The 56,658-nt window shown below is 71.8% G+C and carries 47 protein-coding genes and 2 tRNA genes (1 of these 49 only partly in view); 16 read left to right on the plus strand and 33 right to left on the minus strand.

Features of this window, described 5'->3' with window-relative positions; genetic code table 11:
• Window positions 1-178: 178 nt before the first annotated feature.
• The 8 genes from ACGF2Y_RS24115 to ACGF2Y_RS24150 form a co-directional block, all read right to left on the minus strand.
• Complete coding sequence (locus ACGF2Y_RS24115; RefSeq protein ID WP_392951034.1) at window positions 179-916, minus strand: D-Ala-D-Ala carboxypeptidase family metallohydrolase; 738 nt, start codon at window positions 914-916, stop codon at window positions 179-181.
• Window positions 917-1,085: 169 nt separating this feature from the next.
• The gene (gene def / locus ACGF2Y_RS24120; protein ID WP_392951036.1) at window positions 1,086-1,724 is read right to left on the minus strand and encodes a peptide deformylase; all 639 of its coding nucleotides are present in this window, start codon (window positions 1,722-1,724) and stop codon (window positions 1,086-1,088) included.
• A gap of 121 nt (window positions 1,725-1,845) precedes the next feature.
• Complete coding sequence (locus ACGF2Y_RS24125; RefSeq protein ID WP_018959149.1) at window positions 1,846-2,841, minus strand: hypothetical protein; 996 nt, start codon at window positions 2,839-2,841, stop codon at window positions 1,846-1,848.
• Window positions 2,842-2,934: 93 nt separating this feature from the next.
• The gene (locus ACGF2Y_RS24130; protein WP_392951039.1) at window positions 2,935-3,063 is read right to left on the minus strand and encodes a hypothetical protein; all 129 of its coding nucleotides are present in this window, start codon (window positions 3,061-3,063) and stop codon (window positions 2,935-2,937) included.
• 637 nt (window positions 3,064-3,700) lie between these two features.
• Window positions 3,701-4,021, minus strand: coding sequence for a mycothiol system anti-sigma-R factor (gene rsrA / locus ACGF2Y_RS24135; RefSeq protein WP_392951041.1), 321 nt, complete (start codon window positions 4,019-4,021; stop codon window positions 3,701-3,703).
• Window positions 4,018-4,674 carry a sigma-70 family RNA polymerase sigma factor gene (locus ACGF2Y_RS24140; RefSeq protein WP_007458152.1) on the minus strand — a complete coding sequence of 219 codons (657 nt, stop codon included), beginning with the start codon at window positions 4,672-4,674 and terminating at the stop codon, window positions 4,018-4,020. The genes rsrA and ACGF2Y_RS24140 overlap by 4 nt, the downstream gene beginning before the upstream one ends.
• 303 nt (window positions 4,675-4,977) lie before the next feature.
• Window positions 4,978-5,619 carry an alpha/beta family hydrolase gene (locus tag ACGF2Y_RS24145; protein ID WP_392951044.1) on the minus strand — a complete coding sequence of 214 codons (642 nt, stop codon included), beginning with the start codon at window positions 5,617-5,619 and terminating at the stop codon, window positions 4,978-4,980.
• A 135-nt stretch (window positions 5,620-5,754) separates the two neighbouring features.
• A complete protein-coding gene (locus ACGF2Y_RS24150) occupies window positions 5,755-6,570 on the minus strand; it encodes an SOS response-associated peptidase (RefSeq protein ID WP_392951047.1) in 816 nt (271 codons plus the stop codon).
• A gap of 53 nt (window positions 6,571-6,623) precedes the next feature.
• Between ACGF2Y_RS24150 and ACGF2Y_RS24155 the strand changes: the two genes are divergently transcribed.
• The 4 genes from ACGF2Y_RS24155 (at window position 6,624) to ACGF2Y_RS24170 (ending at window position 10,261) form a co-directional block, all read left to right on the plus strand.
• Window positions 6,624-7,337 carry a M50 family metallopeptidase gene (locus tag ACGF2Y_RS24155; protein ID WP_392951049.1) on the plus strand — a complete coding sequence of 238 codons (714 nt, stop codon included), beginning with the start codon at window positions 6,624-6,626 and terminating at the stop codon, window positions 7,335-7,337.
• Between the two features lie 104 nt (window positions 7,338-7,441).
• Entirely contained in the window at window positions 7,442-8,794 is a 1,353-nt protein-coding gene (aroA, locus tag ACGF2Y_RS24160; RefSeq protein WP_392951052.1) for a 3-phosphoshikimate 1-carboxyvinyltransferase, read from the plus strand.
• A 3-nt stretch (window positions 8,795-8,797) separates the two neighbouring features.
• The gene (rsgA, locus tag ACGF2Y_RS24165; protein ID WP_392951055.1) at window positions 8,798-9,814 is read left to right on the plus strand and encodes a ribosome small subunit-dependent GTPase A; all 1,017 of its coding nucleotides are present in this window, start codon (window positions 8,798-8,800) and stop codon (window positions 9,812-9,814) included.
• 123 nt (window positions 9,815-9,937) lie between these two features.
• On the plus strand, window positions 9,938-10,261 hold the full coding sequence (locus tag ACGF2Y_RS24170; protein WP_392951057.1) for a DMT family transporter: 324 nt from the start codon (window positions 9,938-9,940) through the stop codon (window positions 10,259-10,261).
• Here ACGF2Y_RS24170 and ACGF2Y_RS24175 read toward each other — a convergent pair.
• Window positions 10,218-10,871 (minus strand): TetR/AcrR family transcriptional regulator, encoded by a 654-nt coding sequence (locus ACGF2Y_RS24175; RefSeq protein ID WP_392951060.1) that lies wholly within the window; start codon window positions 10,869-10,871, stop codon window positions 10,218-10,220. The genes ACGF2Y_RS24170 and ACGF2Y_RS24175 overlap by 44 nt on opposite strands.
• Before the next feature lie 125 nt (window positions 10,872-10,996).
• On the opposite strand from ACGF2Y_RS24175, the gene hisN reads away from it, so the two are divergent.
• Both hisN and ACGF2Y_RS24185 read left to right on the plus strand, forming a co-directional pair.
• A complete protein-coding gene (gene hisN, locus ACGF2Y_RS24180; RefSeq protein WP_392951062.1) occupies window positions 10,997-11,797 on the plus strand; it encodes a histidinol-phosphatase in 801 nt (266 codons plus the stop codon).
• A 222-nt stretch (window positions 11,798-12,019) separates the two neighbouring features.
• Complete coding sequence (locus ACGF2Y_RS24185) at window positions 12,020-12,421, plus strand: cyclic nucleotide-binding/CBS domain-containing protein (RefSeq protein ID WP_392951064.1); 402 nt, start codon at window positions 12,020-12,022, stop codon at window positions 12,419-12,421.
• A 79-nt stretch (window positions 12,422-12,500) separates the two neighbouring features.
• Here the strand turns inward: ACGF2Y_RS24185 and ACGF2Y_RS24190 are convergent, their stop codons facing one another.
• Window positions 12,501-13,970: a catalase gene (locus ACGF2Y_RS24190; protein WP_392951066.1), complete on the minus strand. Its 1,470-nt coding sequence runs from the start codon at window positions 13,968-13,970 to the stop codon at window positions 12,501-12,503.
• A gap of 170 nt (window positions 13,971-14,140) precedes the next feature.
• Between ACGF2Y_RS24190 and ACGF2Y_RS24195 the strand changes: the two genes are divergently transcribed.
• Window positions 14,141-14,560, plus strand: a complete 420-nt coding sequence (locus tag ACGF2Y_RS24195; protein WP_097971186.1) for a Fur family transcriptional regulator — start codon at window positions 14,141-14,143, stop codon at window positions 14,558-14,560.
• Between the two features lie 103 nt (window positions 14,561-14,663).
• Here the strand turns inward: ACGF2Y_RS24195 and ACGF2Y_RS24200 are convergent.
• From ACGF2Y_RS24200 to ACGF2Y_RS24215, 4 genes are all read right to left on the minus strand, one after another.
• Window positions 14,664-14,737, minus strand: a tRNA-Met gene (locus tag ACGF2Y_RS24200).
• A gap of 220 nt (window positions 14,738-14,957) precedes the next feature.
• Entirely contained in the window at window positions 14,958-17,090 is a 2,133-nt protein-coding gene (locus ACGF2Y_RS24205; RefSeq protein WP_392951069.1) for a tetratricopeptide repeat protein, read from the minus strand.
• Between the two features lie 224 nt (window positions 17,091-17,314).
• A tRNA-Met gene (locus ACGF2Y_RS24210) sits at window positions 17,315-17,388 on the minus strand.
• Window positions 17,389-17,430: 42 nt separating this feature from the next.
• Window positions 17,431-20,466 carry a UPF0182 family protein gene (locus ACGF2Y_RS24215; RefSeq protein ID WP_392951361.1) on the minus strand — a complete coding sequence of 1,012 codons (3,036 nt, stop codon included), beginning with the start codon at window positions 20,464-20,466 and terminating at the stop codon, window positions 17,431-17,433.
• 135 nt (window positions 20,467-20,601) lie between these two features.
• On the opposite strand from ACGF2Y_RS24215, the gene ACGF2Y_RS24220 reads away from it, so the two are divergent.
• Entirely contained in the window at window positions 20,602-21,162 is a 561-nt protein-coding gene (locus tag ACGF2Y_RS24220) for a PPA1309 family protein (protein ID WP_392951071.1), read from the plus strand.
• Window positions 21,163-21,210: 48 nt separating this feature from the next.
• On the opposite strand, the gene ACGF2Y_RS24225 is transcribed toward ACGF2Y_RS24220, so the two are convergent.
• The 3 genes from ACGF2Y_RS24225 to ACGF2Y_RS24235 all read right to left on the minus strand — a co-directional run bounded on the left by ACGF2Y_RS24225 (window position 21,211) and on the right by ACGF2Y_RS24235 (window position 24,443).
• Window positions 21,211-22,323 carry a PDZ domain-containing protein gene (locus ACGF2Y_RS24225; RefSeq protein WP_392951074.1) on the minus strand — a complete coding sequence of 371 codons (1,113 nt, stop codon included), beginning with the start codon at window positions 22,321-22,323 and terminating at the stop codon, window positions 21,211-21,213.
• A gap of 399 nt (window positions 22,324-22,722) precedes the next feature.
• Entirely contained in the window at window positions 22,723-23,184 is a 462-nt protein-coding gene (locus ACGF2Y_RS24230) for a molybdenum cofactor biosynthesis protein MoaE (RefSeq protein WP_392951077.1), read from the minus strand.
• Between the two features lie 107 nt (window positions 23,185-23,291).
• Entirely contained in the window at window positions 23,292-24,443 is a 1,152-nt protein-coding gene (locus ACGF2Y_RS24235; protein ID WP_392951080.1) for an SDR family oxidoreductase, read from the minus strand.
• Between the two features lie 190 nt (window positions 24,444-24,633).
• Here ACGF2Y_RS24235 and ACGF2Y_RS24240 point away from each other — a divergent pair, with 190 nt between their 5' ends.
• Both ACGF2Y_RS24240 and ACGF2Y_RS24245 read left to right on the plus strand, forming a co-directional pair.
• Entirely contained in the window at window positions 24,634-26,091 is a 1,458-nt protein-coding gene (locus tag ACGF2Y_RS24240) for a zinc-dependent metalloprotease (RefSeq protein ID WP_392951083.1), read from the plus strand.
• Window positions 26,088-26,627 carry an NUDIX hydrolase gene (locus tag ACGF2Y_RS24245; RefSeq protein ID WP_392951085.1) on the plus strand — a complete coding sequence of 180 codons (540 nt, stop codon included), beginning with the start codon at window positions 26,088-26,090 and terminating at the stop codon, window positions 26,625-26,627. Before ACGF2Y_RS24240 ends, ACGF2Y_RS24245 begins: the two co-directional genes overlap by 4 nt.
• Before the next feature lie 76 nt (window positions 26,628-26,703).
• Here the strand turns inward: ACGF2Y_RS24245 and ACGF2Y_RS24250 are convergent, their stop codons facing one another.
• The 4 genes from ACGF2Y_RS24250 to ACGF2Y_RS24265 form a co-directional block, all read right to left on the minus strand.
• Entirely contained in the window at window positions 26,704-27,459 is a 756-nt protein-coding gene (locus ACGF2Y_RS24250) for an AIM24 family protein (protein ID WP_392951087.1), read from the minus strand.
• A 19-nt stretch (window positions 27,460-27,478) separates the two neighbouring features.
• A complete protein-coding gene (locus ACGF2Y_RS24255; protein WP_392951090.1) occupies window positions 27,479-28,159 on the minus strand; it encodes an AIM24 family protein in 681 nt (226 codons plus the stop codon).
• Between the two features lie 11 nt (window positions 28,160-28,170).
• On the minus strand, window positions 28,171-29,805 hold the full coding sequence (locus tag ACGF2Y_RS24260) for a TerD family protein (RefSeq protein ID WP_392951093.1): 1,635 nt from the start codon (window positions 29,803-29,805) through the stop codon (window positions 28,171-28,173).
• Between the two features lie 120 nt (window positions 29,806-29,925).
• A complete protein-coding gene (locus ACGF2Y_RS24265) occupies window positions 29,926-30,558 on the minus strand; it encodes a M48 family metallopeptidase (RefSeq protein ID WP_392951096.1) in 633 nt (210 codons plus the stop codon).
• Between the two features lie 248 nt (window positions 30,559-30,806).
• Between ACGF2Y_RS24265 and ACGF2Y_RS24270 the strand changes: the two genes are divergently transcribed.
• Window positions 30,807-32,039, plus strand: coding sequence for a ThiF family adenylyltransferase (locus ACGF2Y_RS24270; protein WP_392951099.1), 1,233 nt, complete (start codon window positions 30,807-30,809; stop codon window positions 32,037-32,039).
• Window positions 32,040-32,102: 63 nt separating this feature from the next.
• Window positions 32,103-33,578: an ABC1 kinase family protein gene (locus ACGF2Y_RS24275; RefSeq protein ID WP_392951101.1), complete on the plus strand. Its 1,476-nt coding sequence runs from the start codon at window positions 32,103-32,105 to the stop codon at window positions 33,576-33,578.
• 66 nt (window positions 33,579-33,644) lie between these two features.
• Here the strand turns inward: ACGF2Y_RS24275 and ACGF2Y_RS24280 are convergent, their stop codons facing one another.
• The 5 genes from ACGF2Y_RS24280 to ACGF2Y_RS24300 form a co-directional block, all read right to left on the minus strand.
• Complete coding sequence (locus ACGF2Y_RS24280; protein ID WP_392951104.1) at window positions 33,645-33,848, minus strand: hypothetical protein; 204 nt, start codon at window positions 33,846-33,848, stop codon at window positions 33,645-33,647.
• Between the two features lie 98 nt (window positions 33,849-33,946).
• Window positions 33,947-34,306, minus strand: coding sequence for a hypothetical protein (locus ACGF2Y_RS24285; RefSeq protein WP_392951106.1), 360 nt, complete (start codon window positions 34,304-34,306; stop codon window positions 33,947-33,949).
• Window positions 34,303-34,671 (minus strand): WhiB family transcriptional regulator, encoded by a 369-nt coding sequence (locus ACGF2Y_RS24290; RefSeq protein WP_103530816.1) that lies wholly within the window; start codon window positions 34,669-34,671, stop codon window positions 34,303-34,305. The genes ACGF2Y_RS24285 and ACGF2Y_RS24290 overlap by 4 nt, the downstream gene beginning before the upstream one ends.
• A gap of 176 nt (window positions 34,672-34,847) precedes the next feature.
• Window positions 34,848-35,177, minus strand: coding sequence for a hypothetical protein (locus tag ACGF2Y_RS24295; RefSeq protein WP_392951111.1), 330 nt, complete (start codon window positions 35,175-35,177; stop codon window positions 34,848-34,850).
• A gap of 166 nt (window positions 35,178-35,343) precedes the next feature.
• Window positions 35,344-37,563 carry an ATP-dependent DNA helicase UvrD2 gene (locus ACGF2Y_RS24300; protein WP_392951114.1) on the minus strand — a complete coding sequence of 740 codons (2,220 nt, stop codon included), beginning with the start codon at window positions 37,561-37,563 and terminating at the stop codon, window positions 35,344-35,346.
• A gap of 229 nt (window positions 37,564-37,792) precedes the next feature.
• Between ACGF2Y_RS24300 and ACGF2Y_RS24305 the strand changes: the two genes are divergently transcribed.
• Window positions 37,793-38,047, plus strand: a complete 255-nt coding sequence (locus tag ACGF2Y_RS24305; protein WP_006127421.1) for a glutaredoxin domain-containing protein — start codon at window positions 37,793-37,795, stop codon at window positions 38,045-38,047.
• A 128-nt stretch (window positions 38,048-38,175) separates the two neighbouring features.
• Here ACGF2Y_RS24305 and nudC read toward each other — a convergent pair whose 3' ends face one another.
• The 5 genes from nudC to ACGF2Y_RS24330 all read right to left on the minus strand — a co-directional run bounded on the left by nudC (window position 38,176) and on the right by ACGF2Y_RS24330 (window position 48,277).
• On the minus strand, window positions 38,176-39,132 hold the full coding sequence (nudC, locus tag ACGF2Y_RS24310; protein WP_392951116.1) for an NAD(+) diphosphatase: 957 nt from the start codon (window positions 39,130-39,132) through the stop codon (window positions 38,176-38,178).
• Between the two features lie 83 nt (window positions 39,133-39,215).
• Window positions 39,216-40,610 carry a dipeptidase gene (locus ACGF2Y_RS24315; protein ID WP_392951118.1) on the minus strand — a complete coding sequence of 465 codons (1,395 nt, stop codon included), beginning with the start codon at window positions 40,608-40,610 and terminating at the stop codon, window positions 39,216-39,218.
• 10 nt (window positions 40,611-40,620) lie between these two features.
• Window positions 40,621-44,088 (minus strand): UvrD-helicase domain-containing protein, encoded by a 3,468-nt coding sequence (locus ACGF2Y_RS24320; protein ID WP_392951121.1) that lies wholly within the window; start codon window positions 44,086-44,088, stop codon window positions 40,621-40,623.
• A gap of 125 nt (window positions 44,089-44,213) precedes the next feature.
• Window positions 44,214-47,585, minus strand: coding sequence for an ATP-dependent helicase (locus tag ACGF2Y_RS24325; RefSeq protein WP_392951124.1), 3,372 nt, complete (start codon window positions 47,583-47,585; stop codon window positions 44,214-44,216).
• Between the two features lie 221 nt (window positions 47,586-47,806).
• A complete protein-coding gene (locus tag ACGF2Y_RS24330; protein WP_392951127.1) occupies window positions 47,807-48,277 on the minus strand; it encodes an MGMT family protein in 471 nt (156 codons plus the stop codon).
• A 221-nt stretch (window positions 48,278-48,498) separates the two neighbouring features.
• Between ACGF2Y_RS24330 and ACGF2Y_RS24335 the strand changes: the two genes are divergently transcribed.
• From ACGF2Y_RS24335 to ACGF2Y_RS24345, 3 genes are all read left to right on the plus strand, one after another.
• The gene (locus ACGF2Y_RS24335) at window positions 48,499-51,306 is read left to right on the plus strand and encodes a YbhN family protein (RefSeq protein ID WP_392951129.1); all 2,808 of its coding nucleotides are present in this window, start codon (window positions 48,499-48,501) and stop codon (window positions 51,304-51,306) included.
• Window positions 51,307-51,406: 100 nt separating this feature from the next.
• Window positions 51,407-52,999, plus strand: coding sequence for an alpha/beta hydrolase (locus tag ACGF2Y_RS24340; RefSeq protein WP_392951132.1), 1,593 nt, complete (start codon window positions 51,407-51,409; stop codon window positions 52,997-52,999).
• A 106-nt stretch (window positions 53,000-53,105) separates the two neighbouring features.
• Window positions 53,106-54,701, plus strand: a complete 1,596-nt coding sequence (locus ACGF2Y_RS24345) for an alpha/beta hydrolase (protein WP_392951135.1) — start codon at window positions 53,106-53,108, stop codon at window positions 54,699-54,701.
• A gap of 161 nt (window positions 54,702-54,862) precedes the next feature.
• On the opposite strand, the gene moeZ is transcribed toward ACGF2Y_RS24345, so the two are convergent.
• Together moeZ and ACGF2Y_RS24355 are read right to left on the minus strand one after the other, a co-directional pair.
• The gene (gene moeZ, locus ACGF2Y_RS24350) at window positions 54,863-56,041 is read right to left on the minus strand and encodes an adenylyltransferase/sulfurtransferase MoeZ (protein WP_392951137.1); all 1,179 of its coding nucleotides are present in this window, start codon (window positions 56,039-56,041) and stop codon (window positions 54,863-54,865) included.
• Between the two features lie 99 nt (window positions 56,042-56,140).
• Window positions 56,141-56,658: the 3' portion of a spherulation-specific family 4 protein gene (locus ACGF2Y_RS24355; RefSeq protein WP_392951139.1), read on the minus strand. It continues 307 nt past the right edge of the window; 518 of the gene's 825 nt are visible here — the last part of the coding sequence; the start codon falls outside the window, past its right edge — the gene reads right to left on this strand; the stop codon is at window positions 56,141-56,143.

Genomic DNA, 56,658 nt, shown 5'->3' on the forward strand with positions numbered 1-56,658 from the left:
AGACGGCAGCCGCCTGATAGCCACACCCAGCACCCCTGGGCGACCCAACCCTACGAATGGCTCGATCAACCCGCTCAAGAAGGTAGAGCCGCCTGAGCGCCGCCGGGCACGGAGAGTACTGCGAGGGTCCTGCCGGGCATGGGGGTGCTGCCGGGCAGGGAAGGCGCTGCGGGGAGGGTCAGATGCCGCAGCTGGGTGCCGACCAGTAGCGGTTGGGCCCCTGGTTGACGTGCACGTGGTCGTTGTGGCCGCTGTATCCGGGGCCGAGGATCCCCCGGAAGCCGTGGTAGCGGGCCTGCCTGGCCAGCGCGCAGAGCGAGTGCGGCGAGGCGCCGAGGTCGACCGCGTCACCGTACATATGACGGCTGTTGGAGGCTCCGCCGACGGCCGCGTTGCAGGAGACGGAGCGGAAGCCGCTGGTGACGCGGATGGGCTGGTCGCCCAGCGCGTGGCGCAGCGCCTCCAGCTTCCACATGCTGCTCAGCGCGTTGGCCCTGGCCGTACCCGCCGCGACCTTCCCGCCGGCCCAGGTGCTGTTGCACTTGTTGAGCTCGGGGTACGTGAAGTGGATCGGCGTGCAGTCGTTGTCCTGGAGCGCGTAGATCTTGGCCTGGGTGGCGGGCCCGGCGATCCCGTCGGCGGCCAGGCCGTAGGCCGCCTGGAACCGCTTGACGGCGGCGGTGGTGGCGGGGCCGTAGGAGCCGTCGATGGCGAGCACCGTGTTGTAGCCCGGGTAGCCGGCCACCCGGATCTGGAGCTGGGCGACATCGTTGCCGGTGGCGCCGGTCCTCAGGGTGCGGTTCCAGGTGTAGCAGCCGTCGGCCTGCGCGGTGCCCGCGGTCAGCACCGCACCGCCCAACGCGAATGTAATGGTCATGACAAATCCGAGCAGAACGCGTGCGGTACGTCTCAGCACAGGGGGTCTCCCTCTGAACGTCACGGTCGATGTACACGTGAGCCTGGACCAGCGGTCAACGCGCGTCAACTCCCCCCGGGCAAACTACAGTTATCTGCCAAGCGTCCCGCGAAAAGCGGCAGGGGCCCGGCACCGGCGAACCGGTGCCGGGCCCCTGCCGCCTTCGTCCTCAGTCGTTCGGGACGACCTCGTAGCGCGGCGTGCCCTCGTCCATCTGCCGCAGCGCGTCCTTGCGCTCCCGCTTGGAGAGCCGGTCGATGTACAGGTAGCCGTACAGGTGGTCCGTCTCGTGCTGGAGGCAGCGCGCGAAGTAGCCGGTGCCCCGCACCTTGACCGGGTTGCCCTGCGCGTCCTGCCCACGCACCACCGCGTAGTCGGGGCGGGCGAGCGAGGCGTACGCGGTCGGCACCGAGAGGCAGCCCTCGTTGGAGTCGTCCAGCACCCGTGCCTCGGGGGCCAGCTCCTCCAGGACCGGGTTGCAGATGACGCCGGTGTGACGCTTCCCGTCGTCGTCGGGGCAGTCGTAGACGAAGACCTTCAGGTCCACGCCGATCTGGTTGGCGGCCAGGCCGACGCCCTCCGCCGCCTTCTGGCTGGCGAACATGTCGTCGATCAGCCGCGCCAGCTCGGCGTCGAACGCGGTGACGTCCTTGCACTCCTTGTGCAGCACCGGGTTGCCCACGACCGTGATCGGACGGGAGGTACCGCGCTCGCGGTAGGCCGCCTCGCGCTCCTCGCAGTCCTCCGTGTCGACGAGGAACCCCTCGTCGTCCACGCCGATCCGCCCGTCCGTCTCCTGCTGCGACATGTCCGCCGTACGCCTTCCTGCAAAACCTGAACTCGGTGACCCCGCCGCATCCCGTCAAAGCCCGGGAGACCGCGAGTGGAACAGCACCGCGATCGGTGCGCGTACAGCCTACGGGCAGCCGTCAGCAGACTTCTTCGAGATCCCGCCACTCGCGGCTGTCCGGGCTGTCGGCGACCCAGCCGTCCAGCAGCCCGCGCACCAGACCTGCCGGGGCCGCGAGACCGCACTCGCGCTCCGGGACCCACAGGTCGCCGGCGCCCGCGGTGCGGTGGCCCAGCGGCCCGGGGTGGCCCGGCTCACTGTGGTCGTGCGGGTCCAGGTGCTCCCCGTCGCCCTCGTCGCTCTCCATCCGGCTCTCCGAACAGGCCCGGCACAGCAGCCGTACGGAGGAGGACCAGTCCTCGGCGGCGAACCCGGCGTCCGAGGCCAGCTTCTCCAGCGCGTCCCGGTCGTCCTCGGTGGCCGCCTCCAGCAGCACCACCCAGGTCGGCACCGGGGACGGCGCCCACAGCTCGATCTCGTCGAACACCGGATACGAGGGCCCGGCCGCGGTGACCCGCTCGCCGTTGGGCACCCCGTCGTGCAGGACGACCTCGCCCCAGCGCCGCCCGGAGGACGGCAGCGGGATCGAGAGCACCTCGATCCGGGCCGGGTCGAGCCGGCGGCCCCAGACCACCTCGGCCTCGCCCTCCGGCGAGAGCCGCACCGCCGCACTGCCCAGCTCCATGCCGGTCGGCTCGGTGGTGGCCGCGCTGTGCTGGCCGCCGCCGGGAACCTTCAGCCCGTACGCCTGCCAGGCCCGCCGCGCCAGCGGCCAGTCCTGGAGCGCGGTGGCCGCGATCCCGACGTTCCACCAGTCCGGGGCACCGGACTCCCGGTCGAGCAGCGCGACGGCCCGCAGGCCCGCCGCCCTCGCCTGCTCCCAGTCGTGCCGGAACTTGTGCAGCAGCGCCAGATTGAACCAGGACTCCGAGAGCCAGGGCTCCAGATCCGCCGCGCGCGTCAGCAGCGCCCCCGCGTCCTCGTACCGGCCGTCGCCGATCAGCGTGAACGCGCGGTCCGTGGCCTGCCGCCAAGAGGCGGACGGCCGATGCCGTACCTTCCCGAAGATCCTCACGATTCCCGCCTGTCCCGACTGGACATCCCTCGTCATCCGCTCTGCTTTCGCATCCAACCATGCCCGGCCGGACGCCCGCTCATTACCCATGGGTTACCCAGCTCCGGCCGGGGCCTGACCGCCCCGCGCGAGGACGCGTCCCAGCGCCGCCACCACCTGCGGCCGGTGGTCGTGCCCCGCGCCGAGCCCGAGCCGCTCCAGCGCGCCGAGCGGCCCGCTCACGCATTCCCCGCACGGGCCGTCGTATGCGTTGACCGTCCTGACGATCCTGGCGACGGGCGGCTTTCTCCCGGTACGGACCGGCCCTGCTGCTCCACCGCCCCGCCGAACAGGGCGATCGGGAGCGGCTCGGCGCCCGGCAGCCGGGCGGTCGCACGCCGGCGACGGGTCGAGGAGGGAGCGCCGGCCGAGGCCATACATCGGAGCGGCCCACTCAGCGCATGGCCGGCCGCGGCCCGCTCAGCGCATGGTCGGCGGGCCCCGCTCAGCGCCGGGGCCGCGGGCGGGAACCGCGTGGAGTGCGGCCCGTCGCCGGACCAGCGCTCGGCCTGCCCGGAGTTGCGCGGCGGCCGGAAGCAGACCGCCGCGAGTCGGCCGGCTCGCGGCCGGAACCGGGGGGTGTACCTGACGATCAGGGCCCCCGCGCCCCACGGAACCGGGGCGTCAGGGGGGCGTACGCGGGGAGACCGCGCCAAGATCGCACGGCGCACGGCGCACGGCGGCCAGGATGCACGCAGTGCCGCCGCCGATGTGCCGCTCACGCCCACACGCGCCCCCGTCATGGCCGATGGAACGCGCCACGCCCGCGAGTCGCACGGCTCACCGAGCCGCTACGGGCCCGGTCGGCACAAGCGGGTGACTATTCGGCGGTGGTCGCCGACCGGTCCGGGCCCTGCACGCTCACATCGTGATCGGGCACGGCCTCCCCGGCCCGGATCAGATCGATCCGGCCCATCACCTTGGAGCGCAGGTCGGTCGGGACGTCGTCCTGTCCGCAGCAGCGCTTGACCAGCTTCTTCACGGCCTGTTCGAGGCCGTATTTCTCCAGGCACGGGGAGCACTCCTCGAAGTGCACCTCGAACTTGGTGCAGTCGCCCTCGGGCATCTCCCGGTCGAGAAACTCGTAGAGATGGTCGAGAACCTCTGAGCAATCCGTCTCGTGCGGCTCTCCGCAGCTCATGAGGCCGAGCCCTTCCGATCGTCCGAGTCACCGGCACCGGCCGCGACGAGCCCGCGCTCACGGGCGTAGTCCTCCAGCATGCCGCGCAACTGGCGGCGGCCGCGGTGCAGCCGGGACATCACCGTACCGATGGGAGTCCCCATGATGTCCGCGATCTCCTTGTAGGCAAAGCCCTCGACATCGGCGAGATACACGGCGATGCGGAACTCCTCGGGAATCGCCTGGAGCGCCGACTTCACGTCGGAGTCCGGGAGATGGTCGAGCGCCTGGGACTCCGCCGAGCGCAGACCGGTCGACATGTGCGACTCGGCCCGTGCCAGCTGCCAGTCCTCGATCTCCTCGGCGGCGCTGCGCTGGGGCTCCCGCTGCTTCTTGCGGTACGAGTTGATGAAGGTATTGGTGAGAATGCGGTACATCCACGCCTTGAGGTTGGTGCCCTCACGGAACTGGTGGAAGGAGCCGTACGCCTTGGCGTAGGTCTCCTGGACCAGGTCCTCGGCATCGGCGGGGTTGCGCGTCATGCGCAGCGCGGCCGAGTACATCTGGTCGAGAAAGCCGAGGGCGTCCCGCTCGAAGCGCGCGTTGCGCTCGGCTGACGTCTCCGGTGCACGGCCGTCGTCGGTCCCTGTGTCGGTCCCAGTGACCGGACCCACCTCCTCCAACGATGTGGCGGAGCCGAAACCGGACCCGCTCGCCTCGGAGAATAGTCGACCTTGCTTCGACACGGCCTGTCGATTACTGCCGCCCTGGGGCCGCTCAGGGGTGGTCCTCGCCGCAGGCAGCACGCTCCACTCCAGGTCAGCGGCGTTCGAGCGGCTGGGGCAGATGGTCGAACCCATGCGACGGACTCCCTCTCCACGTACGACGTTGTTGTACCGACGTCCCGAACAACAGCGCCCCCGCGCGGAGCATTCCCGGGGCCCTCCCCACCCGCGAGGAGCCCTGGGCGGGCTCGGTCATCCGAGTGACGCGGCCCACTCGGCGACCGCGTCGGTCAGGACACCCATCGCCTGCTCCTCGGTCGTCCCGGACCGCTTCGGCACCGCGAACCCGTGGTCGCCGTAGGGCACTTCGACCAGCTCGTACGGACCGGGCGGGAACTCCTCGGGCCGGCCGAACGGGTCGTTGCCGCCCTGCACCACCAGGGTGGGCACGCCGGCGCCGAGCAGCTCGTCGGCGCGGGACTTCTCGGGCCTGCCCGGAGGGTGCAGCGGGAAGCTGAGCGCGAGGACGGCCGCCGCGCCCAGCCCGTCCGCCGTCCGGCAGGCGACCCGGGCCCCGGCGCTGCGGCCCCCGGCGACGACGGGGAGCCCGGGAGCGGCCAGGGCGGGCCACAGACCGCGCCACCCGGTGTCCAGGGTCTTCGGGGCGGGGGCCATCTTCTTGCCGGCCACCCGCCAGGGCTGCTCCACCAGGGCGACGGTGACGCCGTGTCCGGGCAGGACGGCGGCCAGCGCCTTCAGATCGCGGGCCTCGATGCCGCCGCCCGCTCCGTGGCTCACGGCCAGCACGAGGCGGGGCGCGGCCGCGGGGACCCAGGTGATCCTGGCCTCACCGGCGTCGGTGGTGACGTTCTGCGTACTCCGTTGGCGGCTCACCGGGCCATTCTCGCCCGCGCGTCGTTCAGGCCGCTGTCCCGCACGTCGTTCAGGCGGACCTCCGGCCACTGTCCCGCACGTCCTTCAGACAGCCTGTCCCGCACGTCGTTCAGAACAGCCTGTCCCGCGCGTCGTTCAGAACAGCGTGGACTCCTCCGGCGCGGCCAGCTCCTCCAGCAGTTCGGGCCCGTTGTTGCGGACGTTGCTGACGGCGGTGGCGACCGGGTAGGCGCGCATCAGCCCGCCGGGCGGCGGCTCCAGCAGCTCGCGCAGCTCGTCGAGGCCCGTGTGCGCGGGGTCCAGCCAGGCGTCCCACCGGTCGGGCGTGAGCATCAGCGGCATCCGGGGATGGATGTCGGCGAGGGCGCCGGGCCCCTCGGCGGGGGCGACGGCCAGCGGGGCGGTCTCCGCCTCGGTGGTGATCACCGAGCAGGTCACCCACCAGGCGTTCTCGTGGTCGCCGGGCAGCGTCGCGTCGCGCCAGAACTCGTACAGTCCGGCCATCGCGAAGACCGACCCGTCGGCGGGGGTCACGAAGTACGGCTGCTTCCGGGCCCGCTTCTTGCCCTTCTTCTCCTCCAGCTGCCGTTCCTCCGAGCCGGTGACCCACTCGTAGTAGCCGTCGGCGGGCAGAATGCAGCGGCGCTGGGCGAAGGCACGGCGGAAGGAGGGTTTCTCGTGCACGGTCTCCGCGCGGGCGTTGATCATCCGGGCGGCGCCCTCGGGGGTCTTCGACCAGGACGGCACGAGTCCCCATTTCAGGGCGCGCAGCTGGCGAACCGGACGCCGGTCGTCGGCGTCCTTAACAGGACGCTCCAGAACCGCGTAGACCTCCTTGGTCGGCGCCACGTTCCAGTCCGGCTCCAAGGTCTCGGCAGGTTCCCGCTTCTCGATCCCGAAGAGCCCGGCCAGGTCCTCGGGCCCCCGGCTGGCTGCAAACCGTCCGCACATGGATGCCAGACTGCCACGACCTCCCACCCCCACCGCAAGGAGTCGCCCCGCCGATGAACAGCACCGAACTGGGCGATCTGTGGGATCGCGTCACCGGAACCCAGTCCGCTCCCGAGCAGTGGCTGGTGGTGGTGACGGCCACGCTGGCGCTCGTCGCCGTCGTACCGAACCCGATATGGCGGCTCGCGCGCAACACCATCACCATCGCGCACGAGGGCGGCCACGGTCTGATGGCCCTGCTCACCGGGCGGCAGCTCGCCGGTATCCGGCTGCACTCGGACACCAGCGGACTGACCGTGAGCCGCGGCAAGCCGACGGGCATCGGCATGATCCTCACGGCGGCTGCGGGCTACACAGCCCCGTCGCTGCTGGGTCTGGGCGGCGCCTGGCTGCTGGCCGACGGCAGGATCACCCTGCTGCTGTGGGTGGCGACGGCGCTGCTCGCGGTGATGCTGGTGATGATCCGCAATGTGTACGGGGCCCTCACCGTCATCCTGACCGGCACCGCCTTCCTGCTGGTGTCCTGGCTGGCGTCCTCGGACGTCCAGTCGGCGTTCGCGTACGCCGTGGTGTGGTTCCTGCTGCTGGGCGGGGTGCGGCCGCCCTTCGAGCTCCAGTCCAAGCGGCGCGGCGGCGGCGCCCCGGACTCCGACGCGGACCAGCTGGCCCGGCTGACCCAGGCCCCGGCGGTGCTGTGGCTGTTCCTCTTCCACGCGGTGTCGCTGTGCTCGCTGATCGGCGGCGGGCGGTGGCTGCTGGGGTGGTGAGGGCGGGTCGACCCACCCCGGCCCGCACCACTCTTCTGTTACGGGCTGGTTTCCGCCCTTTTGGTCAGGATCCAGGTTCGCGCGGAGCCACTAAAGTGATGGCCATGACCGAGAGTTCCGTGCACCCCGCCCTCTGGCCCGCCCCCCACGCGAGCGGCGCCGTCGACGCGACCGTCACCGTGCCCGGATCCAAATCGGTCACCAATCGCGCGCTCGTACTGGCCTCGCTGGCCGCCGAGCCGGGCTGGCTGCGCCGCCCGCTGCGCTCCCGCGACACCCTGCTGATGGCCGACGCGCTGCGCGCGATGGGCGTCGGCATCGAGGAGACCGTCTCCTCCTCGTCCGCGACCAGCCCGTCCGCCGCGGCCTGTCCGGACAGCTCCGGCGAGGCCTGGCGGGTCATCCCGGCGGGGCTCCACGGCCCGGCCGCGGTCGACGTCGGCAACGCCGGCACGGTGATGCGTTTCCTGCCGCCCGTCGCCACGCTCGCCGACGGCCCGGTCCGCTTCGACGGCGACCCCCGGTCCTACGAGCGCCCGCTGACCGGCGTGATCGAGGGGCTGCGGGCGCTCGGCGCGCGGATCGACGACGACGGGCGCGGGACGCTGCCGCTGACCGTGCACGGCGGCGGGGCGCTGGAGGGCGGCCCGGTGTCGATCGACGCCTCGTCCTCCTCGCAGTTCGTCTCGGCGCTGCTGCTGTCGGGGCCGCGCTTCAACCAGGGCGTGGAGGTCCGGCACACCGGATCCACGCTCCCCTCGATGCCGCACATCCGGATGACCGTCGACATGCTGCGGGCCGTCGGCGCCCAGGTGGACGAGCCGGAGACGGGCGGCGAGCGCAACGTCTGGCGGGTGGCCCCCTCCGCCCTGCTCGGCCGGGACCTGACGATCGAGCCGGACCTGTCCAACGCCCAGCCGTTCCTGGCCGCGGCCCTGGTGACCGGCGGCCGGGTCACGATCCCCGACTGGCCCGAGCGCACCACGCAGCCGGGCGACGCGCTGCGCGAGATCTTCACCGCGATGGGCGGCAGCTGCGAGCTGACCGAACGCGGACTGACCTTCACCGGTACGGGCCGGATCCACGGCATCGACGTGGACCTCGGCGAGGTCGGCGAGCTGACCCCGGGCATCGCGGCGGTCGCGGCGCTGGCCGACTCCCCCTCCATGCTGAGCGGTGTCGCCCATCTGCGGCTGCACGAGACGGACCGGCTGGCCGCGCTGACCAAGGAGATCAACGAGCTGGGCGGCGATGTCACCGAGACGGCCGACGGGCTGCACATCCGCCCGCGCCCGCTGCACGGCGGCGTCTTCCACACGTACGACGATCACCGCATGGCCACCGCCGGGGCGATCATCGGCCTGGCGGTGAAGGGCGTGGAGATCGAGAACGTGGGCACGACCGCCAAGACCCTGCCGGACTTCCCGGACATGTGGACCGGAATGCTCGGGGCCTAGCAGATGCGCCGCTACGGGAAGAACCCCGACGAGGACGACATCCGTGTCCGCCCCAACCGCAAGGGCAACCGGCCGCGTACGCACATCCGGCCCAAGCACGAGGACGCCGAGGACGGCATGGTCCTCACCGTCGACCGGGGCCGGCTCACCTGCCTCGTCGAGGGCCGGACCGTGGTGGCGATGAAGGCCCGCGAGCTGGGGCGCAAGGCCGCCGTGGTGGGCGACACCGTCTCCATCGTCGGCGATCTCTCCGGCGAGAAGGACACCCTGGCCCGGATCGTGCGCATCTCCCCGCGCCGTACGGTGCTGCGCCGCACGGCGGACGACGACGATCCGTACGAGCGCGTGGTCGTCGCCAACGCGGACCAGCTGGCGATCGTCACCGCGCTGGCCGATCCGGAACCCCGCCCGCGCATGATCGACCGCTGTCTGGTGGCGGCGTACGACGGCGGGCTCACCCCGCTCCTGGTGCTGACCAAGTCCGACCTCGCGTCGCCGGACAAGCTGCTGGAGGCGTACACCCCGCTCGGCGTCCCGTACATCGTGACCAGCCGCGAGGAGCTGGAGAACGGGGACTCCGCGGACCGGGTACGTGCGTTCCTGAACGACCGTGTCACCGCGTTCGTCGGGCACTCCGGGGTCGGCAAGACGACGCTGGTCAACGCCCTGGTGCCGAAGGACCGGCGGCGGACCACGGGCATCGTCAACGCGGTCACCGGCCGGGGGCGGCACACCACCACCTCGGCGCTCGCGCTGCCGCTGCCCGGCGGCCGCGGCTGGGTGGTCGACACCCCGGGCGTGCGGTCCTTCGGGCTGCACCACGTGGACCCGTCGCGGGTCATCCACGCCTTCCCGGACCTGGAACCGGGGACCGAGAACTGCCCGCGCGGCTGCACCCACGACGAGAACCAGCCGGAATGCGCGCTGGACGCCTGGGTGGCCGAGGGGCACGCCGATCCGGCGCGGCTGGACTCCCTGCGCCGGCTGCTCGCGACCCGGGAACGGCGCGAGGGCGACTGACGGCCGCGTCCGGCCGGAATCGGCCCCTGTCCACCCGGACACGTTTGCGGGCTTCAACGACTGGTAAAGGCATAATCGCACCGAGCGGGACCAAGCCGTCACCTATGCGGGAGGCTACTGACGATGCCGTGGCTGCTGGTCGTGGTCGCAGGACTGCTGGAGACCGGCTTCGCCGTGTGTCTGAAGCTCTCCCACGGATTCACCCGGCTCTGGCCGACGATCGCGTTCGCCGCGTTCGCGCTCGGCAGTTTCGGTCTGCTGACGCTGGCGCTGAAGAAGCTGGACGTCGGTCCGGCGTACGCGGTGTGGACCGGGATCGGGGCGGCCGGGACGGCGATCTACGGCATGGTCTTCCTCGGTGACATGGTCTCCACGCTGAAGCTGGTGTCGATCTCGTTGGTGATCATCGGTGTGATCGGTCTCCAGCTGTCCGGCTCCGCCCACTGAGACCGCCCGCCTGCCCCGCACCGGCCGGCCACTCACCCGCCGACCGGGACGCCTCCCGGGACGCCTCCCGGACGAGGCGGAGCGCGCGGCTGTCCGCGGCGTCGTCGCCCGGCACCGGGACGACCACACAGGACAGCGCGAGGCGTAACGCGATCTCGCAGCGCCCGGCGGCGGCCTCGGGCGACACGGCCGCCAGCCGGTCCCGTACCAGCGCGAGCAGCTCCCCGGGGGCCGGGAGCGCTCCGGTGCCCGTACGCCCCTGATCGCCCGGCCGGCGGTCCGGGCGGGGCAGCCCCGGTGGCCAGTGCCCCGTGAGCAGCGCCTTGACGAGCGCGTCCTGGCGGGCGGCCCGTACGGTCCAGAGCGCCACGGCGGCGGGGCGGTCGGGCGCGGGGGCGGTCAGGGCGCGGTCCACCCCGGCGAGGTAGCCGTCGGCGGCCCGTCGCAGCAGGGCCCCGGCCAGTCCGCCCTTGGTGCCGAACTCGTTGTAGAGGGTCTGCCGCGAGACGCCTGCCAGAGCGGCGACGTCGACCATGCGCACAGCGCGCCAGGGCCGGTCGTCCAGCGCCCGGAGGGCGGCGTCCAGCAGTGCCTGCCGCGCTGCCGGCATCGCTGCCTCCCCCGCCCCCGGATCCTGCGGTTCAGAGTTGACGCGCTCCCGGACGCTGTCAAGGGTCCCGGGCGGCGGCGGGGGCGCTGTAGCCCGCGCCCGGCGGCGCTGGATACTGTGACGGCATGCCCGACTACCACGATGATCTGCGCCTCGCCCACGTACTGGCGGACGCCGCCGACGCGGCGACGATGGACCGGTTCAAGGCTCTCGACCTGAAGGTCGAGACCAAGCCGGACATGACGCCGGTGAGCGAGGCGGACAAGGCCGCCGAGGAGCTGATCCGGGGCCACCTGCATCGGGCCCGCCCGAGGGACGCGATCCTGGGCGAGGAGTACGGGGTCGAGGGCACCGGTCCGCGGCGCTGGGTGATCGACCCGATCGACGGCACCAAGAACTATGTGCGCGGCGTGCCGGTGTGGGCGACGCTGATCTCGCTGATGGAGGCGGGCGAGGAGGGCTTCCAGCCGGTGGTGGGCGTGGTCTCCGCGCCCGCGCTGAACCGGCGCTGGTGGGCCGCGAAGGGCGCGGGCGCGTTCACCGGCCGCAGCCTCACCTCCGCGACCCGGATGCGGGTGTCGAAGGTGGAGCGGATCGCCGACGCCTCGTTCGCGTTCTCCTCGCTGTCCGGCTGGGAGGAGCAGGGCCGCCTCGACGGCCTCCTGGACCTCACCCGGGCCTGCTGGCGGACGCGGGGGTACGGCGATTTCTGGCCGTACATGATGGTCGCCGAGGGGTCCGTGGACATCTGCGCGGAGCCGGAGCTGTCGCTGTGGGACATGGCGGCGACCGCGATCGTCGTACAGGAGGCGGGCGGCCGGTTCACCTCGCTGGACGGGGTGGACGGTCCGGGCGGCGGAAACGCGGCGGCCTCGAACGGGCCGCTCCACGACGAGCTGCTGGGCTACCTCAACCGGCGCTACTGACCACCCTTTCCAGACTGTCCGGAACCGTACGGTCCACGCAGCGCACAGACCGCGCGGTCCGCGAGGCGCACCGGGGGCGTGCCGGGTGCTTTCCGCGCGCCCCCGGCGCGCCTCGCCCACCCCTTGTCGACCCGCCCCAACGGTGCAACTCTGAGAGTCCCCCCACTTGTGAACTTGTGAATCGACTCACAGAGTCGGCTCACCGAGGAGGTGGCTCGTTTCATGCTCGTCCGTGACGCCATGAGCACGGTGGTCCTCACCATCGGCCCCACCCATACGCTCCGCCAGGCGGCCCGGCTGATGTCGGCCCGGCGCATCGGGGCAGCTGTCGTCAACGACCCGGACACCTTCGGGCTCGGCATCATCACCGAGCGCGACATCCTCGACGCGATCGGGTCCGGGCTGAACCCCGACCGGGAGACCGCGTCCGCCCACACCACCACCGATGTGGTGTTCGCCGCCCCGGCCTGGACCCTGGAGGAGGCCGCGGAAGCCATGACGCACGGCGGGTTCCGGCACCTGATCGTGCTGGACGGCAACGGCCCGGTGGGCATCGTGTCGGTGCGCGACATCATCCGCTGCTGGACGCCGGTCCGCCGCCGTACGGTCGCGGCCGCCGGCTGACGCCGCCGGGCGCCGGACGGACCGGTGGGCCGGACCCCCGCGCGGGGATCCGGCCCACCGTTCGACGACAGGCGTCCGGTCAGCCGCGAAGGGCCTGGACCGCGGCTTCCAGCCGCTTGCCGAAGTCGCCGTCCGCCTGGCGGAAGTTGTTGATCGCGCGCTCGGCGATGTCGTCGCGCGAGACCTTGGCGATGAACCCGGCGAGGTTCTCGATCAGCCGGACCTTCTCTTCCTCGGAGTAGAGCCGGTAGAGGTCGCCCGCCTGCACGAAGTCACTGTCCTCGGCGTGGCTGACGGCCTCGTAGTTGCCGGCGGGGCCGGTGACCGGGAGCGGCTGCCACAGCGGCCGGTCGGTCTGGAACGGGCCGCCGAAGCTGTTCGGCTCGTAGTTCTTGGCGCCCTTGTGACGGCCGTCGTAGAGGAAGCCGTCCCGGCTGTTGGTCCGCGCCTCGGTGGCGTGCGGGCGGTTCACCGGCAGGTGGTCGGCGTTGATGCCGACGCGGTAGCGGTGGGCGTCGCCGTACGCGAAGAGACGACCCTGGAGCATCTTGTCCGGGGACGGGCCGATGCCCGGCACGAAGTGCGCGGGGCTGAAGATCGACTGCTCGACCTCGGCGAAGATGTTCTCCGGGTTGCGGTTGAGCTCCAGCTTGCCGATCTCGATCGGCGGGTAGTCCGCGTGCGGCCACACCTTGGTGAGGTCGAACGGGTTGAAGCGGTAGCCGGCCGCGTCCGCCGCGGGCATGATCTGGACCTGCACCGTCCAGGACGGGAAGTCACCGCGCTCGATCGCCTCGCGCAGATCGCGCTGGTGGCTGTCGGGGTCCTCACCGGCGAGCTTGTCGGCCTCGTCCTGGGTGAGGTTCTTGATGCCCTGGTCGGTCTTGAAGTGGTACTTGACCCAGAAGACCTCGCCGGCCTCGTTGTTCCACTGGAAGGTGTGCGAGCCGTACCCGTTCATGTGGCGCAGCGTGGCCGGGATGCCGCGGTCACCGAAGAGCCAGGTCACCTGGTGCGTCGACTCGGGCGACAGACCCCAGAAGTCCCAGACGTTGTCCGCCTCCTGCGAGCCGGTGTACGGGTCGCGCTTCTGAGTGTGGATGAAGTCGGGGAACTTGATGGCGTCCTTGATGAAGAACACCGGGGTGTTGTTGCCGACGAGGTCGTAGTTGCCCTCTTCGGTGTAGAACTTCAGCGCGAAGCCGCGGGGGTCGCGCACGGCGTCGGCGGAGCCCAGGTTGCCCGCGACGGTGGAGAAGCGCAGGAAGGTCTCGGTCTGCTTGCCGACCTCGGAGAGGAACTTCGCCCGGGTCCACTGCGAGACGTCGCGGGTCAGCGTGAACGTGCCGTACGCACCGGCGCCGCGGGCGTGCACGATGCGCTCCGGAATGCGCTCACGGTTGAAGTGGGCGAGCTTCTCCAGCAGCGCCTGATCCTGGACGAGAACCGGACCGCCGGCGCCCGCGGTCTCACTGTTCTGGTTGTCGGCAACCGGCGCTCCGGCCTCCGTGGTGAGCGGTCCCTGCGTCACGTGCGCCTCCTGCGTCATGTCCTGCACTTCTGTGATCGGCCGACCTCGGTCGCCGGGCCGATGTTCCGCACAGCCTGTCCCTTGGCGTATGCCGATCCCGATCCTACAATGGACAATGTCTAAGTCAAGCGAACATCCAAAGTCACACTCGATCGGGACTCGGTCCCTCCACTGTTAGGCTGGGCTGCATGAGCGACCTGCTGGAACGACTTCGTGGACGCGGCTGGCGCATGACGGCGCAGCGGCGTGTCGTGGCCGAGGTCCTCGACGGGGACCACGTGCACCTGACGGCGGACGAGGTCCACGCGAGGGCCGTTTCCAGGCTGCCCGAGATCTCGCGCGCCACCGTCTACAACACCCTCGGCGAGATGGTGTCCCTCGGTGAGGTGCTGGAGGTCTCCACCGACCGCCGGGCCAAGCGCTACGACCCGAACGCGCACCGCCCCCACCACCACCTGGTGTGCGCCCGGTGCGGCGCCATCAGGGACGTGCACCCCGCGGGCAACCCGCTGGCGGACCTGCCGACGGACGAGCGCTACGGCTTCATGGTCTCCGGCGTCGAGGTGACGTACCGCGGCATCTGCCCGAACTGCGCCGCCACCGCCTGAGCCGACCACTTCCGGGCCCGCCTCCGGGCGGGCCCGTGGCCGTTGCGCCTCCGGACACGACGAAGGCCCGGATCCCAAGGGATCCGGGCCTTCGTCTTTTCAGTAGCGGGGACAGGATTTGAACCTGCGACCTCTGGGTTATGAGCCCAGCGAGCTACCGAGCTGCTCCACCCCGCGTCGGTGAATGCAACATTACGCCAGCAGGTCGAGCGGCGCAAATTCATTCACACCGGCCCCGGGGAGGCCCGGGTGTGCGGCTCCTGTTGTCCAGCTGCCCGGCTGTCCGGCTGCCCGGCTGTCCGGCTGTCCGGCGTCAGCCGATCCCGGCTCGTCAGCCGCTTCCGGCGTCAGCCGTTTCCGGCGGCAGCTGTTCCCGGCGCGTCAGCCGTTTCCGGTGTCACGCGGTCAGCTCCTGGTGCAGCGCCTCCCGCAGCCGCGCAGCCCGCTCGGCCACCTCGGCCGGACCCAGCTCCACCGCCCGCGCGCACCAGCGCTGCCCCTCGGTGAGCTCGCCCCGCCGGGCGGCGAGCAGCGCCAGGCGCAGCGCGGCGCGGCCGTGTCCGGCGCCGGCGGCACGGCTCCACCACAGGGCGGCCTCCCGCTCGCTGCCCTCGCGGGCCAGCAGCAGCCCGAGGTTGAAGGCCCCGTTGCGGCTGCCCGCCTCGGCCGCCTCCCGGTACCAGTGGGCGGCACTCTCCACGTCCCCGCGGGCGGCGGCGAGCATACCGACCCGGACCTGGGCGCGGCGGTGGCCATGCTCGGCGGCCCGCTCGTACCACTCCTCGCACTCGGTCTTCTCCGGCATCGGCTCGCCCAGCGCGGGCGGTCCGGGCGGCGGCTGACGCGCGTCCAGCACCCCGGCCAGCCGGAACGCGGCCTCGGCGCTACCGCCGCCGGCGGCACAGCGCAGGTGCCGCTCGGCCTCCCGGTCGTCGCCGTCACGCAGCAGGGCCATGCCGACCTGGAGCGCCGCGTCCGTGTGCCCGGCCGCCGCGGCGCGCTCGTACCAGCCCAGCGCCGTACGGTCCTCGTCGCGCCCGGCGTGCAGGATGCCGAGGTTGAAGGCCGCGTCGACGCTGCCCGCCTCGGCCGCCTTGGAGAACCAGGGCTCGGCCCCGGTGTGGTCGCCCGCCTGGAGAAGCAGCACCGCGAGCGCGTTGGCGGCCTCACGGTGCCCGGCGTACGCGGCACGGCGGTACCACTGCTCGGCCTGCGGGGTGCGGTCCTGGGCGGCGCAGAGCAGCCCGAGGTTGTACGCCCCGTTGACGTCACCGGCGTCCATGGCGGCCCGGTACCAGCGCTCGGCGGTCTGCTGCTCACCGCGTGCGGCGTGCAGCGCGCCGAGCGCGTTGGCGGCGTTGCCGTCGCCGTCCTGGGCGGCGCGCAGCCACCACACGGCGGCGCTCTCCTCGTCGCCGGCGTCGCGCAGCAGGAAGCCCAGCGCGCAGGCGGCACGCGGCTCGCCGTCCTTGGCGGAGGTGAGATACCAGCGTCCGGCCTCCTTGAGCTCGCCGCGCTGCTCCAGGATCGCGCCGAGGTGCAGGGCGGCACGGCGGTGGCCCCGGGCGGCGGCCTGGCGGTACCACTGCTCGGCCTCGCCGACCCGGCCGGCGGCCGGGCCCGCCGCGGGGCTGTCGCCGTCGGCCGTGCTCTTGACACCCGTGTTCTTGACACCCGTGTTCTTGGCACCCGTGTTCTTGGCGCCCGCTCTTTTGGCGGCCTCGGGACCGGTCGCCCGTACGTCCTGGGCGGGCGCCGGCGGGTCGCCGGGCAGGCCGAGGCCCGTTCCGGTCCGCCCGGAGGCGGCGCCCCGGCCCAGGCCGAAGGCGTCGTGCGGGTCCTCGACGGCCTTCCGCTCCAGGGCACGGGCCAGCCGGTAGGCGGCCTCGCGGTGCCCCTGCTCGGCGGCGGCACGCAGCCAGCGTTCGGCGCCGACGTCGCTGCGGTGCTCCAGGAGGTCGGCCAGCGCGTACGCGCCCAGCGCGTGGCCCTGCTCGGCGGACTGCCGCAGCCAGTACTCCGCGCCGGGCTCGTCGCCGCGCTCGCGGAAGTGCCGGCCGAGCGCGTGCGCGGCGGCGGCGGAGCCGGCCACGGCGGCGATGCGCCACCAGCCCGCGGCCTCGTCCGGGTAGCCGCGCTGGTGCAGCAGGACGCCCAGGTTGTTCGCGGCGGCCCGGTCCCCGTCGGCGGTGGCGGCGCGCAGATACCGCTCGGCGCTGTCCAGCTCGCCCCGGCGCAGCAGCAGCGCGCCCAGGACGCTCATGGACGCGGTGTCCCCCGCGTCGGCGGCGCGTCGGTGGCGCGCCTCGCTCTCGGCGCTGTCCCCGGCGTCGACCGCGTCCGTGGTGTCCTCGTCGGACGTGCTCGCGGCGGCACCCGGGCCGCTGGTGCAGGTCCGCTGGACCGGTGCGCCCGCCCCGGCGATGGCAGCGGCGAAAGCCGCGTCTACCGCGCTTTCCGCATCTTGGCCGCGCTGCTGCACAAACCGCCCTGTCTCCAACAGAGTTGCCCTGTCCCCCATAAATACCATCGTCGCACCACCTGTAACCCGCGTACACCTGGTATATCGCGGACAGTGAGGTCACTACAGCGTTTTGTCGACATGCCCACAGGGAGACAAGTCAAACACGTCCGGAGGCAACTGCTGCCCAGCGAACCGCACTTCACGCCCACAGCCTGGGATAGACACGGCCTCACGCACCGCGGACATGGCGAAGGCCCGGATCCCTTGAGATCCGGGCCTTCGTCTTTCAGTAGCGGGGACAGGATTTGAACCTGCGACCTCTGGGTTATGAGCCCAGCGAGCTACCGAGCTGCTCCACCCCGCGCCGTTGTGTTCAAACCGTACCACGACGCGGGGTGGACTCTTCTCAGCTGCCCTGGTCGGAGCCCTTGTCGGCCCCGTCGGCGGCATCGGACTTCCTCGCCGGATCCGCCTCGTCCGCGTCCGCCGGTTTCACGGCGCTCGCGGGCTCGGCCGAGCTGTCCGGCTTGGCGTCGTCCGCCGGCTTCTCGGCGCTGTCGGCCTTGTCCCCCTCGCCGCCCGCCTCGGGCTGCGCGGCGGCGGCTCGTTCCAGGGCCTCCTGAAGAGCGTCCTGGGCCTTGCCGTAGGCCGGCCAGTCCTGCTCCCGCAGCGCCTTCTCGCCGTCGGTGTACGCCTTCTGGGCGTCCGCGATGGCCTTCTCCAGCGCCGCGCTGCCGGTGACCGGCGGCTCGTCGGTCTCGCCCGGCGGCTCATCGGGATCCGGCGGTGTCGTGGGCTCGTCGCCCTCGGCCCCGAAGACGGCGTTGAGCGCGTCCCCGAGGCTGTTCTCGAAGACGATCTTCGAACCGTACGAGGCGGCCACCTTGCGCAGCAGCGGGTAGTTCTGGTTGCCACCGCGCGTGTAGACCGGCTCGATGTAGAGGAACCCGCCCTCCAGCGGAACCGTCAGCAGGTTGCCGTACTCGATGTCCGAGTCGGTGCCCTTGAGGTTCCTCACGAACTCGGCGACGTCGTCGTTGCCGTTGAGCTCACTCTGTACCTGGCCCGGACCCTTCACCGTGGTGGTGACCCGTAGCAGCCGCATGGTGCCGTAGTCCTTGCTGGCCGCGTCCGCGTTCACCGCCATGAAGGCCCCCAGGTTGGGGCGCCCTCGGGGAGTGAACGTGGTGGTCAGCGAGAACTCCTGCGCCTCCTGGCCCGGCATCTTCATGCTCAGGTAGTACGGCGGAACGGTGCCCGGTTCCTTGTTGGTCGGGTCGTCCGGCACCTGCCAGGCGTCACTGCCGCTGTAGAACTGCGCCGGGTCCTCCACGTGGTAGCGGGTGAGCAGCTCGCGCTGGACCTTGAAGAGGTCCTGCGGATACCGCAGGTGGTCCATGAGGTCCTGCGGGATGTCACTGCGGGGCTCGACCGTCCCCGGGAACGCCTTGCGCCAGGTCTTGAGGACCGGGTCCTCGGTGTCCCACTCGTAGAGCTTGACCGTGCCGTCGTACGCGTCGACGGTGGCCTTCACCGAGTTGCGGATGTAGTTGACCTGGTTCTGCTGGGCGACGACCGCGCGCTGGTTGGTGGTCAGCGAGTCGGCCGTGGTGTCGCCGAGCGTCGTCCGGGACGCGTACGGGTAGCCGTTGGTCGTGGTGTAGGCGTCGACGACCCACTGGATCCGCTTGCCGACGACCGCGGGATAGGCGTCGCCGTCGATGGTCAGCCACGGGGCGACCGCCTCGACGCGCTCCTTGGGCGTGCGGTTGTACAGGATCCGCGAACCCTCACCGATGGCTCCCGAGTACATGATCTGCGGCTCGCTGAAGGAGACCGCGTACGCGGCACGGTTGAAGGCGTTGGAGAGACTGACCCCGCTGCCACCCTTGTAGCTGGTGGTCTTCTCACCGTCCTCCTCGTAGTCGAGCTCCTTCTGGGGCCCGCCGACGATGGAGTACTGCTCGGTCTTCTCGCCGTAGTAGATCCGCTGCTCGTACTCGCCGAACTCACCGGTGGAGGGCAGGCCCGACTCGGTGAAGTCCGGAGACCCCGTCGGGTTGGTGCCGGTGGTGGTGCCGCGGGCCGCGATGGCGCCGTAGCCGTGGGTGTACGTGAAGTGGTCGTTGATCCAGTTCCGCTTGGGCAGGCCCTGGATGTTCAGCTCACGCAGACCGATGACGGTGTCCTGCTCGTTGCCCTCGTCGTCCTTGTAGCGGTCGACGTCCAGCGTCTTGGGGAACTGGTAGTAGTTCCTCTTCTGCTGGAGCTGCTGGAAGGCCGGGGAGACGACGTTGGGGTCCATCACTCGGTAGCTGGCGGCGGCGTTGGCCGCGGCCCGCAACTTGGTGTCGTCCTTCGTGGCCGCCTGGCCTTCGTAGTCGTCCACCTGGGCGTCATCGATGTCGTACGCCTCGCGCGTGGCATTGATGTTCTTCTGGATGAACGGCGCTTCCTTGGCCTGCTCGTTCGGCTGGACCTGGAACTTCTGCACGATCGCCGGGTAGAGCCCGCCGATCAGGATCGCCGAGAGCACCATCAGGCCGAAGCCGATGACCGGGAGCTGCCAGGTGCGGCGCCACAGTGTCGCGAAGAACAGCACCGCGCAGATCGCGGCGATGCAGAACAGGATGGTCTTCGCCGGGAGATAGGCGTTGGCGTCGACGTACCGCAGGCCCGTCCAGTTTTCGGTGGCCTTGAAGTCACTGGACTTCACGGCCAGCCCGTACCGGTCGAGCCAGTACGCCACGGCCTTCAGCGAGACGAAGACACCGAGCAGCACCGAGAGGTGGCCGGTGGCCGCCCCGGTGGCGCGGGCCCCGGGGCTGGTGATGCGCAGCCCGCCGTACAGATAGTGGGTCAGCGCCGCGGCGATCAGCGAGAGCACGGTCGCCGCGAAGCCGAAGCCCAGCAGGAAGCGGTACCACGGCAGGTCGAAGGCGTAGAAGGAGACGTCCAGCTGGAACTGGGGGTCCTTCTGCCCGAACGCCACGCCGTTGATATACATCAGCCAGGTGCGCCACTGGCCGGAGGCGGAAGCTCCGCCGATCAGTCCGACGAGCGCCGTGACGGCGAGCAGCACCCACTTCTTGTAGGGGGCGATGCCCATGCGGTAGCGGTCCAGGCTCTGCTGCTCCAGCGACATCGCGCTCAGCGGCGGCCTGAGCCGGTGCGCGAGCCAGATGTTCACACCGATGGCGAGTGCCATCAGCAGTCCGAAGACGAGGAACAGCCCGATCTTGGTCCACAGAGTGGTGGTGAAGACGGATGAATACGCGACCGACCTGTACCAGAGCCAGTCCGTCCAGAACCCGGCGAACATGACGAAGGCCATGGCGAGAACCGCCAGGACACCCAAAGTCATGAGCAGGGTACGGGCGCGCCGGGACGGGCGGCCGACTCTGATCCGTGGCCCGGTCGGGCCTCCGCCGCGGTCCGGCATCTGGAAAGCCAACGTGCGCACCTCGAAGTTCGCGGTCGTGTGGACGGGCCCAGCGATCCTAGAGCCCATCTATGCAACTTACTGAAGCTTTACCTAGTTCCCGTTCCCGGGGCGGAAGGAGGCAGGATATTGCCCATGCCCAACGTTTCCCCCGCAGGACCCCCGATGGCCGCGAGTCCGCTCACCGTCGCCGTCCTCGAAATCGACGCCTATGCCTCCACCCTCGGCTGGGACCAGCCCGCCCGGCTGTTCGCCCTGGTCGACACTGACCGGCTGCGGGTCCAGGAGCCCCGTCTCGCCACTCAGCTGGGCCTTGAGGACCCCAGTTCCTCCGTCGCCGCGCTCACCCCGATCGAGCAGGACGAACTTCCCCCGGGCACCGCGCTCGACGACTTCCTCGGCACGATCGCCTGGCCTGACGCCGTGGTCGGCTGCGCCATGACGGTGGAGCGGCTGATGCTGCCGCCGTCCGCCGAGGCCTCCGTACCGGAAGGGCTCAGCGACAAGCAGCTGACCCAGTGGGTGGCCAGGCACCCCGACCGGCAGGAGGTGCGGATGACCGTGGCCGTCCTGCGGGACGGGGCCCGCGAGTCCGCCGTACGGCTGCGCGAGAAGGACTCCCCCACCGAGGTGCTGACCGGCGCCGGTCTGGTGCCCGGCCTCGCCGAGGCGCTCGCGGCGACGTTCGAGTCCTGATCCGGCCGCTGCCCGGGGCCGTCGTACGGTTCCCGGGCGGTGCGGCCGTCAGCCGGTCGAGCAGCTCGGCAGACCGGCGGTCCTCCCCGCGCGGATCTGCTCCAGCGACTTCGTGGCGTCGTCGATGGTCTTGACCCGCACCAGGGTGAGGCCGCTGGGGGTGTCCGCCGCGGCCGACGCGCAGTTGTCGTCGGGCGTGAGGAAGTAGCGGGCGCCGGCGTCGCGGGCGCCGACCAGTTTCATGTTGATGCCGCCGATCGGACCGACCTTGCCCGTGTCGTCGATGGTGCCGGTGCCCGCGACGAACTTGCCGCCGGTCAGATCGCCCGGGGTGAGCTTGTCGATGATGCCCAGGGAGAACATCAGCCCGGCGCTCGGCCCGCCGACGTCCGCGAGCTTGATGTCGATCTCGAACGGGAACGTGTGGTCCGTCCCGGCCCTGATCCCGACGATCGCCCGGCCCTTCCCGTCCTCCTCGCCGCCGTCCTCGGCGGGAGCCTTCGCGGTCTTGATGGTGACCTGCTCGCTGCCCTCGGCGGCGCGGCCTGCTTTCTCGGCTGCGGCGGCCTCCTTCGCCGGGACGATGGTGAAGGTGACGTCCTCGCCGGGGCGGTGCTCGGTGACGAGCTTCGCCACGTCGCCGGGCTCCTTGACCGCCGTGCCGTCGACGGCCTTGATCACGTCGCCGGCGTGCAACTTGTCCTCGGAGGGGCTGCCCTTGACCACCGTGGAGACCACGACCTGTGTGGAGACCGGGATCTTCAGCTCCTTCAGGGCGGCCACCTTGGCGCTCTCCTGGGACTGGCTGAACTCCTCGGCGTTCTCCTGGGTGGACTGCTCCTCGGTCTTGCCGTCCGGATAGAGCGTGTCGTGCGGCACCACGACGCTGTCGTGGACCAGCCAGCCGTAGACGGCCTCGACGATGTTCATCCGGTAGTCCGCTCCGGTGACGCGGACCGTCGTCATGTTGAGATGGCCGGAGGCCGGGTACGTCTTGCGACCGGAGATCTGCAGGACGGGCTCGCCACGCGCTTCACCGAGAGTGTTGACCGTCGGTCCGGGAGACATCTCCGCATACGGCACTTTGATCAGCACGCCTGCGCAGAGCAGCGCGATGAGGACGAGAGTGGATGCGAGCATCGTCGCGGTGCGGCGTGGCATGGAACGACAGTACGGGAAGGGCCTGTCAGTGCACCGCCGGGGCCGGTCCGTACGAGGTGACCGGAACGCGGCGGAAGGTGGTCACGCGGCGTGCGGCGGTCGTCAGAGAGCCTCGGAACCGGAGTGCGATTTCTCCATCGCGTCACGGAACCTGGCGTAGCCGGCGAGTTCGGTGACATCGCCGGTCGTGCGATTTCGGGCAGCCCAACTCGCCCATATCGCACCGCCGACAGCAGCGAAAAGTGGAATCAACAGCCAAGCGAGTGCCGCCATCACGACCTCCCTACCCCATGAGCGACCGGATGCCCGATCAGCAGATTAACGATCCGGAAGACCAACGCTCGTGGCGGGGGTGCGGTTACGCAAATCGGGGCTGATGCGCCCCGGTTCGGTTTGCGCTCAACAGGCTCCGACCCACTCTTCCGTACCGTCCGAGAAGCGCTGGTGCTTCCAGATCGGAACCTCGTGCTTGAGGTCGTCGATGAGCTTGCGGCACGCCTCGAAAGCCTCGGCGCGGTGCGGGCAGGCGACGGCGACGACCACGGCCAGATCGCCCACCTCCAGTTCACCCACTCGGTGGACGGCCGCCAGGGCACGGACCGGGTAATCGGTGACGACCTTCTCCGCCACGCGGCGCAGCTCGTCACCGGCCGAGGGGTGGCAGGAATAGCCGAGCGCGCCGACGTCCTGTCCGGAGTCGTGGTTGCGCACGGTGCCGACGAAGAGCGCGATGCCGCCCGCCGCGTCGTCGCCGACGGCGCGGAAGACCTCGTCGACGGAGAGCGGTGCGTCCCTGATCGCCAGCAGCCGGATGGGGTCCGCTGCCGCGTGCTCGCCGGGGTGATCGTGGGTGCGTGCCATGCTCCCATCGTGCCGCACGGCACCGACATCCCGGTATTGCCTGTTCTACCGGCGGCCGGCCGGCCGGTTTGGAGCCTCCTACAGGGGCCCGTGGGCGCGGTGGGCGGTCAGATGCGACGGCGGGCCTTGCGGGCGCGGCGTACCACGGCGGCGGCGCCGAGCAGGGCGACCGTGGCTCCGGCGGCTCCGGCGGCGGTGGCGTCCTTACGGCCGAGGCGCCGTCCGGCGAGGGTGTGGCGGCCCTCGACCTCTTCGAGGAGGGCGCCGAGCACCCCTTCGTTCGTCCACTTCGGCCGCCATCCCGCATCGTGCAGCCGGCTGACACTGACCACCCAGGGGTGCATCGTGTACGCCAGGTCGCCCGCCGGGGACGGGGTGAGGCCGATCCGGTGGAGCCGGGCGGCTGCCCCGAGCGCGACAGCGGAGGGCAGCTCCATCCGTCGTACGCCGCTGAGCTCCTCGACTTCCTCCTGCTCCAGCCAGCCGTCGCAGCCGACCGCGAACTCGCCGTCGATCTTCTCCAGGGCGGCGTACTCCAGGGCGGTCACCAGGTCCTCGACATGGCAGAACTGCCAGGTGGGGCGTGATCCGGCGACGACCAGGAGGCGCGGGGACTCGAAGTAGCGGGTCAGGGCGGTGTCGGTGCCGCCGACCAGGACGGTGGGGCGCACGACGGTGACGTTGAGCCCGGGGTGGGCGCGCGGGGCCCGGCGGCCGAGCCGCTCGATCTCCAGGAGGTCGCCGACGCCGGTGGCCTCGGCGGTGGCGCGCAGCTCGGCGTCCTCGGAGAGCGGCACGTCGTTGTCGGCGAGCGCCCCATAGACCATCGCCGAGGTGCACAGCACGACCCGGTGGACCCCGACGGCGGCCGCGGCGGTGAGCACGGTCTGGGTGCCGCGTACGTTGTACGCGGTGCGGGCGGCGGGGTCGGTCTCCAGGTCGAGGTCGAGGGCCAGGTGCACGACGACGTCCGCGCCGCGCAGCTTCTCGGCGATGGCCGGGTCCCGTACGTCCAGGATGTGCCAGGTCGCCTCGGAGACCTCTCCGCGGCGCTCGTCGATCGCGATGACCTGCTTGATCGCGTCGGATGCGGCGAGGTGGGCGGTCAGAAGTTCGCCGATGCCGGTGGCGGCGCCGGTGACCGCGACGACGGGGCCCCGATTTCTGGGGGGCCTGGGGCGTTTCTTCTCGGGTGTGCTCTCGGGCGAGGGGTCGGTCAGGTTTCGCGCTGCGCGAACCTGCGGATCTGGGGAACTCACCGGGCGTCTCCAGCGGTTGTCTTCAGTACGTACCCGAATGACGCGTACGTACCAGGTGGCGTCCATCCTGCCGCAGGCCGGGAGTCGGCGGAGCACTGAGGCCCGAAGCGGGCGTGGTGTCTACGCTGGATGGTGATGTCGGGCAGTCGCCGTCGGTTCGAGCCGGCGGCCCTACGAGCCGAGGAAACCCGTGAGTGACACCCCATTCGGATTCGGCCTTCCGCCGGAGGAGCCGGAGAACGGCGACGAGGGCAAGAAGAAGGACCCCACCGAAGGTGGGCAGAGCGCGAGCGGGCCCACAGGTCCGTTCGGATTCGGGCCGGGGGCGGGCGGGGACAACCCGTTCGCCGCAATGTTCGGCTCGATGAATCCGAACGATCTCGGCGCGGCCTTCCAGCAGCTCGGCCAGATGCTGAGCTACGAGGGCGGTCCCGTGAACTGGGACATGGCCAAGCAGATCGCCCGCCAGACGGTCTCGCAGGGCACCCCGGACGGCACCAAGGACGCCAGCGTCGGCCCGTCCGAGCGCACGGCGGTCGACGAGGCGCTGCGGCTGGCGGACCTCTGGCTGGACGGCGTCACGTCGATGCCCTCCGGTTCGGTCTCCACCGTGGCGTGGAGCCGCGCGGAGTGGGTCGAGGCCTCGCTGCCGGCCTGGCAGCAGCTGGTCGACCCGGTGGCCGAGCGGGTGGGCCTGGCGATGGGCGATGTGCTGCCCGAGGAGATGCAGGCCATGGCGGGCCCGCTGATCGGCATGATGCGGTCCATGGGCGGCGCCATGTTCGGCCAGCAGATCGGGCAGGCCGTGGGCGTGCTGGCCGGTGAGGTGGTGGGGTCCACCGACATCGGACTGCCGCTGGGGCCGGCGGGCAAGGCCGCGCTGCTCCCGCTGAACGTGGAGAAGTTCGGCAAGGACCTCAGCGTCCCGCAGGACGAGGTCCGGCTGTATCTGGCCCTGCGCGAGGCCGCTCACCAGCGGCTCTTCGCCCATGTGCCGTGGCTGCGGTCGCATCTGTTCGGCGCCGTCGAGGCGTACGCCCGTGGCATCAAGGTCGACACCAGCAAGCTGGAGGACGTCGTCGGCCAGTTCGACCCCTCGCAGCCGGAGCAGTTGCAGGACGCCCTTCAGCAGGGCATGTTCCAGCCCGAGGACACGCCCGAGCAGAAGGCCTCCCTGGCCCGCCTGGAGACGGCTCTCGCGCTGGTGGAGGGCTGGGTGGACGCGGTGGTCCACGAGGCCTCGAAGTCCCGGCTGACCTCGGCCGACGCACTGCGCGAGACGATGCGCAGGCGCCGCGCCTCCGGCGGACCCGCCGAGCAGACGTTCGCCACGCTCATCGGCCTCCAGCTGCGCCCGCGCCGGCTGCGGGACGCCTCGCGCCTGTGGGCCTCGCTCACGGACGCCCGGGGCCTGGAGGGCCGGGACGCGCTCTGGTCCCACCCGGACATGCTGCCGACGGCCCACGACCTGGATGACCCGGACGGATTCGTCCATCACGAGCAGGCCGACTTCTCCGAGCTGGACAAGATGCTCGGCGAGGCGGCGAAGGGCTCCGGCAAGCCGGCGGCGGACGCCCCGGAGCCGAAGCCCGTCGAGGGCAAGGACGACGAGGGCAAGGGCGAGGGCAAGGACGGCCGCGACCAGTGACCCTGCACGACGATGCCACGCTCGTACTGAAGGGGTACGCCCCCGAGGACGAGGCCGGCGATCAGGCGGAGCTGCGCCGGGCCTACCTGGATCACCTGGCGCGGCACGACGACGGCATGTGGAAGGCGTGCGGGGCCGGGCACCTGACGGCCAGCGCCCTGGTGATCGATCCGAAGCGGGAGAGGGTGCTGCTGACTCTGCACCGGAAGCTCCGCATGTGGCTCCAGATGGGCGGCCACTGCGAGGAGCGGGACGCCACTCTGGAGGCAGCGGCGCTCCGTGAGGCGACGGAGGAGTCCGGCATCACGGGGCTCACCCTGCTGCCCGGCGGACCGGCCCGGCTGGACCGGCACCCCATTCCGTCTCCCTGTAACTGGCACCTCGATGTGCAGTACGCGGCTCTGGCTCCGGCCGGGGCGGCGGAGCGGATCAGCGAGGAATCCCTGGAGCTGCGCTGGTTCGGCTACGAGGACGTGCCCGGGGTGGCCGACGCGTCCGTCGTACGGCTGCTGGAGGCGACGCGGTCCCGGCTGTAGCCGCAGGCTCAACGGATATGGGTAAGGGGCGGCCTCCCTGTGGCCGCCCCTTACCGCTGTGCTCTGCGGGTGCCGGTCAGTTCCAGGCGTTGTTCTGGTTCTGGCCGTGCGCGCCCTGCTGGCCCATGCCGAACTGGGCGCGGGCGCCCTGACCGATCTGGGCGTTCTGCGGAGGCATGACCTCGCTCGGCTGGACCAGGGCGAAGCCCTGGCCGAGGAAGCTCAGCTCCCAGCCCTCGCCGGTGTCGCCGCGGCGCCTGAAGACACCGGTGGAGTGCGTCTGGGCCTGCATCTGCACGCGCAGGGAGCTGGACCAGGCGACGATCGCGTCGGCGTCCGCGTTGACGTACTTCTCGGGCGTGACCTGCATCATCAGCGGCTGACCCGAGGTCATGAGGGCGACCTTGCCGGAGCCGGAGATGTTGAGCTGGTACTTGCCGCTGCCGGAGATCCCGTACTGGCTGTCCACCGCGATGACCTCGGTGTTCAGCGAGGAGTCGAGCGCGAGGACGTAGGAGCTGTCCACGGTGATCCCCTCGCGGTCGACGTCCACGACGTGGATGTACTGCGCGAGGTTGGCGAGGTAGACGACGCCCTGGCCGGACACGCGCATCAGGTCGAGGCCCTCGCCGGTGTGCGCGAGGGCACTCTGCCGGCCCTGGAACTGGTATTCCCCGTCGAAGTCCATCAGGCCCTGGTAGGCGACCATCGCGCCCTTCCGGGCGAGGACGTCGTCCTGGCCGGTCAGCGAGACCCGCAGGAGCTGCGGGTTCTGGATCGCGTACCGGCCCTGGGTCTGCTGCTCGGTGTGGCTGAAAAGCGGACTCTGCATGATGTGTTCTCCCTCCCCCTCAGTTCTGGATCCGCAGGCGGTCCGTGCTGTCCTCGCTCGGCTGGACGACGACGATGCCCTGGCCGGAGAAGGCCATCTGGTACGCCTCGCCGCTGCCGCGGCCGATCAGCGAACCGGCCTTGAAGCTGCGCTTGCCCTTCACCTTGAGGTTCGGGGACCAGGCGACGAGCGCGTCCGGGTCGACGTAGGTCTCGTCCTCGCCGCGTCCGCAGTCGACGACGATCGGGGTGCCCCGGGAGGTGATGGCGACCCACCCGGTGCCCTGGACGACGACGTTCCACAGGCCCTGCCCGGCGAACTTGGCCATTCCCTTGACCTTCTCGACGCCCCAGGTGAGGTGGGCGTCGAAGGCGAGGAGGTTCGTGCCGTTGACGGAGAGGGAGTCATCGTTGAGGTTGATGACGACCACGTCGGCGCCGTAGTCGGCGAGGTAGAGCAGCCCGTCTCCGGAGCACTTCATGACGGGTGCGCCCTCGCCGGTGATCCACTGGGAGGCGATCTGCCGGACGGCGGGCGGGTTGGGCTCGTACTGGATGAAGCCCTCATACGCCACCATCGAGCCGGTGCGCGCGAAGAGGTCCTGCCCGGAGGCCATGGCGACCTTGAGCATGGTCTTGCCGTGGTTCTCCATACGGGCCGTGACAGGGGTCGGGGCGTAGCCCGCGAGTTGCTGGTTCATGACGGGCTCCCTCAGACCTCGTAGGGCTGGACGACGATGAAGTTGCCGGGGGCTCCCCGGAACTGGAGGTTCACGGTTTCCCCGCTGTGTCCGGGGTACGCGTTGCGGCGCAGCCGGACCTGGCTGGAGACGATCACCTGGGAGGCGGCCGACCAGGCGACGACGGCGTTGCAGTCGGCGAACGTGGTGGGCGTGACCGGCAGGACGACCGGGGTGCCGTGGGTCTTCACGACCACGGTGCCGGTGCCCTGGAACTGCATGGTGAACAGGGCGCCGCCGGGGATGCCGTGCCCCTCGACCCTGCGGACCTCGTGCTGGAGGGACTCGTCGAAGGCGAGGACGTTCTCGGCGGAGACGCAGATCGCATCGCCCTGCAGCTCGATCGGGTGCAGGTGCGAGCCTTCCTCGGCGAGGAAGACCTGGCCGCGGCCGGTACAGCGCATCAGCTGCATTTCCTGGCCGGTGGCGTTGCCCACGGCGCGGCCGACGAAGCCGGCGCCCTTGTAGCCGAAGTCCACCTTGCCCTGATACATCACCATGCTGCCCTGGCGGGCCAGGACTCCGGCTCCGCCCATGGTCAGGTCGACCCGCATGAGCTGCTGGTTCTGCGAGGTCCAGCGCTGCCCGGTCGGGGTCTCCTTGTACAGCTGCAGGGCTGCCTGGAGACCCGCGCCCGCGGCCGGCACTCCCTGGGGCACGCCCTGCGGGACGCCCGGGGGCATGGAGCCGGGGGGCTGCTGACCGTACGGGGCCGGCGCGGGCTGACCGTAGGGAGCGGGAGCCTGCTGACCGTAGGGAGCGGCGGGCGGGGCGCCCTGGCCCGGGACCTGGCCGAATTGCGGCTGCTGGGGCTGCTGGGGCTGGCCGTACGGGGACGGAGCCTGGGGCGCCTGCGGAGCCGCGGGGGCGTGCGGTGCCGGGGGAGCCAGCGGGGCCGCGATCGTCGGTGCCTCGTGCATCGGCTGCTGCGGCGCGGGCGGCGGCGTGGGCGCGGACGGGGCGCCGAAGGCCGGCGCGGGCTGCGGGGCCTGGGGCGCGGGCGGTGCGCCGAAGGCCGGGGGCGCGGCGGCCTGCGGCGGCGGAGCGAAGCCCGGGACGGCGGCGGGCGGCGCCTCTTCCTCGGCGACCTCGCCGCCGAAGTTCTTCAGGAGCGCGTCGAGACCACCGTCGAAGCCCTGGCCGACGGCGGCGAAGCGCCAGACGTCCTTCAGGTAGAAGTCGCCGAGCATCACCGCGCGCTCGGTGGTGAACTCCGATCCGGTGAAGGCGTACCTCACCACTTCCTCGCCGCCCGCGACGATCCGGATGTACCCCGGACCGATCTGGGACATCTGCCCGGATCCGTCGAGCGTCGCGGTGAAGGAGAGCTTCTGGATGGCTGCCGGAATGCGGTCGAGCGTGACGCGGAAGGACTCGGTGTCACCGGACTGCGCACCGAGGAGCTGGATGGACTCCTCAGGCGATTTCGGCTGATTGAAGAAGATGAAGTACCGGTCGTCGGAGAGCTGCTCATGGGCGTCGAGGCCGAAGCAGCTGATGTCGAAGGTCAGCCCCGGAGCTGCGATCTGCACGCCTACGTACAGATCCGTCCCTGGCGTGAGATCACTGATCTTGGCCTTGTGGCCGCGTTGGAATTCCCTGGCCATGCGTAACGACCGTCCCCCATCCCGAAGGTAAATGCGTCGCGTCAGGCTAACCGCAAACAAGGACGTCGGACCAAGCCGGTACACACCCGGTACAGAATCGGCAAGCGCGAACGGGCCCGGTCATTCCTCGCGGGCGGCGGGCAGGCGGGGCAGGTGGGGCAGCTGATCGGCCGCCACCACGCCCTCCAGATACCCACGGGCGCGCTCGGTGCGCGGATAGGCCTCCAACAGCCGCCAGAACCCCGGACCGTGTCCGGGAACGAGCAGATGCGCCAGCTCGTGGAGAAGCACGTAGTCGACAACGTACTCCGGCATGCCCTGCAGCCGGTGCGAGAGCCTGATGCTGCCCTCGGCCGGGGTGCACGAGCCCCAGCGGGTGTTCTGGTTGGTCACCCAGCGCACCGAGAGGGGCTGGGCGCGACCGTCGAAATACTGGGCGGACAGCCGTACGGCTCGCTCCGCGAGCTCGGTGTCACCCAGGACACGCTTGTTCTCCTGGGCGGCGAGCTTGTCCAGCATCACCCCCACCCAGCGCCGCTCCTCCGCCTCCGACATCCGGGCGGGGATGAGCACGATCGTGCGGTCGCCCTCCCGGTACGCGGAGACCGTTCTCCTGCGCCGGCTGCTTCTGCGGACCTCGACCGCGCTCGTCACCGAAGCGCGGGGCTGATGGGCTGCCGCGCTGCGCTGATGGCTACCGGCGCTGCGCGCGGAGGTCTCCCCGGCAAAGCCGGACGACGGGTCGGCGGGCACGCCACGACGTTACCCGCTGTCCGTGGGGGAAGTCCCGCCCCGCGAACGGTTCGGCGGCGATCCGTCCCACAGCTCGCACCATGTGAACGATGAGCGGATTGAACGACTAATGACCCGTGCCTGTGGACAACTCCGCGCACGGTTCGACGCGGACCCGCATTCTGGCAGAGGTCCTGCGGGGAAGGCTCCGCGGATCACCCGGTCTGCGAGCGCACCCGTGCCCGCGACACCGCTCGGGGGGAGAGGTCATGTATCCGATGCTGAAGCCCGCACTGCGTCGCGCCTGGCGCGGACGGAACACCGTGCAATTCGGTGTGACACCCGCACATGCCGTGACGCTCGGACCGGTGGACATCGCCACAGGGAGCTTTCTGGAACTGCTCGACGGCACACGTGGTCTGCCACTCCTGCACGAGGAGGCACGCGCACTCGACCTGCCGGAACGTCATGTGAACGTCCTGCTGGCACGGTTGGCGGGGGCCGGACTCCTGGACGACCCGAGGTCGGCCGGTCCGGGAGCCGATGCCCTGCGCAGGCGCGTCGAGGTGATGGACCGCCAGCGTTCCGATGTGGCCTCGCTGTCGGTCGTCCGCCCCGAACCGGGCGGCGGACTGCGCCGGATGGCGGCCCGGCGGGCGATGCGGGTCCAGGTACGGGGAGCGGGCCGGGTCGGGGCGTCCATCGCCTCGGTGCTGTCCGGTGCGGGGGTGGGGCAGGTGGAAGTGCTCGACGGAGGCCGGGCCGAACCCTGGGACGTGGCACCCGGGGGCCTCCCCCCGGCATCAGTGGGCGAACGGCGCGACGTGGCGGCCCGTCGGCTCGTCCGCCGGTCCGCCCCCGGGCCCACCCCCCGGCGAGCGGAGGCGGACGGGACGGGGACGGGCCGCACCGGGACGGGCTCGGCGGGGGCGGGGCACCCGGGAGGAGACCCGGCAGCGGCTGGGGCGGGGGCCGGCCTGGCAGGGAGTGCCGGACAGCCCGGCCTGTCCCTGATCGTCGTCGCTCCCCGGGACGGTCTCGCGGTGTACGCACCCGTCCCGGACACGGCCGGACCCTGGATCGCGTCGGGTACTCCTCATCTCTATGCGGGCGTGATCGAGGCCACGGGGGTGGTCGGGCCTCTCGTCCTGCCCGGGGGCACCGGCTGCGCGGGCTGCCTGGAGCTGCACCGTGCGGAACGGGATCCGCAGTGGCCCCGGATGCTGGCGCAGTGGCGTTCCGGGCGACGGGGAGCCGTGCCCGCCTGCGATCTGGGGCTCGCGACGGCGGTCGCCGGTCTCGCCGCTGCACATGCCCTGGCGTTTCTGGACGGGGACCTCCCGGCAAGTACCGGAACTCGCTGGGAGGCCGCTCTGCCGCTGCTGGACTGGCGTTCCGAGGCGATCGGCCCGCACGCGGAATGTTCCTGCGGGGCGGCCGGAGGCCCTACGGGGGAACGGGCCTCCGGTGGTGTTCGGGCACAGGACACAATGGCGAGGTGACCGCCGTCGCCGGAGTGACACCGGAGGCCCCGCGGCACGGCAGTCTGGGAACTGGAGGGGCACATGTCTGATCTTCCCCGGAAGGCGGTTACGCGTACGGCCAAGCTGGCCGCGCTTCCGCTCGGCTTCGCCGGTCGTGCCACCTGGGGGCTGGGCAGGCGGATCGGCGGAAAGTCGGCCGAGCTGGTCGCCCGTGAGGTGCAGCAGCGCACGGCGGACCAGCTGTTCAAGACCCTGGGCGAGCTGAAGGGCGGGGCCATGAAGCTGGGCCAGGCCCTCTCCGTCTTCGAGTCGGCTCTGCCCGATGAGGTCGCCGGCCCCTACCGGGCCGCGCTGACCAAGCTTCAGGAGGCCGCGCCGCCGCTGCCCGCGCGCACGGTCCATGGGGTTCTCGCCGAACGGATGGGGGAGGACTGGCGGGAGTATTTCCTGGAGTTCGAGGACACACCGGCGGCTGCCGCCTCGATCGGGCAGGTGCACCGGGCGGTGTGGCACGACGGCCGCGAGGTCGCCGTGAAGGTGCAGTATCCCGGCGCGGGCGAGGCGTTGCTCTCCGACCTCGCCCAACTCAGCCGTTTCGCCCGGCTGCTCGGCCCGCTGGTCCCGGGGATGGACGTCAAGCCTCTGATCAAGGAACTGCGCGACCGGGTGTCGGAGGAGCTGGACTACGAACTGGAGGCGCAGGCGCAGCGGGAGCACGCGGCGGAGTTCGCGGACGACCCGGATGTGGTGATCCCTCAGATGGTGCACCAGTCCGACCAGGTGCTGGTGACGGAGTGGATCGACGGGATCCCGCTGTCCGAGGTCATCGCGGAGGGCACTGCGGAGCAGCGGGACCGTGCGGGGCAACTGCTGGCCCGCTTCCTCTTCTCCGGTCCGGCACGCACCGGGCTGCTGCACGCCGATCCGCATCCGGGCAACTTCCGGCTGCTGCCCCCGGCGGCGGACGACGCGGAGCGCACGGACCGTACGGAGCACGCAGAGCAGGTGAAACACGCGGAGGAGGGAGCCGGTCCGGTCGGCTCATGGCGGCTGGGGGTGCTGGACTTCGGCACGGTCGACCGGCTTCCGGGCGGGCTGCCGCAGACCATCGGTGACTCCTTGCGGCTGACGCTGGAGGGCGACGCGGCGGGGGTGTACGGGCTGCTGCGCGCAGAGGGCTTCGTGAAGGAGTCGATCGAGCTGGACCCGGACGACGTGGTCGACTACCTGCTCCCGATCATCGAACCCACGCAGGTGGAGGAGTTCGTCTTCAGCCGGGGCTGGATCCGTGAACAAGCGGCCCGGATAGCCGATCCGCGCTCCCCCGCCCATCAGCTCGGCAAGCAGCTGAACCTCCCCCCGTCCTACGTCCTCATACACCGGGTGACGCTCAGCACGATCGGGGTGCTGTGCCAGCTCGGCGCGACGGTACGGCTGCGCGACGAGCTCGAAGCGTGGCTGCCGGGGTTCCTCGCGGAGGGCATGGACGCGGAGGCAACGGAGTACGCCGAGGAGGAGGGCGAGCCGGAGCCGGAGGGCCAGACAGTCGAGGCGTAGGACGGGGCTTCGGCCGGAGCCGGGGCCTGGGGTCGGAGCCTCGGCCTGGGACTGAGGGTGGGCCGGTTACCACCAGAGTGAGTCGAGGCGGCTTTCGATCGCGCGGATGTGGAGGCGTGCGCAGCCCTCGCAGAAGTGGAGCCGGCGTCCGTCCTCCACGGCGCAGAGCCAGGTCGGAGGGGCCGTGCCGCCTTCGGCGGCAGTGCCGCAGCGGGCGCACTCCACGGTTTTCGCGGCGGGTTGTCCGGGGGGATGGGTCTCCTCGTCCACCTCCTGACGATATCCCCGTGACCGGACGGTCGAGCGCACAACGCACCGCGGGGCCGCCCGGATACGGACGGCCCCGCGGTGGGGTGATGGCTGCACGGTCAGTGCATGACCGCCATGGCCAGCGCACGGCGGGCGCGCAGCGAGGCGCGCTCCGCTCGGCGCTGCATCCGGCGGGCGGCGACCAGGCGGGCCGACTGTCGGTCCTCCTGGGCCTCCCGCAGGCGGTCGCGCATATGCGCACGCGCCAGGGCTTCTGGGATGAGTTGCATTTCGCGGGTCCTGTTCTGACGCGGGTCGTTCGCGCCGATGATGGTGACGTCGGGGGTGGCGGAGCCGACCGGCTCCTTCGTGGGGGTGATCATTGGTGCCTGATTCCGGGGGTCATGGGTCTGGGGACGGTCGATCGTTCCGAGGCGCAGTCCGCGTGTGGGGGTGGGGACCCCACAGGTCGCGATCACGCTGCGACCGGGTTCTTGCGCGGACGGCCACGCGGACGCTTGCGGGCCACGACCACGCCCTGGACGAAGAGCTCGCCACCCCAGACACCCCACGGCTCGCGGCGGTCCTTCGCCCCGGCGAGGCAGGCCTCGACGAGCGGGCAGGTGCGGCAGAGGGACTTGGCGTACTCGACGTCGGCCGGCGACTCGGCGAAGAAGACCTCCGGGTCGTAGGAACGGCAGGGGACGGGTACGCCGAGGTTCTCGATGGCGTCGTCGAGCGCGGTGAGCGTGGTGAGCGGGGTCAAGGTGGAGTCCTCCGTGGAGCCGGGCGGCGAGATCGAGTCGGAAAGCGGTACTGACGGGGCGTGCGTTTCGATGTGCACGGTGGGTGGTGTCCTCGTCTGGTCGTGCCGGCCTGTTGGCCGGTTGGCGGCTGCTGGTACCAGGTCCTGCTTGTCCCGAGGCTCCTTCGTTCCGTCTCGTCCGTTCGGACAAAACAAAAGGGCCGCGGATCCCGAGTGGGGTTCCGCGGCCCTGAAGGCGCCGACCTGATGCTGGATCAGGCTGGATCGCTCCAGGGTTCAGGCCCACGGAAGGCCCACATCGTGTGGTGCTGCTGCGTCTGCTTCTTGACTCCGGCACCGGCTGCCGCAAAGGCATAGGCCTGAGCCTGTGCTGCCTTCGCTACTGCTGCCGCCGGTGCCTCGATCGGTCGCTCATTGCGCTCCCGCATCACGGGGAGGCTCGCCAGGGACAGCGGACGGGCGGCAGAGATGCCGGACAGACCGGTGGCGCGGAGCGAAGCAGCCGAGGAGCGGGTGAGGCCGAGCGAGCAGGCGGAGACGACCGAGAGATCGGTCATTTTCTGGGTTTCGATGATGCTGATCACTTCAATCGCCTCCTCTCGGCGTCTCTGGGGACCGGCCGGGACCGGTCCTGCGTATTCGGATAAGTACAGCACGGAATCAGGGCTTCAGAGAAGTCGCTGTTCCCGTGGTTAAGAACCTATGGTGACGACTGGGGCGGGCGCAAACTATTTTCTGGACGAGTTTTTCTCAGGTCGCGTCGACGCCCTCCTCGGGTTCGCCATCAACTGCCTCACCTGCACAGATGGCCAGAACGTCGGTGCCGAAGCGGCTCAGCTTCCGGTTGCCGACGCCGGCGATGACGACCAGCTCGCCCTCGGTGGACGGCACGGCCTCGGCGATCGCCATGAGCGTCTTCTCGGTGAACACGCAGAAGTCCGGCTGGCCCAGCAGGGCCGCCTGGGCGGCGCGCCAGTCGAGCAGCCGCCCGTACAGCGCCTCGTCCATGTCCGAGGGGCATTCCTCGCAGCGCATCAGCTTCATCTCGCCCGCGTCGGTGAGCGTCCGTCCGCAGACCCGGCATCGCACCGGCCCCCGGTGTTTCCGCTCGACCGCCGGGGTCCGGCTCGCCGCCGCGGCCCGGCCGGTGCCCCGGTCGATTCCTCCGCCGCCGCCGGCCCCGCTCCGCACGCCCGAGGGCGCCGAGCCCGGCCTCAGCCCGTTCAGGAAGCGGGTCGGCCGTCGGCTCGCCCGGCCGCCCGGCGACCGGGACAGCGCCCAGGAGAGCGAGAGGTGGACGCGGGCCCGGGTGATCCCGACGTACATCAGCCGCCGCTCCTCCTCGACCTGCTCGTCGGTCTTGGCATAGGCGATCGGCATCATGCCCTCGGTCAGGCCGACCAGGAACACGGCGTCCCACTCCAGGCCCTTCGCCGAGTGCAGCGACGCCAGGGTCACCCCCTGGACCGTCGGGGCGTGCTGGGCGGCCGCCCGCTCGTCCAGCTCACGGACCAGGTCGGTCAGGGTCGCCCCCGGCCTGGCCGTCTCGAAGTCCTCCGCGAGGCGCACCAGCGCGGCCAGCGACTCCCAGCGGTCGCGCACGGCCCCCGACCCGGCGGGCGGACGGCTGGTCCAGCCCTTGGTGGAGAGCACCGCCCGCACCTGGGACGGCAGCCCCTCCGCGTCGTCGAGCAGGGAGTCGTTACGTCCGGCGCGGGCCGCGCCGCGCAGGGCGGTGCCCGCCTCCCGGACCTCGGCACGCTCGAAGAACCGCTCGGCGCCCCGCAGCTGGTAGGGCACGCCGGCGTCCGCGAGGGCCTGCTCGTAGACCTCCGACTGGGAGTTGACGCGGTAGAGCACGGCGATCTCGCCGGCCGGCACGCCCGCGGCGATGAGGTCGCGGATGCGTCGGGCGGTGCCCTCGGCCTCGGTGGGCTCGTCGGGATACTCCGTGTAGACGGGCTCGGGGCCCTTGTCGCGCTGGGAGACCAGCTCCAGCCGATGGTCGGCGGCCTTGCCATGGGCCTGGCTCAGCAGGCCGTTGGCGAGGTGGACGACCTGGGGGGTGGAGCGGTAGTCGCGCACCAGCTTGACCACGGTCGCCCCGGGGTGGCGGGTGCGGAAGTTCAGCAGGTGGTCGGGGGTGGCCCCGGTGAAGGAGTAGATCGTCTGGCTGGCGTCGCCGACGACGCAGAGGTCGTCCCGGTCGCCGACCCAGAGGTCGAGCAGCCGCTGCTGGAGCGGGCTCACGTCCTGGTACTCGTCGACGACGAAGTGCTGGTACTGGCCGCGCACGTGCTCGGCGATGTCGCTCCGGTCCTGGAGGATGCCGACGGTGAGCAGCAGCACGTCCTCGAAGTCGATCACCGAGCGGTCGCGCTTGAGCTGCTCGTACATGGAGTAGATCTGGGAGAGGACCGCCGGGTCGCGGGGGGTGTCCCGCTGGGTCCTGGCGACCGCCGCCGGATAGTCGGCGGGGACGGTCCGGGTGACCTTGGCCCACTCGATCTCGCCGGTGACGTCCCGCAGCTCGTTGCGGTCGAGCCGGAGCTCGCAGCGGGCGGCGGCCTCGGCGACCAGCTGCACCTTCCGCTCCAGCAGCCGGGGCAGCTCACCACCGACTGCTTTCGGCCAGAAGTACTGGAGCTGTCGGAGGGCGGCGGAGTGGAAGGTCCGCGCCTGGACGCCGGTCGCGCCGAGCTGTCTCAGGCGGCCGCGCATCTCGCCGGCGGCCCGGTTGGTGAAGGTGACGGCGAGCACGGTGGCCGGCTGGAGGATGCCCGCCCGCACCCCGTACGCGATGCGGTGGGTGATCGCGCGGGTCTTGCCCGTACCGGCTCCGGCCAGCACGCACACCGGTCCGTGCAGGGCGAGAGCCACCTCGCGCTGCTCGGGGTCGAGCCCGTCGAGCACGGCGTCCGGGGTCTCGGGAACCTGTGGGAAGAGAGTGGAGTGCGTTGCTGCTGTCACCCCGCCATGCTGCCAGGTCCCAGGGGGCGGATGCGGCGGTTGTCCACAGGGGTGAGGTATTCGTCGTACCGGTTCCGTGTGGTTCGGGGCCGGGCGCCGGTGCGATGGGAATGGTGGAGGCCTCCCGTACGTTCCTCAACCGTGCGGGACGGCTGCGGACTGTGGCCGGACCGCACGTGACGCTGCCGGCCGCGCAGCGGTACGGACGAGACGAAGGAGCGCCAGCGACATGGCGGGCACTGTGACGATGTACAGCACCACCTGGTGCGGCTACTGCCGCCGGCTGAAGAGCCAGATGGACCGCGAGGGCATCGCGTACAACGAGGTCAACATCGAGCACGACCCGGAGTCGGCCGCGTTCGTCGAGAAGGCGAATGGCGGAAACCAGACGGTCCCGACGCTGCTGATCGTGGCCCCCTCGGGCACCGAGTCGGTCATGACGAACCCGTCGCTCGCGCAGGTGAAGCAGGCGCTCGCCGCCTGATCCGGCCGTTGGAACGACTGCCTGTCGCGCGCACCACTGCCCCCGGCATCGCCGGGGGCAGTCCTGTGTCCCGGGGTGGTGCTCAGCCGGTCCGCTTCACCCTGGTCGGCCGGTCCGCTTCACACCGCTCAGCCGGTCCGCTTCGCGCCGCCGGGCTTCGGGAGCGGCTTGCCGTACCAGAGCTCGATCAGGCGGGCCGCGATCGAGATGCCGAACGGGGGCATGACCTCTCCGGACTCGAAGGCGGCGGTGAGGTCCTCGCGGGAGAACCAGCGGGCCTCCTCGATCTCCTCGCCGTCGACGGTGATGTCGAAGGAGATGGCCCGCGCCATGAAGCCGAGCATCAGGCTGGAGGGGAACGGCCACGGCTGGCTGGCGATGTACTCGACCTCACCGACCGTGATCCCGGCCTCCTCGTACACCTCGCGGGCCACGGACTGCTCGATCGACTCCCCCGGCTCGACGAACCCGGCGAGCGTGGAGAAGCGGCCCTCCGGCCAGTGCACCTGGCGGCCCAGCAGGGCCCGGTCCTGGTCGTCGGTGACCAGCATGATGACCGCCGGGTCGGTGCGCGGGTAGTGCTCGGCGCCGCAGGCCTGGCAGCGGCGGATGTGGCCGGCCGCCGCGATGACGGTGCGCTCGCCGCAGCGGGAGCAGAAGCGGTGCAGGCGCTGCCAGTTCTCCAGGGCGACGGCGTGCGCCATCAGACCCGCGTCGCGGGGGCCGAGGAGGAGACCCGCTTCGCGGAGTCCGGCGGGCCGGGCCGACTGGTCCATACGGCCGGGCAGCGTGTCCTTCTGGAGCGCGAAGTAGCTGACGCCGTCCTCGCCGGTGCCGAGGAAGTACCGGTGGGTCTCGGTGACCGGGGCCTCGAAGGCCTGGGTCATGACGATCTCGGTGCCACCGTCGGCGGTGTCGTCGATCAGCACCTGCCCGCCGGAGACGACGAAGACACGGGTCGTCGGGTGGCTCCACGCCACGGCGAGCCACGCCTCGTCGAGGCGGTGGTGTGCCGCGCGGTCGATGCCGCTCCGCGCGGTGAGGCCGATCGGGCGGTCTGCGGTGGCGTTGTCGAAGGTGCTCACAGGTGCTTCCTACTCCCCCTGGGTGGATCGGGTGTGCACAGGTACGTGGAGGTGTGCAGAGGATTCAGCGGAGTTCCGGGCGTTCAGCTCAGTGCCGTGGCCAGCTCGCCCCACAGGTGGGCGGTCGTCTCCACGCCCTTGAGGAGGAGGTCCAGCTCGACCTTCTCGTCGGGGGCGTGCCAGCCGTCGGAGGGTACGGAGATGCCGAGGAAGAGGACGGGGGCGCCGAGCACGTCCCTGAGGTCGGCGGCGGGGCCCGAGCCTCCTTCGCGGGTGAAGAGGATCTTCTTCCCGAAGGCCCGGCCCATCGCGCGGGTCACGGCCTGCAGGGCGGGGTGGTCCAGCGGGGTCAGACAGGGTCGGGTGGCGGGCTGGAAGTCGATCCGGTGCCGGACGCCCGCCGGGATGCGGGCCTCGGCCCAGGCGCGGACCGCCCGCTGTACGCGGTCGGGGTCCTGGCCGTCGACCAGCCGGAAGCTGATCTTCACCAGGGCGGAGGAGGGAATGATCGTCTTGCTGCCGACGCCCTGGTAGCCGCCGCCGATGCCGTTGACCTCGGCGGTGGGGCGGGCCCAGACGCGTTCCAGCGTGGAGTACCCGGCCTCGCCGGACGCGGCCCCGGACTTCGCGGTGCGCAGCCAGGTGGCCTCGTCGAAGGGTAGCTCCGCGAAGAGCGCCCGCTCGGTGTCGGTGAGGTCGGTGACACCGTCGTAGAAGCCGGGGACCGCGACCCTGCCGTCCTCGTCGTGGAGGGCCGCGACCAGGCGGGCGATCTCGGTGGCCGGGTTGGGGACGGCTCCGCCGAACGATCCGGAGTGGATGTCCTGGGCGGGGCCGTACAGCTCGATCTCGCACTCCGCGAGGCCGCGCATGCCGGTGCAGACGGTCGGGGTGTCCTCGTCCCACATGCCGGTGTCCGAGACGATCACCGCGTCGGCGGCGAGCCGGTCCGCGCGTTCCTCGGCCAGGGCGCGGAAGTTCGGGGAGCCGGACTCCTCCTCGCCCTCGATCAGCAGCTTGAGGTGGACGGCCGGGGTGGTACGGCCGGTCGCGGCGAGGTGGGCGCGGACCCCGAGGGTGTGGAAGAACACCTGGCCCTTGTCGTCGGCCGCGCCACGTCCGTACATCCGGCCGTCCCGGATCACCGGCTCGAACGGGTCGGTCGACCAGCCGTCCTGGCGGGCGGCGGGCTGCACGTCGTGGTGGCCGTAGACCAGGACCGTCGGGGCGCCCGGGTCCTCGCTGGGCCACTCGGCGAAGACCGCGGGGGCGCCGGGGGTCTCCCAGATCTCGGTGACCGGGAAGCCGGTCTCCTTGAGCTTGGCGCTCAGCCACTCGGCGCTGCGCCGTACGTCCCCGTCGTGCTCCGGCTGCGCGGATACGGACGGGATGCGCAGCCACTCCGCGAGGTCGTCGAGGAAGGCTGCGCGGTGCTGTTCGGTGTACGTACGGACGGCGCTGTCCGGGGTCTCGCTCATGCGCTTGAGCCTATCCGCCCTCGGGGGCCGGCTCGTCCAGCAGGATCCGCTCCAGCTCGGCCCGGCCGGGCAGCCCCTGCGGATGGACGGTTTCCCCGCTGCGTACGTAGAGGAAGGCGGCGGTGACCGCGGTGAGCGGCAGATCGTGCAGCTCGGCCCAGGCCAGCCGGTAGACGGCGAGCTGGAGCGGGTCGGCGGTGCGGTGGCGGGTGGTCTTCCAGTCGACGATCTCGTAGGTGTCGCCCGTGCGGTACACGGCGTCGATGCGGCCCCGGATCACCCGGCCCGCCAGCGTGATCTGGAACGGGGTCTCGACCCGGTACGGCGTGCGCCGGGCGTACGCGGTGCGCTCGAACGCCTCCTTCAGCTCGGCGAGGTCCCGCTCGTCGGCGATCTCCGCGTCGCTCTCGTCGCCCCCGGGCAGCTCGTCGGGGCCGAGCATGGGCAGCGGCAGTTCCTCGTACCGCGACTCCACCCAGGCGTGGAACCGGGTGCCCCGGCGGGCGGCGGGCCCCGGCGGGCGGGGCATGGGCCGGGCCAGCTCCTGGGCGAAGGCGTCGGGGTCCTCGGCCAGCCGCAGCAGCTGGGTGGCGGAGAGCGACGCGGGCACGAGGACCTCGCGCACGGTGGCACGGGCTCGGCGCAGCTCCCCGGCCAGGGATTCCAGGTCCCGGTCCCAGGAGGCGAGGGTGCGGGCCTCCTCGGGTGTGAGCCGTTCCATGGGGCCGGACGGTGCGGGGTCCGCTTCCTGGGGGTGGCGGGCGGCAGTCGCTTCCTGGGGGTGGCGGGCGGCCGGGATGTGCGGAGGGCCCGTAGGTCGCGCGGTGGCGAGCTCGTCCCAGTCGTCCCAGTCGATCGGCGTCTCCTCGGTCTCCGGCTCGTACGCCGGTTCCGCGTGCTCGTACGCCGGTTCCGCGTGCTCCTGCGGAAGCTCTCCGTCGGCGGCCAGGCGCTCCAGGTGAGCCAGCACCGTGTCCCGGGCGGCGCGGCGGCGGGCGAGTGCGTCGGCGTCGAGCGGGAGCGGCCAGGCCAGGTCGGTGCCGGGCGCCGCGAGGGCCGGGTTCTCCTCGTCCTCGGCGGGCTCGTCCGCCCAGGCCTCGATCTCGCCGTGGCCCGCCGCGCAGTGCTCGTACAGCGCGTCGAGGAAGGCGGACGGGCCGCGCGTCCTCTTCTGGGACGGGCCCCACCAGTGGCCCGAGCCGAGGAGCAGGGAGCGGGGGCGGGTGAAGGTGACGTACCCGAGGCGCAGTTCCTCCGTGTGCTGGTGCTCTTTCATCTCCTCCTTGAACGCCTTGAGGCTCTTGGCGTCGAGGCCGTCCATGGCGTCCAGGGCCGGGAGCGTCGCCGCGTCACCGCGCAGGGCGTGCGGGAGCACCGCGGCCTGGGCGGTCCACGCGTCCCGGGACCGGCCGCTGGGGAACTGGCCCGTGACCAGGCCGGGCACGGCGACGACGTCCCACTCCAGGCCCTTGGACTTGTGGGCGGTGAGGACCTTGACGGTGTTCTCGCCGCCGGGCAGCGCGTTGTCGAGGCCCTTCTCGTACTGCGCGGCGGTCCGCAGGAAGCCGAGGAAGGCGAGCAGCGACGCCTCGCCGTCGAGGGAGGCGAAGCGGGCCGCCGTGTCCAGGAAGTTGGCGAGGGTCTCGCGGCGGCGGGCGGCCAGCGCCTGCGGGGACGCGGACAGCTCGACCTCAAGGCCGGTGGTGGCCAGGACCCGGTGCAGGACGTCCATCAGGGGGTCCGCGAGCGAGCGGCGCAGGTCGCGGAGCTCCCGGGCGAGGCGGGCGAACCGGACGCGGGCCTCGGCGGAGAACGGCAGCCCGTCGTCGGCCGCGTCCCCCGCGACCAGGAAGGTGTCCAGCGCGTCCGCGAGCGATATCACCTCGGCCGGGTCCGTGCCCTCGACCGCGCCGGCGAGCCGCTGGTCCGCGTCGGCGTCGTCCGCGTGGCCGGCCCGGTGCACGAGGAGGCGGGCGCGGCGGCCCAGGAGCGCGAGATCACGGGGGCCGATGCGCCAGCGCGGTCCGGTGAGGAGGCGGACCAGGGAGGCGTTGGCGCCCGGGTCCTGGAGGACCTCGCAGACGGCGACCAGGTCGGCCACCTCGGGCAGGTGCAGCAGCCCGGCGAGGCCGACCACCTCGACCGGGATGTCCCGGGCGACCAGGGCCGCCTGGATCTGGGGGAAGTCCCCGGCGGTGCGGCACAGGACGGCGATCTCGCCGGGCGGGGTGCCGGTGCGCACGAGGTGGGCGAGGGAGTCGGCGAGCCACTCGATCTCTTCGGTGTGCGTGTTCAGCAGGGCGCAGCGGACGAGGCCGTCGCGCTCGGCGCCCGGGGCGGGGCGCAGCGCCTCGACGCCCTCGTGCATGGCGCGCAGCGGTTCGGCGAGGCCGTTGGCGAGCTGGAGGAGGCGGCCGCCGCTGCGGCGGTTCTCGCTGAGGCTGTAGCGGGTGGCGGGGGTGCCGTCGGCGTGCGGGAAGTGCTCGGGGAAGTCGTCGAGGTTGGCGACGGACGCGCCGCGCCAGCCGTAGATCGCCTGGCAGGGGTCGCCCACGGCGGTGACCGCGTGGCCGGTGGGTGGGTGGCCGGCCGCCCCCGGTCCCGTACCGCCGCCGAACAACGCCGAGAGCAGCAGGCGCTGGGCGACCGACGTGTCCTGATACTCGTCGAGGAGGACCACCCGGAACTCGTCCCGCAGGATCGCCCCCACCTCGGGCCGGGTGAGGGCCAGCTCCGCGGAGAGGGCGATCTGGTCGCCGAAGTCCAGCAGGTCCCGGCTGCGCTTGGCGGCCCGGTAGCGCTCGGTGAGGGCGAGGAGGGAGCGGCGGGCCTCGGCGGTCTCGGGCATCTTGCGCAGGTCGGCGTTGCTGAGCTTCGCGTGTTCCAGGGCGTGCAGCAGCTCGGTGTCGTACGTGTGCAGCGCCCCGGGGCGTACGAGGTGTTCGGACAGCTCCCCGTCGAGCGCCAGGAGATCGCTGACCAGGGTGGGGAAGGACCGGGTGAGCGCCGGATACGGGCCCGGCGCCTCGCGCAGCACCTTCGCCGCCAGCTGATAGCGGGTGGCGTCGGCGAGGAGGCGGGTGGTGGGCTCCAGGCCGATGCGCAGTCCGTGCTCGGTGAGAAGGCGGCCGGCGAAGGCGTGGTACGTGGAGATGGTGGGTTCGCCGGGGGGGTGGTCCGGGTCGATGACGTCGGGGTCGGTGACCCCGGCGGCGATCAGCGCCTTGCGGACGCGCTCGGCCAGCTCGCCCGCCGCCTTGTTGGTGAAGGTGAGGCCGAGGACCTGCTCGGGTGCGACCTGTCCGGTGCCGACCAGCCAGACCACGCGGGCGGCCATCACCGTGGTCTTGCCCGACCCGGCTCCGGCCACGATCACCTGCGGGGCGGGCGGCGCGGTGATGCAGGCCGTCTGCTCCGGGGTGAACGGGATCCCGAGGAGCTCCTTGAGCTGCTCGGGATCGGTGATGCGTGAGGACACCCGGTCAACGGTAACCGGGCCCACCGACAACCCACGCCGATGCCCACGAAAGGCGCTGCGCCACCGCCTGGCGCCAAGCCACCACGGCCCTGCTCCACCACCTGGCCCTGCTCCACCACCTGGCGCTACTCCACCACCTGGCGCCCCTCCGGCTGCGCGCTGCACGAGGCCCGGAAGGTGCAGTTGGCGCAGTGCGTGCCGGTGGTGGGCGTGAAGCGTTCGTCCAGGACCTTTCCGGCGGCGGTGGCGAGCAGGTCGGAGACCCACTCGCCGGCCAGCGGTTCCTGGGCCTGGATTTTGGGGAAGGCGTCGCCGCCCTCCTTCATGGGGGCGGGCAGGCGGAGCTGGACCAGCTCCGCGCCGCCGGGTTCGGGCCGCCGGCCGTCGAAGAGCTCGTCGACCGCGCCCTCACGGACGGCGAGCTGGTAGACCGCGAGCTGGGAGTGGGCGGCGACCTCGTCCTTGGTGGGCGCGCCCTTGCCGGTCTTGAAGTCGACGACGTACGCCCGGCCATCGGCGTCCTGTTCGACCCGGTCCATGGAGCCCCGGATGCGGACGGCGTACTCCCCCGCCTCCAGCGTCACGTCGAAGTCGTGCTCGCTCGCGGTGGGGGTGCGGCCGCCCCGGTCCAGGACGTGCCAGTGCACGAAGCGTTCCAGGGCGGCGCGGGCGTGCTCCTTCTCCTGTGCGGACTTCCAGGGGGCGTCGAAGGCGAGACCGTTCCACACGGAGTCCAGGCGTTCCATGAGGACGTCGAGATCGGCGGGCGTACGGCCGGAGGCGACCTCGTCGGCGAGTACGTGGACGACGTTGCCGAACCCCTGGGCCGCGGTGGCCGGGGCGTCGGCCTTCACCTCGCGGCCCAGGAACCACTGGAGGGCACAGGTGTTGGCGAGCTGGTCCAGCGCGCTGCCGGAGAGGGTGACGGGCTGGTCGCGGTCGCGCAGCGGCACGGCGGAGCGGGTCGGCTCCGCCAGGCCCCACCAGCGGTACGGGTGGGCCGCGGGCACCAGCGGCTGCCCCTCGTCGTCGGTGAGCGCGGCGAGCCGGGCGAGGCGGTGGGCGGCGGCCTCCCGCAGGGCGTCGGACGCGGCCGGGTCGACCGTGGTGGCGCGCAGTTCGGCGACGAGCGCGGCGACGGCGAGGGGGCGGCGCGGGCGGCCGGTGACGTCGCGGGGTTCGACGCCCAGCTCGGTCAGGAAGCGGGAGGGCTGGTCGCCGTCGTCGGCGGGGGCCTTCACGGCGGTGACGATCAGACGCTCGCGGGCGCGGGTGGCGGCGACGTAGAAGAGCCTGCGCTCCTCGGCGAGGAGGGCCCCGGGCGTGAGGGGTTCGGCGAGTCCGTCGCGGCCGATCCGGTCCGCTTCCAGGAGGGAGCCCCGGCGGCGCAGGTCGGGCCAGACGCCTTCCTGGACTCCGGCGACGACGACGAGCCGCCATTCCAGGCCCTTGGAGCGGTGGGCGGTCATCAGGCGTACGGCGTCGGGGCGGGCGGTCCGCCGGGAGAGGGTGTCGGCGGCGATGTCCTGGGCGTCGACCTCTTCGAGGAAGTTGAGGGCCCCGCGCCCGCCGGTGCGCTCCTCGGCGCGGGCGGCCGTGTCGAACAGGGCGCACACCGCGTCGAGGTCGCGGTCGGCGTTGCGCCCGCCCGCCCCGCCCCGTAGCGCGGCCCGCTCCAGCCTGCCGGGCCAGGGGGTGCCGTTCCACAGGGTCCACAGGGCCTCCTCGGCGGTGCCGCCGCCTTCGAGGAGTTCGCGGGCCTTGCGCAGGAGCGCGCCGAGGCGCTGCGCGCCGTGGGCGTACGCCGGATCGTGCGTGATGAGCCGTTCGGGCTCGGCCAGCGCGCGGGCCAGCAGTGCGTCGGAGGGGGCGGGGACCCGGATCCCGGCGGCGCGTTCCTCGTCGCGCAGGGCCCGGCCGAGGCGGCGCAGGTCGGCGGCGTCCATGGAGCCGAGCGGGGAGGCGAGGAGGGTGAGGGCGGTCTCGGAATCGAGCCAGGAGGTGGTGACCGGCTCTTCCTCGTCCTCTGCGCGCCCGGTGGTCCGCGCGGTGTGCAGCGCCGCCGCGGCCACCGTCCGCAGGGCGGTCAGCAGTGGGGCGACGGCCGGTTCGTGGCGCAGCGGCAGGTCGTCGCCGTCGACCTCCAGGGGGACGCCGGCGGAGGTGAGGGCGCGGCGGACGGCGGGCAGCGAGCGGCCTCCGGCCCGTACCAGCACGGCCATCTCCTGCCATGGCACCCCGTCCTCCAGGTGGGCGCGGCGCAGCAGGTCCGCGATGTTCTCCAGCTCCGTGGACGCCGTCGGGTAGGTGTACGTCTCGACACGGCCGCCGTCCCGGACGGCGTGCGGTTCGCGGTGGGCGCGGACCGTGTCGCCGGGCAGCCGGGTCAGCGGCATCCGGCGGGTGAGCAGCCGGGTCGCGGCCAGCAGTCCGGACCCGGAGCGGCGGGAGGTGGTGAGGACGCCCACGGGCGCGGGGCGCCCGTCCGCCCGGCGGAAGGTGTCCGGGAAGTCGAGGATGCCGTTCACGTCGGCTCCCCGGAACGTGTAGATCGACTGGTCGGGGTCGCCGAAGGCGATCAGCGTCCGCCCGGCCCCCGCGTCCGCCCCCCGCTCCCGGGCGTACCCCGGCGCGCGCCCCCGGTTGCCCGCCAGCGCGTGCAGCAGGCGCACCTGGGCGGGGTCGGTGTCCTGGTACTCGTCGACGTACACCGCGTCGTAGTTCCCCGCGAGCTGCGCCGCCACCTCGGGACGCTCGGCGAGGAGGACCGCGCGGTGCACCAGCTCCGCGTAGTCCAGGACGCCCTGGGCGTCGAGGACGTCGAGGTACTCGGCGAGGAACTGGGCCGCCGCCGTCCAGTCCGGGCGGCCGGTGCGGCGGGCGAAGGCGGCCAGCGCGTCCGGGCCGAGGCCCAGTTCGCGGCTGCGGGACAGCACGGCGCGCACCTCGTCGGCGAAGCCGCGGGTGGTCAGGCAGGACCGCAGCTCGTCCGGCCAGCGGACGTGGGCCAGGCCCTCCTTCTCCAGGTCGAGCTGGCCCGCGAGCAGCTCGCGGACGGTGACGTCCTGCTCGGGCCCGGACAGCAGGCGCAGCGGATCGGCGAACAGGTCGGCGTCCTGGTGGGCCCGGACGAGGGCGTAGCAGTACGAGTGGAACGTGGTGGCCTGCGGGCCGCGGGCCGCCCCGAGGCGGGCGGCCATCCGGTCCCGCAGTTCGACGGCGGCCTTGCGGCTGAAGGTGAGGACGAGGATGCGGGCCGGGTCGGCGCCCCGGTTCACCCGCGCGGCGACGGATTCGACGAGGGTGGTGGTCTTGCCGGTGCCGGGCCCGGCGAGGACCAGCAGCGGGCCGCCGGGGTGGTCAACCACCGTGCGCTGGGCTGCGTCCAGGAGAGGAGGATCCACCGAACCCGGCGGAGTGCGCACCAGACGGTAGGCACCCGTGGTCCGCGGCCGTGACTCACGGTGCGGACTGTGCCGGGTGGAGGAGGAACTCACGTGGATCGCCGGTCCTGGTGGAGGTGCGTGGGTGTACTGGTGATGAGGAACAGGGTCGGTGCAGCAGAGCAGAGCAGCGAGAAAGAGGAAGGGTGCGGAGCGTGCCGCGCGATGACGACGCTACGCCAGCGGCGGCGCGGGGGACGGCGGCCGCGCTGCGTCCCTCGTCACGTGCGCTGCCGCGTCGGGCCGTCGCCGGCGGAGGCCGATGGCGGAAGCTGTCAGGTGTGAGCTTTCTCGCCCTGACCGCTCGGCCCGACCGGACCGCCCCCGCCGCCGGGGCCCTCGCCGCCGGGGCCGCCGTCACCGGCCGGGTCGGCGCCGCCTCCGTCCCAGCGGGCGCGCCGCATGTCGATCCGCGGGATGTGCCCCTCCACCTGGCGCGACGCCTCGCGCAGTGGGGTGCCCTCGGAGCGGTAGTGGTCCAGCGCCCGCAGCTCGTGGGTGGGGAGCAGCGTCCCGTCGGCGCGGACGACACGCCACCACGGCACGGCCGATCCGTACAGCGCCATGACCCGGCCGACCTGGCGGGGTCCGCCCTCGCCCAGCCACTCCGCGATGTCGCCGTACGTCATCACCCGGCCGGGCGGAATCAGATCGGCCACGTCGAGAACGCGCTCCGCGTAGTCCGGCAGTCCGGCGCCGGCCGGGGCGGTGCCGGAGCCGCGCCCGTCCGTCTGGTCCTGGCTCATCCGTCCCATCCTGCCGTACGCCACCGACAGCCCGGCCGGAACGGTATCCGTCCGGACACACAGCGTGCACGCAGGTGCAAAGGAGCGTATGTTGCGCTTCCCGCGCCCGTGCGATGCACCCTGATGCCCTCCTCCGTCTACGGGCCGTGCCACCATCATGCGGGCGGTGACCGGTGATACCAGAACACGAAGACGAACCAGAGGCGACGAAGGAGCAGGGCGTGCAGCCACCGAAGGCGGCGGACGCCTCCGATGCCGGGGAGCGCCCGCAGGGCGGTCCCGAGTCCTCGGGAACACCCCACGCCTCCTCGGGAACACCCCACGCCTCCTCCGGAGAGCCCCGCGCCGACGGTCCCACGACGTCCACCACCGGGCGTCTGGCCGGCTCGACCCTGGCCTCCCCCGACGCCGCTCCGAGCGAACGCGTCTCCGTGGACGAGCCGCTGCTCCCCGCCCGGGTGCACCGCCCCTCCGACCTGATGCGGCTGCTCATCGGGGTGCTCGCGATCGGGGTACTGCTCGCGATCGCCGCGTTCGCCCACGGCACCACCACCGGTCTTGAGGACGACATCTCCAAGGGCACCGAGCAGGCGCCCGATCTGCTGATCAAGATCGCCGGTCTGGTGTCCAGCATCGCCGTGCTGCTGGTGCCGGTCGCCTTCGCCATCGAGCGCCTCATCAAACGCGACGGGCTGCGCATCGCGGACGGTGTGCTCGCCGCCGTGCTCGCCCACGGGGTGACGCTCGCCACCGACCTCTGGGTGTCGCGGACCGCTCCCGGCACCATCCAGGACGCGCTGACCCAGCCGCAGACGGCCGGCGGGCTGACCGACCCGGTGCACGGTTATCTCGCACCCGTCATCGCGTACATGACGGCGGTCGGGATGGCCCGGCGGCCGCGCTGGCGCGTGGTGCTGTGGGTGGTGCTGCTGCTCGACGCGTTCGCGATGCTCGTCGGCGGATACACCACGCCGTTCTCGATCATCCTCACCGTGCTGATCGGCTGGACGGTGGCGTACGGGACGCTGTACGCGGTCGGCTCGCCGAACGTCCGCCCCACCGGCCAGCACCTGATGGCGGGTCTGCGGCACGTGGGATTCCGCCCGGTCGCGGCGATGCGCACCGAGGACATCCCGGACAACGCCGACCAGAACGACCGGGGGCGGCGCTACCTGGTCACCCTGGAGGACGGCCCGCCGCTCGACGTCACCGTCGTCGACCGGGAACAACAGGCCCAGGGGTTCTTCTACCGGGCCTGGCGGCGGCTCACCCTGCGCGGGATCACCCAGCGACGCTCCATCCAGTCGTTGCGCCAGGCGCTGGAGCAGGAGGCGCTGCTCGCGTACGCGGCCATCGCCGCCGGGGCGAACGCCCCCAAGCTGATCGCCACGTCGGAGCTGGGCCCCGACGCGGTGATGCTCGTCTACGAGCACATCGGCGGCCGGTCGCTGGACGCGATGGAGGACGAGGAGATCACCGACGACCTGGTGCGCAGCGCCTGGCATCAGGTGAAGGCCCTCCAGTCGCGGCGGATCGCGCACCGCAGGCTGACCGGTGACGCCCTTCTGGTGGATCGTTCCGGCAGGGCGTTCGTGACGGATCTGCGTGGCGGCGAGATCGCCGCCGGTGATCTGGTGCTGCGGATGGACGTGGCCCAGTTGCTGACCACGCTGGGACTGCGGGTGGGGGCCGAGCGGTCGGTGGCCGGGGCGCTGGCCGTGCTCGGCCCGGACGCGGTGGCGGACTGTCTGCCGCTGCTCCAGCCGATCGCGCTGAGCCGCTCCACCCGGGCGACGCTGCGCCGGATCGCCCGCGAGCGTTCGCACCGCGACCGGGAGGCGGTGGTGGAGGCCTCGCAGGCGGCCAAGCAGGCGAAGACCGGCCGCGCGGCGGACTCCGGAACGGACCGCAGGGCGGGCACCAAGGCGGAGCGCAAGTCGCTGCGCACCGAGAAACAGGCCGAGAAGCAGGCCGAGAAGCGCGCCATCGATGATGCGCTGGAGGAGGCCCGCGAGGAGGATCTGCTCGCCCAGATCCGCCACCAGGTGCTGCTGATCCGCCCGCAGGCCCCGGTCGAACCGGTCCGTCTGGAGCGCATCAAGCCGCGCACCCTGTTCAGCTTCATCGCCGGGGCCATCGCCGCGTACTTCCTGATCTCGCAGGTCACCCAGGCCGACTTCGGGACGGTCGTGGAGCAGGCGGAATGGGGCTGGGTGGCGGCCGCCCTCGGCTTCTCGGCGCTGAGCTACGTGGCGGCGGCGATGAGCCTGCTGGGCTTCGTGCCGGAGCGGGTGCCGTTCGTGAAGACCGTGCAGGCGCAGGTCGCCGGCTCCTTCGTGAAGATCGTGGCGCCCGCCGCGGTCGGGGGTGTGGCGCTGAACACCCGTTTCCTCCAGCGGGCCGGGGTGCGCCCCGGTCTCGCGGTGGCGAGCGTGGGGGCCTCGCAGCTCTTCGGACTCGGCGCCCACATCATGCTGCTGGCGCTGTTCGGCTATCTCACCGGTACGGAGAAGACCCCGGACTCGCTGACCCCGTCCCGGACGGTGATCGCCGGTCTGCTCACGGTCGCGGTGCTGGTGCTCGTGGTGACGGCGGTGCCGTTCCTGCGGAAGTTCGTGGTGACCCGGGTGCGCTCGCTGTTCGCCGGGGTCGTGCCGCGCATGCTGGACGTGGTGCAGCGGCCGCAGAAGCTGCTCACCGGCATCGGCGGCATGCTGCTGCTGACCGGCCTGTTCGTGCTGTGCCTGGACGCCTCGATCCGGGCGTTCAGCGGCCCGGACGTGCCCCAGCTGAGCTACGCGAGCATCGCGGTGGTCTTCCTCGCCGGGAACGCGCTCGGCTCGGCCGCCCCGACTCCGGGCGGTATGGGCGCGGTCGAGGGGGCCCTGACGCTGGGCCTGATCGCGGTCGGGCTGCCGAGCGAGGTCGCGGCGCCCGCGGTGCTGCTGTACCGCGTGATGACGCTGTGGCTGCCGGTGCTGCCGGGGTGGATCGCCTTCAACCAGCTGACCCGCAAGGGCGAGCTGTAGCCGGAGATCCCGACGCCGCCCCGGTGGCGGCACGGCCCGCCGCCACCCGCATGGACCGCGCCCGGCCGCGCTCCCCGGCACTCCGCCGCACGATGGGCTCATGAGGACTTCCCCCGCTCTGCGTGCCGCCGCCCTCGCCGCCACCGCCACCGTGCTGCTGCCGCTCGCCGCCTGTTCGGACGACGGTGACGGGGACGGGTCCTCGACGCCCACCGGGGCCTCGACCGCCTCGCCGTCCTCCACGGCCGAGGAGCTGACGTCGCAGCAGCTCGCCTGGTCCCCGTGCCCGCCCCCGAACGCGGCCCAGGGCGGCGGCGAGTCACCGTCCCCGCTGCCCGGCGGCGTGGTGTGGGAGTGCTCCTTCATGGACGTACCGCTCGACTACGCGAAGCCGGACGGCCGCACGATCGAGCTGGCCCTGGTGCGGGCGAAGGCCAGGGACCAGAAGCGGCGGATCGGCTCGCTGGTGTTCAACTTCGGCGGGCCCGGCGCGTCCGGTGTCGCGACCCTGCCCGCGTTCGGCACCGAGTACGACACGCTCCGCACCCGGTACGACCTGGTGAGCTTCGACCCGCGCGGGGTGGGCCGCAGCGAGGGTGTCCAGTGCGCGGACGACGCCGAGCTCGACGCCCTCTACCAGGAGGACTCCACCCCGGACGACGCGGCCGAGGAGAAGGAGTTCGTCGAGGGGCAGGAGGACTTCATCGCGGACTGCGAGGAGAACTCCGGCCCCGAACTCCCCTTCGTGGGCACGACGAACGCCGCCCGCGACCTGGACCTGATGCGCACGGTGCTCGGCGACGACACGTTGCACTACTTCGGCATCTCGTACGGCACCGAACTGGGCGGCGTGTACGCCCACCTCTTCCCGGACAAGGTCGGGCGGGCCGTCTTCGACGCGGTGGTCGACCCGACGAAGAACGCCGAGCAGTCCTCCCTCGGCCAGGCCGAGGGGTTCCAGCTCGCCCTGGACAACTTCACGAAGGACTGCGCGGAGCGCGACGACTGCGCGCTGCCCGGGGCCACCCAGCAGGAGGTCGAGCAGACCATCGCCGATCTGCTGGCCGAGCTGGAGGAGGAGCCCGTCGACGGGCTCGGCGACCGGGCGCTGACGCAGACGCTGGCCACCACCGGGATCGCGTCCGCGCTCTACTCGCAGGAGACCTGGCCGCTGCTGGAGCAGGGCCTGGACGAGGCGGGCGGCGGGAACGGCGGGCTGCTGCTCGCACTGGCCGACTCGCTCAACGGACGCTCGGAGGACGGGCAGTACGACAACTCCAACGCCGCCAACATCTCCATCAACTGCGCCGACAGCAACCAGCGGTTCACCCTGGAGCAGACGAAGGCGGCGCTGCCCGCCTTCCGCGAGGCGTCCCCGCTGTTCGGGGACTACCTCGGCTGGGGCCTGATGAGCTGCACCGGCTGGCCGGTCTCGGGCGCCTGGGAGACCCCGGACGTCAGCGCCCCGGGCGCCGCCCCGATCCTGGTCATCGGCAACACCGGTGACCCGGCGACCCCGTACGCGGGCGCGAAGGCGATGGTGGAGGAGCTGGGCGAGGGCGTCGGTGTCGAGCTCACCTACCGGGGCGAGGGGCACGGGGCGTACAACAGCAAGGACGCGTGTGTGCAACGGGCGGTCGACGGTTACCTGTTGAACGGTACGGTGCCCAGGTCCGGCACGGTCTGCGGCTGATCCCGGCCCCGGCTCCCGTACCCGACACGGCGGTTAGCATGGCCGCACAGCACAGCCGCCCGACGCGTCGCCACCGGCTTCGGGCCTCGGGGAGGGAAGCCGGATCATGCGTGCGCACCGTCGTGTCCACCGGGCCGCCGTCACGGCGGGGGTGGCCCTTCTCACGGCGGGACTGCTCACCGGCTGCGGCCTGTCGAGGTCGGAGCCGAAGGCGGCCGGGCCGGCCGACGGCCGCCCCGGCGACGCCTCCGCCTCCCCCGCGCCGACCGGCCTGAAGGACTCCCCCGAAACGCCGGATCCGCCCTCCGCCCTCACCTCCCAGCGCCCCGACTGGAAGCGCTGCACGGCCCCGCGCGGCGCCGGCGCCCCCGGGCCCGACTGGCGTTGCGCGCACGTGGACGTACCGCTGGACTACGCGGAGCCGTCCGGGCAGACGCTCTCCATCGCGCTGGTCCGCAAGGAGGCCCGCGACCAGGAGCGGCGGCTCGGCTCGCTGCTGTTCAACTTCGGCGGACCCGGCGGGTCCGGCGTCGGCATTCTGCCGCGCGCCGCAGGAGCGTACGCGAAGCTCAACACCCGCTACGACCTGGTGGGTTTCGATCCGCGCGGGGTCGCGGCCAGTTCCGGGGTGCGCTGCCGCACCGACGAGGAGCAGGAGCAGGCGCACCGGAGTGTCGACCTGACTCCGGACACGGCGGCGGAGGAGGCCGCGTTCATCGAGGACGCCGCGGACTTCGGCGCCGGCTGCGAGCGCCGCTCGGGCGCGCTCCTCCCGCACGTCGGCACGACGAACGCCGCCCGCGATCTGGACCTGATCCGCCAGGTCCTGGGCGACGAGAAGCTGTCCTACTTCGGTTTCTCCTACGGTACGGAGCTGGGCGGGACGTACGCCCACCTCTTCCCGCAGAACGTGGGACGCACCGTGCTGGACGCGGTCGTCGACCCGACGGCCGACGGGATCGGGCGCGCCCGGAACCAGACCACGGGCTTCCAGCGCGCCCTGGAGAACTACCTGAAGGACCGCGGCCAGGACCCGGAGGCGGGTTCCGAGCGCATCGCCCGGCTGCTGGCCCGTATCGACCGGAGCCCGCTGCCGACCGACTCGGGGCGTGAGCTGAGCGAGTCGCTCGCCATCACCGGCATCGTCACCCCGCTGTACTCCGCGTCCGACCGGCCCGCCCTGACGGCCGCGCTCGACGAGGCGGAGAACGACGGCACGGGCAATGGCCTGCTCCGGCTCGCCGACTCGTACAACGGCCGTGACGAGCAGGGCCGTTACGACACCCAGAGCCACTCCCAGCGGGCGATCTCCTGCGCCGACTCGAAGTCCAGGCCCACCGTGGACGAGGCCCGTGCGCTGCTGCCGGAGTTCCGGGAGCTGTCGCCGGTCTTCGGCCCGTTCCTGGCCTGGGACACGGCCGGCTGGTGTGCCCGGTGGCCGATCGAGGGGGAGCACGAGACGCCGGAGACCAGTGCGCCGGGCGCGGGTCCGATCCTGGTCGTCGGGACGACCGGTGACCCGGCGACGCCGTACGAGGGGGCGCGGCGGATGGCGGACGAGCTGGGCGAGGGCGTCGGCGTCATGGTGACCAACAAGGGCGAGGGACACGGGGCCTACGGCGGCAACGCGTGTGTGACCTCGACGATCGACGACTACTTCCTGGACGGGAAGGTCCCGGCGGACGGCAGGACCTGCGGGTAGCGGCGCTCCCCGGGCCCCGGCAGGCCGGGCATACGGAAGGGCCCGGTCCGCAGCGCGCGGACCGGGCCCGTTCCCGTACAGAAGCACTGTTCCCGTACAGAAGTACCGTTCTCATACAGAAGCACGGAGCGTACCGGAATGCTCCGATACGCCGGAATGCTCTAGTACACCGGCTTCTCGGGCTCGATCTGGTTGACCCAGCCGATCACGCCGCCGCCCACGTGCACCGCGTCGGCGAAGCCCGCCGACTTGAGGACCGCGAGGACCTCGGCGCTGCGGACGCCCGTCTTGCAGTGCAGGACGATGCGCTTGTCCTGCGGGAGGTCCTGGAGGGCGGTGCCCATGAGGAACTCGTTCTTCGGGATCAGCCTCGCGCCGGGGATCGAGACGATCTCGTACTCGTTCGGCTCGCGGACGTCGATGATCTCGATCTTCTCGTCGCCGTCGATCCACTCCTTGAGCTGCTTGGGAGTGATCGTCGCGCCGAGCGCCGCCTCCTGCGCCTCCTCGGACACGACGCCGCAGAAGGCCTCGTAGTCGATGAGCTCGGTGACGGTGGGGTTCTCGCCGCAGACCGCGCAGTCGGGGTCCTTGCGGACCTTCACCTGGCGGTACTGCATCTCCAGGGCGTCGTAGATCATCAGCCGGCCGACCAGCGGGTCGCCGACGCCGGCGAGCAGCTTGATGGCCTCGGTGACCTGGATGGAGCCCACGGACGCGCAGAGCACGCCCAGCACGCCGCCCTCGGCGCAGGAGGGGACCATGCCCGGCGGCGGGGGCTCCGGGTAGAGGCAGCGGTAGCAGGGCCCGTGCTCCGACCAGAACACGGAGGCCTGGCCGTCGAAGCGGTAGATCGAGCCCCAGACGTACGGCTTGTTCAGCAGCACCGCGGCGTCGTTGACGAGATAGCGGGTGGCGAAGTTGTCCGTGCCGTCCACGATCAGGTCGTACTGCGCGAAGATCTCCATCACGTTCTCGGCTTCGAGCCGCTCTTCGTGAAGGACCACGTTGACGTACGGGTTGATGCCCAGCACCGAGTCCTTGGCGGACTCGGCCTTGGAGCGGCCGATGTCGGCCTGGCTGTGGATGATCTGGCGCTGGAGGTTCGACTCGTCGACCTCGTCGAACTCCACGATGCCGAGCGTGCCGACACCGGCCGCGGCCAGGTACATCAGGGCCGGCGAGCCGAGGCCGCCGACGCCGACACACAGCACCTTGGCGTTCTTCAGGCGCTTCTGTCCGTCCATCCCGACATCCGGGATGATCAGGTGGCGGGAGTACCTGCGGACCTCGTCGACGGTGAGCTCAGCAGCTGGCTCGACCAGGGGTGGCAGCGACACAGGAACCTCAACAATGCAGGTGGTCGGATTCTACGTAGACCGGCTTCTTACGGTCGACTACGTACGGTTGTTCTCCCCGTAACACTGCCACGCCCCTCCTCATTCCGAGATACCGGGTCCGATCCGCGAGACGATTTCGTCCCAGTACCTGGGCAGCGCCGCGAATGGATCGCTTTGTCCGCTTCGGTCGTCCCGGTCCGTGAAGAAGATCGTCCCGGCGCCCTGCCAGCGGGCGGTGCGCATGGCCTCCTCCAGGTGGGTGCGCGGGACTCCGTGGACGAAATGGGCGAACCGCTCCGGTGGATGGTCGGCCGTCCACTCGGCCACCTGGGACCAGCGGTACTCGGTCCAGGAGCCCTGGAAGGTGACCAGCTGGTCGGCCACCTCCGCATAGCCGGGATGCGGGTGGGTGCCGTGGCCCAGCACCAGACGGCCCCCGCCGTCCGCGCTGTCGCTCTCCGCCAGCAGGGCGTGCAGGGTGCCGGTGAGACGGCGGACGGCGGGCAGCGAGGCGCGCTCGGCGGGGCAGCGGGCGAGGTAGAAGCCGCCGGTCCGGTACCAGTCGATGAAGGACCGGGCGTCCGCGATCAGCTCGTCGAAGGGCCGCTCGCCGTGGG

Origin of the sequence: Streptomyces sp. NPDC048142 (genome assembly GCF_043202835.1) — a bacterium.
Lineage (GTDB): Bacteria > Actinomycetota > Actinomycetes > Streptomycetales > Streptomycetaceae > Streptomyces.

What these genes read in the sequence shown, in the direction of transcription:
- def (WP_392951036.1), bottom strand. Translation starts at nt 1,724, where the DNA reads ATGTCGCAGCAGGAGACGGACGGGCGGATCGGCGTGGACGACGAGGGG.
- rsrA (WP_392951041.1), bottom strand. Translation starts at nt 4,021, where the DNA reads ATGAGCTGCGGAGAGCCGCACGAGACGGATTGCTCAGAGGTTCTCGAC.
- ACGF2Y_RS24150 (WP_392951047.1), bottom strand. Translation starts at nt 6,570, where the DNA reads ATGTGCGGACGGTTTGCAGCCAGCCGGGGGCCCGAGGACCTGGCCGGG.
- ACGF2Y_RS24155 (WP_392951049.1), top strand. Translation starts at nt 6,624, where the DNA reads ATGAACAGCACCGAACTGGGCGATCTGTGGGATCGCGTCACCGGAACC.
- aroA (WP_392951052.1), top strand. Translation starts at nt 7,442, where the DNA reads ATGACCGAGAGTTCCGTGCACCCCGCCCTCTGGCCCGCCCCCCACGCG.
- rsgA (WP_392951055.1), top strand. Translation starts at nt 8,798, where the DNA reads ATGCGCCGCTACGGGAAGAACCCCGACGAGGACGACATCCGTGTCCGC.
- ACGF2Y_RS24170 (WP_392951057.1), top strand. Translation starts at nt 9,938, where the DNA reads ATGCCGTGGCTGCTGGTCGTGGTCGCAGGACTGCTGGAGACCGGCTTC.
- ACGF2Y_RS24175 (WP_392951060.1), bottom strand. Translation starts at nt 10,871, where the DNA reads ATGCCGGCAGCGCGGCAGGCACTGCTGGACGCCGCCCTCCGGGCGCTG.
- hisN (WP_392951062.1), top strand. Translation starts at nt 10,997, where the DNA reads ATGCCCGACTACCACGATGATCTGCGCCTCGCCCACGTACTGGCGGAC.
- ACGF2Y_RS24185 (WP_392951064.1), top strand. Translation starts at nt 12,020, where the DNA reads ATGCTCGTCCGTGACGCCATGAGCACGGTGGTCCTCACCATCGGCCCC.
- ACGF2Y_RS24190 (WP_392951066.1), bottom strand. Translation starts at nt 13,970, where the DNA reads ATGACGCAGGAGGCGCACGTGACGCAGGGACCGCTCACCACGGAGGCC.
- ACGF2Y_RS24195 (WP_097971186.1), top strand. Translation starts at nt 14,141, where the DNA reads ATGAGCGACCTGCTGGAACGACTTCGTGGACGCGGCTGGCGCATGACG.
- ACGF2Y_RS24205 (WP_392951069.1), bottom strand. Translation starts at nt 17,090, where the DNA reads ATGGTATTTATGGGGGACAGGGCAACTCTGTTGGAGACAGGGCGGTTT.
- ACGF2Y_RS24215 (WP_392951361.1), bottom strand. Translation starts at nt 20,466, where the DNA reads ATGCCGGACCGCGGCGGAGGCCCGACCGGGCCACGGATCAGAGTCGGC.
- ACGF2Y_RS24220 (WP_392951071.1), top strand. Translation starts at nt 20,602, where the DNA reads ATGCCCAACGTTTCCCCCGCAGGACCCCCGATGGCCGCGAGTCCGCTC.
- ACGF2Y_RS24225 (WP_392951074.1), bottom strand. Translation starts at nt 22,323, where the DNA reads ATGCCACGCCGCACCGCGACGATGCTCGCATCCACTCTCGTCCTCATC.
- ACGF2Y_RS24230 (WP_392951077.1), bottom strand. Translation starts at nt 23,184, where the DNA reads ATGGCACGCACCCACGATCACCCCGGCGAGCACGCGGCAGCGGACCCC.
- ACGF2Y_RS24250 (WP_392951087.1), bottom strand. Translation starts at nt 27,459, where the DNA reads ATGCAGAGTCCGCTTTTCAGCCACACCGAGCAGCAGACCCAGGGCCGG.
- ACGF2Y_RS24255 (WP_392951090.1), bottom strand. Translation starts at nt 28,159, where the DNA reads ATGAACCAGCAACTCGCGGGCTACGCCCCGACCCCTGTCACGGCCCGT.
- ACGF2Y_RS24260 (WP_392951093.1), bottom strand. Translation starts at nt 29,805, where the DNA reads ATGGCCAGGGAATTCCAACGCGGCCACAAGGCCAAGATCAGTGATCTC.
- ACGF2Y_RS24270 (WP_392951099.1), top strand. Translation starts at nt 30,807, where the DNA reads ATGTATCCGATGCTGAAGCCCGCACTGCGTCGCGCCTGGCGCGGACGG.
- ACGF2Y_RS24275 (WP_392951101.1), top strand. Translation starts at nt 32,103, where the DNA reads ATGTCTGATCTTCCCCGGAAGGCGGTTACGCGTACGGCCAAGCTGGCC.
- ACGF2Y_RS24305 (WP_006127421.1), top strand. Translation starts at nt 37,793, where the DNA reads ATGGCGGGCACTGTGACGATGTACAGCACCACCTGGTGCGGCTACTGC.
- ACGF2Y_RS24315 (WP_392951118.1), bottom strand. Translation starts at nt 40,610, where the DNA reads ATGAGCGAGACCCCGGACAGCGCCGTCCGTACGTACACCGAACAGCAC.
- ACGF2Y_RS24330 (WP_392951127.1), bottom strand. Translation starts at nt 48,277, where the DNA reads ATGAGCCAGGACCAGACGGACGGGCGCGGCTCCGGCACCGCCCCGGCC.
- ACGF2Y_RS24340 (WP_392951132.1), top strand. Translation starts at nt 51,407, where the DNA reads ATGAGGACTTCCCCCGCTCTGCGTGCCGCCGCCCTCGCCGCCACCGCC.
- ACGF2Y_RS24345 (WP_392951135.1), top strand. Translation starts at nt 53,106, where the DNA reads ATGCGTGCGCACCGTCGTGTCCACCGGGCCGCCGTCACGGCGGGGGTG.